Annotated in this window: 54 protein-coding genes and 1 tRNA gene (2 of these 55 cut by a window edge); 33 read left to right on the top strand and 22 right to left on the bottom strand. The window is 39.4% G+C overall.

Features of this window, described 5'->3' with window-relative positions:
* From PL8927_RS10360 to PL8927_RS10350, 3 genes are all read left to right on the top strand, one after another.
* Window positions 1–573, top strand: the end of a protein-coding gene (locus PL8927_RS10360) for an aspartate aminotransferase (RefSeq protein ID WP_083620826.1). 630 nt of this gene lie to the left of the window's left edge; the window shows 573 of its 1203 coding nt (coding positions 631–1203); the start codon falls outside the window, past its left edge; the stop codon is at window positions 571–573.
* A gap of 172 nt (window positions 574–745) precedes the next feature.
* A complete protein-coding gene (locus PL8927_RS10355; RefSeq protein ID WP_083620824.1) occupies window positions 746–1942 on the top strand; it encodes a class I SAM-dependent methyltransferase in 1197 nt (398 codons plus the stop codon).
* A gap of 446 nt (window positions 1943–2388) precedes the next feature.
* The gene (locus PL8927_RS10350; RefSeq protein ID WP_083620822.1) at window positions 2389–3072 is read left to right on the top strand and encodes a PEP-CTERM sorting domain-containing protein; all 684 of its coding nucleotides are present in this window, start codon (window positions 2389–2391) and stop codon (window positions 3070–3072) included.
* A 302-nt stretch (window positions 3073–3374) separates the two neighbouring features.
* Here the strand turns inward: PL8927_RS10350 and PL8927_RS10345 are convergent.
* From PL8927_RS10345 to PL8927_RS10330, 4 genes are all read right to left on the bottom strand, one after another.
* Window positions 3375–3447 (bottom strand) — tRNA-Thr (locus PL8927_RS10345).
* Window positions 3448–3771: 324 nt separating this feature from the next.
* Window positions 3772–4782, bottom strand: a complete 1011-nt coding sequence (locus PL8927_RS10340) for a tetratricopeptide repeat protein (RefSeq protein WP_407947397.1) — start codon at window positions 4780–4782, stop codon at window positions 3772–3774.
* A gap of 141 nt (window positions 4783–4923) precedes the next feature.
* Window positions 4924–6705: a pyruvate kinase gene (gene pyk, locus PL8927_RS10335; protein ID WP_083620817.1), complete on the bottom strand. Its 1782-nt coding sequence runs from the start codon at window positions 6703–6705 to the stop codon at window positions 4924–4926.
* Between the two features lie 241 nt (window positions 6706–6946).
* Window positions 6947–7744, bottom strand: coding sequence for a COP23 domain-containing protein (locus PL8927_RS10330; RefSeq protein WP_083620815.1), 798 nt, complete (start codon window positions 7742–7744; stop codon window positions 6947–6949).
* A gap of 134 nt (window positions 7745–7878) precedes the next feature.
* Here PL8927_RS10330 and crtR point away from each other — a divergent pair, with 134 nt between their 5' ends.
* The 4 genes from crtR to PL8927_RS10310 all read left to right on the top strand — a co-directional run bounded on the left by crtR (window position 7879) and on the right by PL8927_RS10310 (window position 10193).
* Entirely contained in the window at window positions 7879–8775 is an 897-nt protein-coding gene (gene crtR / locus PL8927_RS10325; RefSeq protein ID WP_083620813.1) for a beta-carotene hydroxylase, read from the top strand.
* A 111-nt stretch (window positions 8776–8886) separates the two neighbouring features.
* Window positions 8887–9471: a signal peptidase I gene (gene lepB, locus PL8927_RS10320; RefSeq protein ID WP_083620812.1), complete on the top strand. Its 585-nt coding sequence runs from the start codon at window positions 8887–8889 to the stop codon at window positions 9469–9471.
* A 79-nt stretch (window positions 9472–9550) separates the two neighbouring features.
* The gene (locus PL8927_RS10315; protein ID WP_231505977.1) at window positions 9551–9859 is read left to right on the top strand and encodes a hypothetical protein; all 309 of its coding nucleotides are present in this window, start codon (window positions 9551–9553) and stop codon (window positions 9857–9859) included.
* Window positions 9852–10193, top strand: coding sequence for a type II toxin-antitoxin system PemK/MazF family toxin (locus tag PL8927_RS10310; protein WP_083620811.1), 342 nt, complete (start codon window positions 9852–9854; stop codon window positions 10191–10193). Before PL8927_RS10315 ends, PL8927_RS10310 begins: the two co-directional genes overlap by 8 nt.
* A gap of 19 nt (window positions 10194–10212) precedes the next feature.
* On the opposite strand, the gene PL8927_RS10305 is transcribed toward PL8927_RS10310, so the two are convergent.
* On the bottom strand, window positions 10213–10692 hold the full coding sequence (locus tag PL8927_RS10305) for a hypothetical protein (protein WP_083620809.1): 480 nt from the start codon (window positions 10690–10692) through the stop codon (window positions 10213–10215).
* A 284-nt stretch (window positions 10693–10976) separates the two neighbouring features.
* Here PL8927_RS10305 and PL8927_RS10300 point away from each other — a divergent pair, with 284 nt between their 5' ends.
* The 8 genes from PL8927_RS10300 (at window position 10977) to PL8927_RS10260 (ending at window position 18757) form a co-directional block, all read left to right on the top strand.
* Window positions 10977–12452: an alpha-amylase gene (locus PL8927_RS10300; RefSeq protein WP_083620807.1), complete on the top strand. Its 1476-nt coding sequence runs from the start codon at window positions 10977–10979 to the stop codon at window positions 12450–12452.
* Window positions 12453–13625: 1173 nt separating this feature from the next.
* Window positions 13626–13823 (top strand): hypothetical protein, encoded by a 198-nt coding sequence (locus tag PL8927_RS10290; protein WP_156093154.1) that lies wholly within the window; start codon window positions 13626–13628, stop codon window positions 13821–13823.
* A gap of 17 nt (window positions 13824–13840) precedes the next feature.
* On the top strand, window positions 13841–14989 hold the full coding sequence (arsB, locus tag PL8927_RS10285; RefSeq protein WP_083620802.1) for an ACR3 family arsenite efflux transporter: 1149 nt from the start codon (window positions 13841–13843) through the stop codon (window positions 14987–14989).
* A 4-nt stretch (window positions 14990–14993) separates the two neighbouring features.
* Window positions 14994–15662, top strand: a complete 669-nt coding sequence (arsH, locus tag PL8927_RS10280; RefSeq protein ID WP_083620800.1) for an arsenical resistance protein ArsH — start codon at window positions 14994–14996, stop codon at window positions 15660–15662.
* Between the two features lie 49 nt (window positions 15663–15711).
* Window positions 15712–16107 (top strand): arsenate reductase, glutathione/glutaredoxin type, encoded by a 396-nt coding sequence (gene arsC / locus PL8927_RS10275; protein ID WP_083620796.1) that lies wholly within the window; start codon window positions 15712–15714, stop codon window positions 16105–16107.
* Between the two features lie 728 nt (window positions 16108–16835).
* A complete protein-coding gene (locus tag PL8927_RS10270; protein ID WP_083620793.1) occupies window positions 16836–17297 on the top strand; it encodes a gas vesicle protein K in 462 nt (153 codons plus the stop codon).
* Between the two features lie 339 nt (window positions 17298–17636).
* Complete coding sequence (gene gvpF / locus PL8927_RS10265; protein ID WP_331281811.1) at window positions 17637–18497, top strand: gas vesicle protein GvpF; 861 nt, start codon at window positions 17637–17639, stop codon at window positions 18495–18497.
* Between the two features lie 11 nt (window positions 18498–18508).
* Window positions 18509–18757: a gas vesicle protein GvpG gene (locus PL8927_RS10260; protein WP_083620790.1), complete on the top strand. Its 249-nt coding sequence runs from the start codon at window positions 18509–18511 to the stop codon at window positions 18755–18757.
* A 65-nt stretch (window positions 18758–18822) separates the two neighbouring features.
* Here PL8927_RS10260 and PL8927_RS10255 read toward each other — a convergent pair whose 3' ends face one another.
* A complete protein-coding gene (locus tag PL8927_RS10255; protein ID WP_083620787.1) occupies window positions 18823–19107 on the bottom strand; it encodes a hypothetical protein in 285 nt (94 codons plus the stop codon).
* An 88-nt stretch (window positions 19108–19195) separates the two neighbouring features.
* Here PL8927_RS10255 and PL8927_RS10250 point away from each other — a divergent pair, with 88 nt between their 5' ends.
* A complete protein-coding gene (locus tag PL8927_RS10250; RefSeq protein WP_083620784.1) occupies window positions 19196–20080 on the top strand; it encodes an IS630 family transposase in 885 nt (294 codons plus the stop codon).
* Between the two features lie 91 nt (window positions 20081–20171).
* Here the strand turns inward: PL8927_RS10250 and PL8927_RS10245 are convergent, their stop codons facing one another.
* Window positions 20172–20867 carry a helix-turn-helix transcriptional regulator gene (locus PL8927_RS10245; protein WP_083620781.1) on the bottom strand — a complete coding sequence of 232 codons (696 nt, stop codon included), beginning with the start codon at window positions 20865–20867 and terminating at the stop codon, window positions 20172–20174.
* Window positions 20868–21201: 334 nt separating this feature from the next.
* On the opposite strand from PL8927_RS10245, the gene PL8927_RS10240 reads away from it, so the two are divergent.
* From PL8927_RS10240 to PL8927_RS10220, 5 genes are all read left to right on the top strand, one after another.
* Window positions 21202–21687, top strand: a complete 486-nt coding sequence (locus tag PL8927_RS10240; protein ID WP_083620778.1) for a DsrE family protein — start codon at window positions 21202–21204, stop codon at window positions 21685–21687.
* 282 nt (window positions 21688–21969) lie between these two features.
* Window positions 21970–22413 carry a helix-turn-helix domain-containing protein gene (locus PL8927_RS10235; RefSeq protein ID WP_083620776.1) on the top strand — a complete coding sequence of 148 codons (444 nt, stop codon included), beginning with the start codon at window positions 21970–21972 and terminating at the stop codon, window positions 22411–22413.
* A complete protein-coding gene (locus PL8927_RS10230; RefSeq protein ID WP_197047375.1) occupies window positions 22406–22993 on the top strand; it encodes a PIN domain-containing protein in 588 nt (195 codons plus the stop codon). The genes PL8927_RS10235 and PL8927_RS10230 overlap by 8 nt, the downstream gene beginning before the upstream one ends.
* A 78-nt stretch (window positions 22994–23071) precedes the next feature.
* Window positions 23072–23293 (top strand): hypothetical protein, encoded by a 222-nt coding sequence (locus PL8927_RS10225; protein WP_083620774.1) that lies wholly within the window; start codon window positions 23072–23074, stop codon window positions 23291–23293.
* The gene (locus PL8927_RS10220) at window positions 23293–23694 is read left to right on the top strand and encodes a type II toxin-antitoxin system death-on-curing family toxin (protein ID WP_083620772.1); all 402 of its coding nucleotides are present in this window, start codon (window positions 23293–23295) and stop codon (window positions 23692–23694) included. The genes PL8927_RS10225 and PL8927_RS10220 overlap by 1 nt, the downstream gene beginning before the upstream one ends.
* Before the next feature lie 118 nt (window positions 23695–23812).
* Here the strand turns inward: PL8927_RS10220 and gap are convergent, their stop codons facing one another.
* Window positions 23813–24835, bottom strand: a complete 1023-nt coding sequence (gap, locus tag PL8927_RS10215) for a type I glyceraldehyde-3-phosphate dehydrogenase (protein WP_083620769.1) — start codon at window positions 24833–24835, stop codon at window positions 23813–23815.
* A 323-nt stretch (window positions 24836–25158) separates the two neighbouring features.
* Between gap and PL8927_RS10210 the strand changes: the two genes are divergently transcribed.
* On the top strand, window positions 25159–26313 hold the full coding sequence (locus tag PL8927_RS10210) for an ATP-dependent 6-phosphofructokinase (RefSeq protein WP_083620766.1): 1155 nt from the start codon (window positions 25159–25161) through the stop codon (window positions 26311–26313).
* A gap of 2 nt (window positions 26314–26315) precedes the next feature.
* Here the strand turns inward: PL8927_RS10210 and PL8927_RS10205 are convergent, their stop codons facing one another.
* A complete protein-coding gene (locus PL8927_RS10205) occupies window positions 26316–26684 on the bottom strand; it encodes a cyclic nucleotide-binding domain-containing protein (protein WP_083620763.1) in 369 nt (122 codons plus the stop codon).
* A 193-nt stretch (window positions 26685–26877) separates the two neighbouring features.
* On the opposite strand from PL8927_RS10205, the gene PL8927_RS10200 reads away from it, so the two are divergent.
* Entirely contained in the window at window positions 26878–27561 is a 684-nt protein-coding gene (locus PL8927_RS10200) for a Uma2 family endonuclease (RefSeq protein ID WP_197047374.1), read from the top strand.
* A 246-nt stretch (window positions 27562–27807) separates the two neighbouring features.
* Here the strand turns inward: PL8927_RS10200 and PL8927_RS10195 are convergent, their stop codons facing one another.
* The 5 genes from PL8927_RS10195 to PL8927_RS10175 form a co-directional block, all read right to left on the bottom strand.
* Window positions 27808–28380 carry a Uma2 family endonuclease gene (locus PL8927_RS10195; protein WP_083620760.1) on the bottom strand — a complete coding sequence of 191 codons (573 nt, stop codon included), beginning with the start codon at window positions 28378–28380 and terminating at the stop codon, window positions 27808–27810.
* 182 nt (window positions 28381–28562) lie between these two features.
* A complete protein-coding gene (locus PL8927_RS10190) occupies window positions 28563–29867 on the bottom strand; it encodes a TldD/PmbA family protein (protein ID WP_083620757.1) in 1305 nt (434 codons plus the stop codon).
* A gap of 57 nt (window positions 29868–29924) precedes the next feature.
* Window positions 29925–31619, bottom strand: a complete 1695-nt coding sequence (gene mutL, locus PL8927_RS10185; protein WP_083620754.1) for a DNA mismatch repair endonuclease MutL — start codon at window positions 31617–31619, stop codon at window positions 29925–29927.
* A 55-nt stretch (window positions 31620–31674) separates the two neighbouring features.
* Entirely contained in the window at window positions 31675–32814 is a 1140-nt protein-coding gene (locus PL8927_RS10180; RefSeq protein ID WP_083620946.1) for an ATP-binding protein, read from the bottom strand.
* Between the two features lie 155 nt (window positions 32815–32969).
* A complete protein-coding gene (locus PL8927_RS10175) occupies window positions 32970–33479 on the bottom strand; it encodes an acyl-CoA thioesterase (RefSeq protein ID WP_083620751.1) in 510 nt (169 codons plus the stop codon).
* 116 nt (window positions 33480–33595) lie between these two features.
* Between PL8927_RS10175 and PL8927_RS10170 the strand changes: the two genes are divergently transcribed.
* Window positions 33596–34450, top strand: a complete 855-nt coding sequence (locus PL8927_RS10170) for a universal stress protein (RefSeq protein ID WP_083620749.1) — start codon at window positions 33596–33598, stop codon at window positions 34448–34450.
* A gap of 115 nt (window positions 34451–34565) precedes the next feature.
* On the opposite strand, the gene psbM is transcribed toward PL8927_RS10170, so the two are convergent.
* The gene (gene psbM, locus PL8927_RS10165) at window positions 34566–34676 is read right to left on the bottom strand and encodes a photosystem II reaction center protein PsbM (protein ID WP_083620747.1); all 111 of its coding nucleotides are present in this window, start codon (window positions 34674–34676) and stop codon (window positions 34566–34568) included.
* A gap of 168 nt (window positions 34677–34844) precedes the next feature.
* Window positions 34845–35432, bottom strand: a complete 588-nt coding sequence (locus tag PL8927_RS10160) for a Uma2 family endonuclease (RefSeq protein ID WP_083620745.1) — start codon at window positions 35430–35432, stop codon at window positions 34845–34847.
* 247 nt (window positions 35433–35679) lie between these two features.
* On the opposite strand from PL8927_RS10160, the gene PL8927_RS10155 reads away from it, so the two are divergent.
* From PL8927_RS10155 to PL8927_RS10135, 5 genes are all read left to right on the top strand, one after another.
* A complete protein-coding gene (locus PL8927_RS10155; protein WP_083620742.1) occupies window positions 35680–41421 on the top strand; it encodes an alpha-2-macroglobulin family protein in 5742 nt (1913 codons plus the stop codon).
* Between the two features lie 130 nt (window positions 41422–41551).
* Window positions 41552–42214 carry an imidazole glycerol phosphate synthase subunit HisH gene (gene hisH / locus PL8927_RS10150; protein WP_083620739.1) on the top strand — a complete coding sequence of 221 codons (663 nt, stop codon included), beginning with the start codon at window positions 41552–41554 and terminating at the stop codon, window positions 42212–42214.
* A gap of 50 nt (window positions 42215–42264) precedes the next feature.
* Window positions 42265–42807: a 16S rRNA (guanine(966)-N(2))-methyltransferase RsmD gene (rsmD, locus tag PL8927_RS10145; protein WP_083620736.1), complete on the top strand. Its 543-nt coding sequence runs from the start codon at window positions 42265–42267 to the stop codon at window positions 42805–42807.
* A gap of 36 nt (window positions 42808–42843) precedes the next feature.
* Window positions 42844–43803, top strand: coding sequence for a 3'(2'),5'-bisphosphate nucleotidase (locus PL8927_RS10140; protein WP_083620733.1), 960 nt, complete (start codon window positions 42844–42846; stop codon window positions 43801–43803).
* A gap of 47 nt (window positions 43804–43850) precedes the next feature.
* Window positions 43851–44141, top strand: a complete 291-nt coding sequence (locus PL8927_RS10135) for an NAD-binding protein (RefSeq protein ID WP_231505976.1) — start codon at window positions 43851–43853, stop codon at window positions 44139–44141.
* 187 nt (window positions 44142–44328) lie between these two features.
* Here the strand turns inward: PL8927_RS10135 and PL8927_RS10130 are convergent, their stop codons facing one another.
* Window positions 44329–45642: a hypothetical protein gene (locus tag PL8927_RS10130; protein WP_083620730.1), complete on the bottom strand. Its 1314-nt coding sequence runs from the start codon at window positions 45640–45642 to the stop codon at window positions 44329–44331.
* A 179-nt stretch (window positions 45643–45821) separates the two neighbouring features.
* On the opposite strand from PL8927_RS10130, the gene PL8927_RS10125 reads away from it, so the two are divergent.
* Both PL8927_RS10125 and PL8927_RS10120 read left to right on the top strand, forming a co-directional pair.
* Window positions 45822–48425, top strand: coding sequence for a dynamin family protein (locus tag PL8927_RS10125; protein ID WP_083620728.1), 2604 nt, complete (start codon window positions 45822–45824; stop codon window positions 48423–48425).
* A 48-nt stretch (window positions 48426–48473) separates the two neighbouring features.
* Window positions 48474–48878, top strand: a complete 405-nt coding sequence (locus PL8927_RS10120) for a helix-turn-helix domain-containing protein (protein ID WP_083620726.1) — start codon at window positions 48474–48476, stop codon at window positions 48876–48878.
* Window positions 48879–48984: 106 nt separating this feature from the next.
* Here the strand turns inward: PL8927_RS10120 and aroA are convergent, their stop codons facing one another.
* Window positions 48985–50334, bottom strand: a complete 1350-nt coding sequence (aroA, locus tag PL8927_RS10115) for a 3-phosphoshikimate 1-carboxyvinyltransferase (RefSeq protein ID WP_083620723.1) — start codon at window positions 50332–50334, stop codon at window positions 48985–48987.
* A 108-nt stretch (window positions 50335–50442) separates the two neighbouring features.
* Here aroA and PL8927_RS10110 point away from each other — a divergent pair, with 108 nt between their 5' ends.
* Entirely contained in the window at window positions 50443–50928 is a 486-nt protein-coding gene (locus tag PL8927_RS10110) for a hypothetical protein (protein WP_083620720.1), read from the top strand.
* 54 nt (window positions 50929–50982) lie between these two features.
* On the opposite strand, the gene PL8927_RS10105 is transcribed toward PL8927_RS10110, so the two are convergent.
* Together PL8927_RS10105 and PL8927_RS10100 are read right to left on the bottom strand one after the other, a co-directional pair.
* Window positions 50983–51477, bottom strand: a complete 495-nt coding sequence (locus tag PL8927_RS10105) for a hypothetical protein (protein ID WP_156093153.1) — start codon at window positions 51475–51477, stop codon at window positions 50983–50985.
* Between the two features lie 279 nt (window positions 51478–51756).
* Window positions 51757–53058, bottom strand: a complete 1302-nt coding sequence (locus tag PL8927_RS10100) for an FGGY-family carbohydrate kinase (protein WP_083620711.1) — start codon at window positions 53056–53058, stop codon at window positions 51757–51759.
* Window positions 53059–53285: 227 nt separating this feature from the next.
* On the opposite strand from PL8927_RS10100, the gene PL8927_RS10095 reads away from it, so the two are divergent.
* Window positions 53286–53945, top strand: a complete 660-nt coding sequence (locus tag PL8927_RS10095; protein ID WP_083620708.1) for a peptidoglycan-binding domain-containing protein — start codon at window positions 53286–53288, stop codon at window positions 53943–53945.
* A gap of 46 nt (window positions 53946–53991) precedes the next feature.
* Here the strand turns inward: PL8927_RS10095 and PL8927_RS10090 are convergent, their stop codons facing one another.
* Window positions 53992–56403, bottom strand: coding sequence for a serine/threonine-protein kinase (locus PL8927_RS10090; RefSeq protein ID WP_083620944.1), 2412 nt, complete (start codon window positions 56401–56403; stop codon window positions 53992–53994).
* Between the two features lie 214 nt (window positions 56404–56617).
* Window positions 56618–57671: the 3' portion of a molybdopterin-synthase adenylyltransferase MoeB gene (gene moeB / locus PL8927_RS10085; RefSeq protein ID WP_083620705.1), read on the bottom strand. The gene runs 119 nt beyond the window's last position; only the last 1054 of its 1173 coding nucleotides appear in the window; its start codon lies off the right edge, out of view; it ends in the stop codon at window positions 56618–56620.

Below are 57671 nucleotides of genomic sequence, written 5' to 3'. Positions count from 1 at the left end.
TGTTATGCTGAATTAGCCTTTGATGGTTATCAACCCACGAGTTTATTAGAAATTCCGGGGGGAAAAGAAATTGGGGTAGAATTTCACACCATGTCTAAAACCTATAATATGGCGGGTTGGCGAGTGGGCTTTGCGGTGGGAAATTCTAAGGTTTTACAAGGGTTAAGAACGTTAAAAACTAATTTGGATTATGGGGTATTTTCAGCGTTACAAACGGCGGCAGAAACGGCTTTAAGTTTACCGGATTCTTATCTGAAAGAAGTTCAAGAACGCTATCGCACCCGCCGAGATTTTTTAATTAAAGGTTTAGCTGAATTAGGCTGGACTGTTCCTAAAACCTTAGCGACGATGTATTTATGGGTTCCCTGTCCAGAGGGGATGAATTCAACGGATTTTGCTCTAACAGTCTTACAACAAACGGGTGTTGTTTTTACTCCTGGAAATGCTTTTGGAATGGGTGGAGAAGGCTATTTTAGAATTAGTTTAATTGCAGATTGCGATCGCTTGGGAGAAGCCTTAAAACGCTTAAAAGATGCCAATATTCGGTATCAACCTGAAGCTGTTTCTGTTTAAATCCGATTCGTTGTTGTGCTTTTCTAAGGGGTGCTAAAGCACAACAACGAGGAAATAATTAGAGCAGTTGGTGCTGGTATTTTTAATTTTGTTAAGCATAATTTAACCACAAAGACACAAAGACACAAAAGTTGTTGTAAACACGCTTCCTATTCATTGCTATAATTGGATTATGGATGATCAAAACAATCTGAATTTATGCCGTTTTATTGCTCAAGAAATTAAGGGAAATCCTCAAAATAGAATTAGCTTTGCTGATTATATGAACTGGGTTTTATATCACCCAGAATATGGATATTATAGTGTAAATAAACCGAAACTAGGAGCAGAAGGAGATTTTGTTACCTCTCCCTATTTAGGATCAGACTTTGGAGAAATGTTAGCAGAACAATTTTTTCAAATGTGGGAAATTCTGGATCGTCCTAACTCCTTTACTTTAGTAGAAATGGGCGCAGGACAGGGAATATTAGCCAGCGATATTCTGTTATATTTACAAAAAAAATATCCTACATTTTTTAAATGTTTAAATTATATTATTATCGAGAAATCTAATTTTCTCAAAGCTCAACAAAAACATCAAATCCAAAAAAAACTCGCTGATTTTGTATCAATTCAATGGTGTGACCTTGAGGATATTCCTAATAACACTATTAGGGGGTGTTTTTTCTCTAATGAATTAGTCGATGCTTTTCCTGTCCATCAAGTTATCGTTCAAAATCATCAACTTCAAGAAATTTATATTACATTAGATTCTCAAACTCCATCAGAGATTAAATTTGAAGAAACCATTGGTCAACTTTCTAGCGTAAAAATTACAGACTATTTTAAATTAATTGATATTGATTTATGTTCTAATACTTATCCAGAAAGCTATCGAACAGAAGTTAATTTAGTTGCTTTAGACTGGATTAAAACCTTATCATCTAAACTCAATCAAGGTTTTATTCTTACCCTTGATTATGGTTATCAAGCCCAACGATATTATCTTCCTAGTCGTCGGGAAGGAACCTTACAATGTTATTATCAACATTGCCATCATAATGATCCTTATCTGAATATTGGTCGCCAAGATATTACCGCCCATGTTAATTTTACCGCCTTACAACTTTATGGGGAAAACTGGGGAATTAATTCTGTTGGGTTGACACAACAGGCTTTATTTTTAATGGCTTTAGGGTTAGGCGATCGCATTGCGGCTTTATCCCAACCCTCAGAATATTCTCTTTCCGAAGTATTACAACGAAGAGAATGCTTACATTCTTTAATTGATCCGATGGGGTTAGGTAACTTTGGCGTCCTCCTACAATCTAAAGGCTTAAGTCCATCTCAACAACAGATTCCACTCAAAGGGTTGAATTTCCCCATTTAACCCTCTAGTCAGGGTTTTTCAAGGATTTAATGGCTAAAACCAGCGATGACGGTCACAAAATATCATGGGGATACTCGTCTTTTTGCGGATATTGCGGATATAAAAGTATTTTTTATTACCAGTATATGGATAGATTTGTCCGCCGTCTTGTGATCTAACTCACAACTTTTGCATCTAAAAATTGATCAGACTTCTACTAGATAGAAAGCCTACACATCTTTTACCTAGGTTTTTTCGGGGAATTTAATCGTATCTTTATATTTGTATCGACCCACGATAAAAGTTTTGTAAAAATAACCAATATTGGCAAAAACCTATAGACAAATCTCCACTGATTGCGTCATATTGGTAACAAGGTAGAACCAAGAAATCAAGAACGCCCAAGTTCAAGACCCTTGTTTCTACCCCAGGTTACTAGACCACAAAACATAAAGGATGAGGCTGAGATGAAAACCCCACTATCTAAAATTATCGGTTCTACTATATTAGCCACTGGAGTTGCCCTTTCCTTCATTGCAGCACCCGCACAAGCAGTTAAGATCTCAGGCGGTGGCGGTGGCGATGACACTGGTGGTGTACTCAGTCAATGTAGTACCAGTGATATCTCATTAGGAGGGGTATTAGGGGATTTGGTCGATGCTACCGCTTGTAAAGGTGCTTTTGGAGAAAATGATACAGGCAAACAAGGCACTTTACTAGGGAAGCTCGATGCAGGTTTATTTGCTACCGAATTTGATAATAATGAAGAAGTCAGTTGGTCATTATTAGCTAAATCTGACGAAACCAATAATTTATTTGATGCGAAAGAAAACTTCAATACAGGCGATTGGAGTTTCAAACAAGCACTCTCAACCGATACATTTGTCTTGAGCTTAAAGAGCAGTACCGGATACAGTGCTTATCTGTTCAAAGACTATGATTGGACAAAAGGTTTAACTGGAATATTCAATACCATCGGTGTTTCGACTAACAAAGGTCAAGGTCAAGCTCTGTCTCACGCTTCCTTATTTGCAGCGAACGTGACAACTGTGACTCCTCCTCCCGTGGAAGTTCCTGAACCTGCTACACTCGTTGGTTTAGGTTTAGCCTTCGGTGGAATGCTGGCTTCTCGTCGTCGTCAATCTCACTAAGAAACGATGATTAAATTAGTTAGTCAAAACATCTCAAGGTTTACGTTAATTTCTGTCTCACACTGTTGAGACCCTCAGCCTTTATTTCATCCAATATAGTAGCGGTTCTCATCACACCGCTACTTTGTTTTCAAAAATATACAGATTCAAGTCTGGGTAAAACCAAAACTATTAACTGCTATTAAAATACTAATTTAGGGTGCATTTGCTAATTAAAAACATAAAAATATTAAGCTACCCTCATTCATCTAAATCAGAGTTTATATAATAATAGTGAACCTTTGGGCAGATTAAAACTTAAAAGCTGCTTATCGGACTCGAACCGACGACCTGTTCATTACGAGTGAACCGCTCTACCAACTGAGCTAAAGCAGCAAAAATGCAATATCAGTACAATAGTACATTATAGCAAAACTTAATTTCAAATGTCAAGTTTTTTCGGGCAAACTATAGAAATCCGCGCTTTCGAGACGGAGGTTGTAATATTTTATCGTAGGGGTTGGGTCTCCCAACCCTCTTGGCTGGGTTGGGAGACCCAACCCCTACAGATTTTTATCACAATTCCTACACGGATTGCTATAGAGAAACTTGTGATAGGCAATAGGCAATAGGCAATGGGCAATGGGCAATGGGGAAAATTTCATCTGCTCTCTAAATTATCGGTAGCAAACATTAAAGAAAGATGGAATATTAATTTTTTCAACCTCTCCCTAACTGCCGCAACCACCGCCAAAAACGACGAATTTGCAGGTTTAACCAATGCCAAAAACCTTGAGATTGAGGGGCAGACAAGGGAGACGGTGAGGTTAATTCTTGAATGGCATTATCGCACTCTTGCACATCGGCATCAAGTCCCAGATTTTGAGACAATTCACGGGAATTTCGATAAGCACCCAGAGCATCTTCACAACGATTAAGTTTTTTAAGAGTATTTCCAGTATTAAACCAAGCATTTGCTTGACCCCGAATATCACCGATTTCCTGTGCAATTTCTAACCATTGCTGATAGAAATCGATTGCGTGTTGGTATTGCCCTAATGATTTGTAAGCATTGCCCAAATTGTTCAGAGAGATAGCAATGCCACCGCGATTGCCGATTTCCTGTGCAATTTCTAACGATTGCTGATGGAAATCGATTGCTTGTTGGTATTGCCCTAATGAATGGTAAGCACTGCCCAAACCTCCCAGAGAGGTAGCAACGCCACGGCGATCGCCGATTTCCTGTTCAATTTCTAACGATTGCTGATGGAAATCGATCGCTTGTTGGTATTGCCCTAATGATTTGTAAGCAATGCCCAAATTTCCCAGAGAGGCAGCAACGCCACCGCGATCGCCGATTTCCTGTGCAATTTCTAAGGATTGCTGATAGAAATCGATTGCTTGTTGGTATTGCCCTAATGAATTGTAAGCATTGCCCAAATTTCCCAGAGAGGCGGCAACGCCACGGCGATCGCCGATTTCCTGTGCAATTTCTAACCATTGCTGATAGAAATCAATTGCCCGTTGGTATTGCCCTAATGAATAGTAAGCATTGCCCAAACCTCCCAGAGAGTTAGCAACGCCACCGCGATTGCCGATTTCCTGTGCAATTTCTAACGATTGCTGACAGAAATCGATTGCTTGTTGGTATTGCCCTAATGAATTGTAAGCATTGCCCAAATTGTTCAGAGAGGTAGCAACGCCACTGCGATTGCCGATTTCCTGTTTAATTTCTAAGGATTGCTGATGGAAATCGATCGCCCGTTGGTATTGCCCTAATGATTGNGCGATCGCATTTAAGAGGGGCGGGTTTAGTTAGATTATTGATCAGAATTGAAGATAATTACAGAACCCGCCCCTACATTTTGTTGTTTAAAGGTTATCTGGCATAGAACCACTATTAGCGCCCGAATAAACGATCCCTCGCTCCATGTCTAACGTCAGAATCACACCATCTCGAATCAAGCGAGTGGCATTCTTCACACCGACAATTACAGGTACCCCTAAACGTAAACCAATAATCGCCGCGTGACTGGTCAAACTATCGGCTTCTGTCACCACACCCACCGCCTTTCGCATCACATCAACAAAATCAGCGCTGGTTTGGGGAGTGACTAAAATTTCCCCGACATTAAAATCGCCCAATTCCCCCGCACTGCGGGCAACACGCGCTCGTCCGGTTACGCAGCCTTGACCCACGGCCGTTCCTTTCCCCAAGGCAGCCGTTACCACTTCTACCTTAATTAAATCTGTAGATCCTGCCACCCCTTGTAAGGTTCCGGCCGTGGTTACGACTAAATCCCCATCCGCTAGGAGATTTTTTTCTCTGGCTACAGTCACCGCCGCTTGGAAAGTCTGGTCAGCCGAAGGTAAATCTAACACCAATAGTGGTTTTACCCCCCAAACTAAACTTAACTGTCGCGCGACTTCAACGTGAGGCGTAATCGCTAAAATCGGGGTTTGGGGTCGGAATTTAGACACATTTCGGGCAGTAGACCCGGTTTTAGTTAAGGTCATAATTGCCGCCGCGTTCAACTGGTGAGAAATTTGGGCTACGGCCTGACTAATGGCATTAGGAATTGAACGTCCGGTATCTTCTACCTTAGAAACATTGCGGGTCGCACCCTCCTGTTCAATCCTAACTGCAATCCGAGCCATTGTCGCCACCGCTTCTACAGGATAGTTACCCACGGCCGTTTCGTTGGAAAGCATCACCGCATCAGTGCCATCCAAAATCGCATTCGCCACATCGGAAATTTCCGCCCGGGTCGGTCGGGGATTATTCACCATGCTATCCAACATCTGAGTCGCGGTAATGACTGGAATTCCCATGCGGTTTGCGGTGATAATTAACCGTTTTTGTAAAATTGGCACGTCTTCGGCGGGAAGTTCTACCCCTAAATCTCCTCGCGCCACCATCACCCCATTACACAAAGCTAGAATTTCTTCCATTTGTTCAATCGCTTCGTGTTTTTCAATTTTGGCAATCACGGGAACATCTTTCCCCGCACTGGCAATTAATTCTTTAATTTCTAATACATCTTGGGGATTTCTAACGAAACTTAAAGCCACCCAATCAACCCCTTGATCTAAACCAAACATTAAGTCTTTTCGGTCTTTTTCAGTTAAGGCTTTAATCGATAGATAAACCCCCGGAAAATTCACCCCTTTACTATTAGAAAGAGTTCCCCCGACAACAACACGACAATATAAGCGCCCTTTTTGCGGTTCGACTTTCTCAACGAACATTTCAACTTTGCCGTCATCGAGGAGAATAACGGCTCCTTCTGGGACTTCATCGGCTAAGGGTTTGTAGGTGACGGAGGACATTTCTTGAGTTCCGAGGATATCTTCACTGGTGAGAATAAACTGATCCTCTCGGTTCAGAATAATCGAACCGTTCTCAAATTTGCCTAATCGAATTTTTGGGCCTTGCAGGTCTTGTAAGATGCCGACGGGTTGATTCAGTTCAAAGGCCGTTTGCCGAATCATCCGAATACTCCGTTGGTGATCCTCGTGAGTATTATGGGAAAAATTCAAGCGCAGAGTCGTTGCACCCGCTTCAATCAAGGCGCGGAGAACTTCAGGCTTCTGGGTAGCAGGGCCGATTGTAGCGACTATTTTAGTTCGGTGCAGTAGATTTTGCGGTTGCATGACTCAATAAAAATCTAAGGAATTACCTGTAGAGACGAGCCAGGGCGCGTCTCTCTACAGATCATAAAGAGAATTTAACCATGTCAAGGACACACAACGATAAAGAATTCAGAATTGGGTAATTAGGAATTACGAATTACGAATTACGAATGGGTAATGGGTTTTGGGTAAGCATCCAAAAGGGTGATTAGGAAATCGCCCCATCCCTATTCCCTGTTCCCTGTTCCCTGTTCCCTGTTCCCTATTTTGGAAAATAACGGGGGTTTAAGCGTGATCCGGTGCCCCCATCATTAGCATCGAGGAATTGACGCAGGGGAATTCCTTGGGATTTGGGACGATTTCGGGAACCGCCTAAAACGCCTCGAATGATGTCTCCGGTACTTTTTTCATCGACGAGGGTATAGACGCCTTGGGTGCTTTGGCCACTATCGGCAATCACTAGGTTTTGGAAAATGCGATCGCGGACTAATAAGGGATCTTCCCCAGGAGGAACCGTTAATACAATCCGACATTGAGGAATATCTTCGGTTGTGGCGCAGAGGGTGTTATAACCGTTCTCAATCGCTGTAGTCATTTCTAATAAGCCATCGGGACGATAGGACTCTAAACGGCGGCTAATTTCTGCACAACGCCGTTCTGGTGTCCAGCCTCCCCCCATATTACTCGGAACCGCCCAAGCATAGCCTTGATTCGGTTGACTGACGGGATAATACATGACTGTATATTGACCGCCAATGACTTCACATCGAAACCGAGCAATATCTGTTTCCCCGGTTTCGACTTCCACTTGAGGAATAGGCGTTTCCTGGGTCGGAGCCTGGGGTTGCGGGGTGGGAATTTGTGTTGTATTGCTGGGAGGATTAGCGGTCGGTTGTTGGGGTTGACCATTGTTGCGTCGCAGTTCTAGCAAATCGTTCAAACTGGGTAAAGAGGGCCACCGAGGTTGAGCATTAGCTCTGGTCGCAGAACCCAGCAGTGATAGAGTAAGGGATAAACTAATCAGTCCGAGTAAGGATGTACGGAGTCGTGAGCGAGACATAAATATTTTCTCCTGGGGATAATCGTGTTATTTTAGGCAGTTAGGTTTGGATTTAGTAATTTTAGAATTCTTTACAATTTGTTACTTGTCTCATAAAATACTCAGGTGTGAAACTTCAAGGAGTGCAAACTGTAATGTCGGAGGCAAGCAAGCCACTGACAGTCCCCAAAGAATACCTCACCGCAGAGGGTGGCTTTAACACCACGCTACTCATGTTTTTAGGCGCGGTAGTCATGGTGATCTGTTCCACATTTGGATACTGGCGTTGGGGTTGGCCAGACTGGTGTTGTTTTTTGATTAATGTTTTGGCACTGCACCTTTCAGGTACAGTGATTCATGACGCATCCCATAATGCAGCCCACAAAAACCGCATTCTGAACGCGGTATTGGGACATGGTAGTGCTTTAATGTTAGGGTTTGCTTTTCCCGTATTTACACGGGTTCATATCCAACATCACTGCCATGTTAATGATCCAGACAATGATCCCGATCATTTTGTTTCCACAGGTGGGCCTCTGTGGTTGATCGCGGCGCGATTCTTTTACCATGAAGTGTTTTTCTTCAAACGCCAACTCTGGAAAAAATATGAACTTCTGGAGTGGTTTTTGAGTCGTTTATTTGTAGCGACAATTGTTGCTATCTCGATTCATTATAACTTCCTTGGCTATATTCTAAACTTCTGGTTTTGTCCGGCGTTAGTCGTGGGGATAGCCTTGGGTTTATTCTTTGATTATTTACCCCATCGTCCTTTTCAAGAACGGGGTCGCTGGAAAAATTCTAGGGTGTATCCGAGTTCAATTTTAAATCTGTTAATTTTGGGGCAAAATTACCATCTGATTCATCATTTATGGCCCTCCATTCCTTGGTATTATTACAAGCCAACTTATGAATTTATGAAGCCCCTATTAGATGAGAAAGGTTCCCCCCAAACTGTGGGAATCCTCGGCGGAAAAAAAGACTTTTGGAGTTTTCTCTATGATGTCTTTTTGGGAATTCGTTTTCCTCATCGCAAATCCTCAACGGAAAATTAACTATATACCCATTAAATTTAAGGGGTTAATTATTGAGAATTAAGAATCGAAATTCAGCTAGGATTCTTAATTCTTAATTTGTTTTTAGAGATGATATTAGGAAAGAAAACAATGAAATCTGAAGAAAAACAAGCTACTCAAAAGCCACAACCTGCAATTACTGAAAAAAGTATTTGGGATCAAATTCGAGAGAATATTGTAATTTTAGCGATCGCCTTGGGATTATCATTATTCATTAGAACGTTTATTGCTGAACCTCGATTTATTCCTTCAGATTCTATGTTCCCGACTTTAGAAATAGGCGATCGCTTAGTAATTGAAAAGGTATCCTATTATTTAGACTCTCCTCAATTTGGCGATATTATTGTATTTAATCCTCCCTCGCAATTACAAGAAATTGGCTATGGAGCCGATCAAGCCTTTATTAAACGAATTATTGGTAAACCCGGTCAAATAGTGGAAGTTAAAAATGGTCGGGTTTATATTGATAATCAGCCGCTATTTGAACGATATATTGCGGAAGAACCTAATTATCAATTACCCCCGGTGAAAGTTCCTGAAAATTCCTATTTTGTTATGGGAGATAATCGCAACGATAGTAATGATTCCCATGTTTGGGGTTTTCTTCCTAAAGAAAATATTATTGGTCGTGCTGTTTTTCGGTTTTGGCCGATTGAACGATTTGGAGGAGTTTAGATTGTTTTAAAAGCTAATTTTTTTAGGTAGAAGGAACCACAAAGGCACGAAGACACAAAGAAAGGGAGAAGCATAGACCTTGACAATTAAAGTAGGATTAGTTAGTATAAAATATGTCTATGATTTAGAGGTAAATGGAGTAACAACATCCAAAACTATGATCAAGCCTCAAATCCTCGAAGCCATTAAGCAAATGCCGAATCAGGAACGCCTGGAGATTATTGAATTTGCGTTGCGGTTAGTGCGCGAAGAAATGGAGAAACCTGAAAAACTCAGCTTAATCAATGCGGCTGAAATAATGCGTTCTTACTATGTAGAAGGCAGTGATTTGACTCAATTTATTGATTCAGGCGATCAAGATTTCTATAAGTATCAGGACTATGCGTAGAGGTCAGATTTGGTTCTATAGTGGCGATCCCAGTGTTGGCGATGAAATTGGGAAAACTCGCCCTTGTGTAATTGTTAGCAATAACGACATCGGTGTTCTTAGGTTAAAGGTTGTTGTACCAATTACTGGATGGAATGACGTATTTGATCAGGTTCCCTGGATGGTAACAATTGAACCGACACTGGAGAATGGGTTGAGTAAGAAATCAGTAGCAGATACCTTTCAGGTGCGTTCAGTTTCACAAAAAAGGCTGATCTCGCAAGTTGGAACTCTTAGCGATCAAATTATGCAAGAGATCAGTGACGCTCTAGCAATTGTTTTAAGTCTCAATTAAATTCTAGTCCTCTAATCATCTAGCTTTCTCCATATTCAATTTCCATGATTTCAGTAATTACTGAACGGAGTTTTCTTTCTGTATCTCGCCAAAGTGGCCATAAATCTATTGAACGTCCTACTAATCGTAGATAATCCTCAAAATGAGAGGAAAAAACTTTGTAATATCCATCACTATTAGGTTCTATTAATCCATACCTCATAAATTTTTCTGCATCAAATTTAGTAACTGTAATTAAAGGCCCAAATAAAATTTGAAGCAATTTATCAAGAGAACTATCTTCTTTAAGAATATCTATTAAATTATCATAATATTTTAAAAATTCAGATGTAGATTCTTGCAGAGTTTGCTCTAAATTATACTGGTGACTATTTAACCATGAGTTAGCTAATTCAAATGCTAAAGCTGAAGCCAAGTGTGGATGCCCTCCTGTATTATCCCAGATAAATTTAAAAGACTCATGAGTAACATCAAAACCGATTTTTTGTAATTTATTCAATAAGTTTCGCAGTTCTTCTTGATTAAAACATCGGAGAGTTTCATCTTTAAAAATACCGGGAAGATTAGAGATATCAGAATCAGCTTGGTTAGCAATTTCAGATAAAGAACGTCTTGAAACTGTGACTAAACGGTAACTTCAATACCAATCCGAACGCTGTCTTGGATGTCTTCTATATTCATGTTTTCAATAAAGGTGCAATCATACCCTTTTATCCCATTTACATTAGATTGTATCAAAGATAGACTCAATCCATATTCACTATTTTATATCAATCAGGGAACATGGCAAAAATTAACGGTGTGATGATGCAGTATTTCCACTGGTATCTTCCTGCTGATGGAAGCCTGTGGAATCAAGTCAAAAACAACGCCCAGGAGTTAGCGGATGCAGGAATTACGGCTTTATGGTTGCCACCTGCTTACAAAGGAACAGGAGGCGGGATGGATGTGGGATATGGGGTTTATGATATTTATGATTTGGGAGAATTTGATCAAAAAGGATCAATTAGAACGAAATATGGCACTCGTCAACAATATTTAGATGCCATTAATAGCTTACATCAAGCAGGAATTGAAGTTTATGCTGATACAGTATTAAATCACAGAATCGGGGCAGATGGAACAGAAGTCGCCAAAGCAACTTCTTTCCCCCAATATGATCGAAAAAATCCTAAAGGAGATTTACGAGATATTAACGCTTATACTCTGTTTAACTTTCCGGGTCGTCAGGGAAAATATTCTCAATTTGAGTGGCATTGGTGGCATTTTGATGCCGTTGATTATGATGAATATAGCAAAGAATCGGGAAGCGTTTATTTATTTGAAGGCAAAACTTTTGATGATTATGTTGCTTTAGAAAATGGCAATTTTGCTTATTTAATGGGTGCGGATTTAGATTTCCAACACGAGGAGGTTAGAACTGAAATTACAAACTGGGGAAAATGGTATCTCGACACAACAAATGTGGATGGATTTCGCTTAGATGCGATTAAACATATTGCAGCTTGGTTTTTCCCTAATTGGTTAGATGAAATGGAAAAATATGCAGGTCGGGAACTTTTTACTGTTGGGGAATATTGGGCACCTGATACTAGCGTATTAAATTGGTATTTAGACACCGTAGGTCAACGAATGTCGGTATTTGATGTTAGCTTACATTACAATTTCCATTATGCGAGTAAAGCTGGAGGATATCATGATATGCGGACAATTTTGGATGGAACATTAGTCAAAGACCGTGCCATGAATGCCGTTACTTTTGTTGAAAATCATGATTCTCAACCGTTACAAGCCTTAGAATCTGTCGTTGAACCTTGGTTTAAACCCCTAGCTTATGCTATAATATTGTTACGTCAAGAGGGTTATCCTTGTATTTTTCATGCCGATTATTACGGTGCAGAATATGAAGATAGAGGACGGGATGGGAATACTTATAAAATCGTTTTACCCTCCCATAAACAGTTTATTGATCAGTGTCTTGATGCGCGTAAAAATTACGGCTACGGCCCTCAATATGACTATTTTGATCACCCCGATATTATTGGTTGGACTCGCTTAGGAGACGAACAACATCCGAAAGCAATGGCGGTGATTTTAAGTGATGGCCCAGAAGGAATTAAACCGATGGAAGTCGGGAAACCGAATACTAAATTTTATGACCTGACAGGGAATATTCAAGAGCCCATTGAAACGAATGATTCCGGTTGGGGTGAATTTTCTTGTAAGGGGGGTTCGGTTTCTATTTGGGTTCAGGAATAGCCATTAAATATTAAGATTTTGACTTAGGTTTCAGTCGAGGAATCTGTTGGCTACTATAAGTTAAAGGGTAGTCAACTTTTCCTATTTTTGGCTTTTGCCACCAAGAAGGCGGTTTACTATAAGAAATTGACATGGTTTTACCATCGGGAGAAACTTTATAAATCCATTGACGATCTTCACAAATTGAGGTTTCTAGTCCAGGAACTTTCTCCGGCCATTTGCCTTGTTTTACAGCAATTTCCTTGACTTGTATAATCTTGAGTGTTAGTTCCCAATCAATTAATTGTCGGAATAATATCGGCCATCGATTTGTTAATAATGATTCCTCACCTTTCATCAAATTCCATGATTCTAGAGGTTGTTCATATTGTTTTTTAAATTTCTCAGGATCAAAATCACAAAAATTTTTATTAGGGATAGATTGAAAAAATAAATGTCTTTTTCTAAAAAGATCAATCGCTGAAAACGTTCCGTAAGGTTTATGGAATAAATAAATAAATTGAGCAAAAGTATTTTGGGATTGGTTATCATCGTTATCATCTTGATTGATAATTTTAAGGTAAATTGACAAATTAGAAAAGTAAATTAACAAATTAGATAAACTATTATATGCAGCCCATACTTCCATCTCATTACTGATCAAAAAAGAGTTATAGTAATCTTGATTCAATAACTGATTAATGCGACCTTGCCATTCAGGAGGTACATAATCGAGCTTACGAAATAAACCAATCAAATAAGAATCTATAATTAGAGAAACAAGTTGAGCAATTAATGTGGGTTGTTTTCTGATGGATTCTCGGATTCTCCAACTGAGTTCTAAATTATCTAAAACTTCTTGAATTTGACCTGAACGGATTTTATCTAAACTATCTAAAGCTAAAAATTGTTGTAAATTAGCAAAGGACAAAAAGCTAGGTAAAGGAGTTTCCCAAGTCGCATTCCAATAGATTTCAGTATCCAATTGAGGAGGATCACTCGTTAAAATTTGATGGCGANTATGCTTATTATCAGGAAAGACCGGGAGATTTAAAAGCATTAGCCGTTGATAATCAGAAAGGTTCTGGGCCGATAAAACCCTCAGCAAATGCAACGGAAGCCGAGAAATATCGACCCCTAGCTCGCCCCTTATTTATCTATGTTAATGCGGTTACGGCTCAAAATAACCCAGCCATGAATGATTTTCTGGATTTCTATATGCAAAAAGCGCCTAAAGTCGTTCAAAATGTGGGTTATATTGCTTTTGATCCTGATGACTACACCAAACTCTATCGTAACTTTCATAAAACTAAAGTGGGGACGGTATTCGGGGGAACATCGGAGTTTAACTTAACCCTCGATGAAGTGTTAGCAAAACGGGCAGAATACTAAATTTTTAAGGAGGTTTAATGAGTGTCAATTCACCTCAAGTTAATTCATCGGCGGTGCAAGCAGGGGGGAAACTGAGTGTTTTTGAAAAATACCTAACAGTTTGGGTGTTTTTATGTATTATTGGGGGCATTATTTTAGGGCGTTTATTCCCCGGAGTTGCCGTTACTTTAGACTCCATGAGCGTCTATCAAATTTCGATTCCGATTGCCATTTGCCTGTTTTTCATGATGTATCCCATCATGGTAAAAATTGATTTTACCCAGGCTGCAAACGCCATCCGCGCCCCTAAACCCGTATTACTAACTTTAGTGGTGAATTGGTTAATTAAACCCTTTACAATGGTGGCGTTTTCTCAATTCTTTTTAGGATGGTTATTTCGTCCTTTAATCACCGGAACAGAACTGATCCGAGGTCAGGAAGTTTCCTTAGCAAATTCCTATATTGCCGGAACTATTTTATTAGGAATTGCTCCCTGTACGGCGATGGTTTTGATGTGGGGTTATCTGTGTTATGGGAATCAAGGACATACTTTAGTGATGGTGGCGGTTAATTCCTTAGCGATGTTATTTTTATATGCACCGTTAGGGCGTTGGTTACTCGCAGCCAACGATTTAACTGTTCCTTGGCTAACGATTTTTTTATCGGTTGTAATTTATGTGGGATTACCTTTAGCTGCGGGAATGTATAGCCGATATTGGATTTTCAAGCATAAAGGAAAAGCTTGGTTTGAACGAGAATTTCTGCATTATTTAAGCCCTATTTCCATCTCCGCACTGTTAATTACTCTGGTATTACTATTTGCCTTTAAAGGGGAATTGATTGTTAACAATCCATTTCATATTCTGTTAATTGCAGTGCCTTTATTTGTGCAAACCAATTTTATCTTTGTGATTAGCTATGTGATCGCTTTAAAACTGAAACTGTCCTATGAAGATGCCGCACCTGCCGCATTAATTGGGGCGAGTAATCATTTTGAAGTTGCGATCGCCACAGCCGTAACCTTATTTGGTTTAAATTCGGGTGCAGCTTTAGCAACCGTTGTGGGGGTATTAATTGAAGTTCCTGTGATGTTAATGTTGGTCGAACTTTGTAAAAAAACCGCCTTTTGGTTTCCCAGAGAACCCCAAAAAGCCAGCTTACTTGATCCTCGTTGTTTAAAGGTTTAAATCAATGAGTCAGTTTGATCATCCACCCCGAATTCTGTTCTTATATGGTTCTTTGCGAGAACGTTCCTACAGTCGTTTATTAGCAGAAGAATCCGCCCGAATTATACAAGAATTGGGTGCAGAAGTCAGGTTTTTTAACCCGCGAGAATTACCGATTTATGGAAGTGTACCGGATACTCACCCTAAAGTTCAGGAGTTACGCGAATTGAGTTTGTGGTCTGAAGGACAAGTTTGGTCAAGTCCAGAATTGCATGGTCAAATTAGTGGGATTATGAAAAATCAAATTGATTGGATTCCTCTCAATATTGGCGCTGTTAGACCCACTCAGGGAAGAACTTTAGCGGTGATGCAGGTTAGTGGGGGTTCCCAATCTTTTAATGCTGTTAATACCCTGAGAATTTTAGGTCGTTGGATGCGAATGTTTACCATTCCGAATCAGTCTTCAGTAGCTAAAGCTTACCAAGAATTTAACGAAGACGGGACGATGAAAGATTCCCCTTATCGAGATCGGGTTGTTGATGTTATGGAGGAGCTTTACAAATTTACGGTATTACTGCGAGATCAGGTTAATTATCTCACCGACCGTTACAGTGAACGCAAAGAAAAAGGGATTCAAGAAACCCTAAGTGATATTAGCAAAACGGTTAACAAAGTCCATCTTGATCGAATGTAAAACATTGAGCTTTTCGAGTTTTTAACGTTTATCAATTAGGAGATTGAACATGAAAAAAGTGATGTTTGTTTGTAAAAGAAATTCTTGTCGTTCTCAAATGGCGGAAGGATTTGCTAGAACATTAGGAGAAGGAAAAATTGCCGTTACCAGTTCGGGTTTAGAAGCCAGTCGGGTTCATCCTACTGCAATTCAAGTTATGAATGAAATTGGGATTGATATTACCAGTCAAACCTCTGATCCCTTAAGTAATTTCCAAGCGGAAGATTATGATGCGGTAATTTCTCTCTGTGGTTGTGGTGTGAATTTACCGGAAGATTGGGTAATGCAAGAAGTTTTTGAAGATTGGCAATTAGATGATCCCGACGGACAACCGTTAGAAACCTTTCATCGAGTTAGAGATGAAATTAAAGTCCGAGTTCAAGGGTTAATTGATGCCTTGAGTTGAACGGTCAGGGTGGGTTTTCTCTATTTGACTCACCCTGAATTTTATCGGATTTTGTTAAGGGTTAATTTAAGCAATTACGCCATTAATTTTCCTTTAATAAATTGAGCCTTTGGTAATAAAACCTAAACAGAGAACTCTTTTCCTACCTGTTCCCTGTTCCCTACTATATATAATTATTCTCGATCTCATCTCTGAAATTTTGTTCAGCTTTTCTAATCAATTTATCAATATTGTTTTGTTTTTTTAAAGATTGTCAGGAAATCCTGATATTTTATTAAAAATATTTCTCAAATAGTTGACGAGATCATGGGGGTTCTGTTATACTATAAAAAACAGCACCCAAGGGGTTATTGTGTCTAGGGGTCAAAATAGGAGATAGAACCCTGATTCCCTCGTCAAATATCTAGGTTTTCTGACGAAATTCATCCCTGGCGATGCACGGGTTTTTAGAGGGGAAGCTTCAAGCCCAAACCGCTATCTTGACAAAATCAACAATTTGTGCATTAAGAAAAAATAGCGATCGCCATCGAAAGCAGATTTTTCTGTTATACAGTGAAAGTAGCAGTGATTTTCCAATCATATAGCAGTCGCGCCTGGGGTGTTAGGACATAGACTGATGCTAAAACCGTGCGTCGTACACCTCTCTTTTCCTGTTCCCTGTTCCCTGTTCCCTGTTCCCTGCTATAAGAAAACCCTGTTATTCTAGTAGGGTATAACCTTTTAACCGAATGTCATCTTCTGAACCTTCGATAGAAACGAATATTACGCCAAAATCTTCTCGAAAAGATGCAGGTTTAGCACCCTTGGTGTTGACCTTGGTGGAACTAATTCGGCAGTTAATGGAAGCGCAAATCATCCGACGGATGGAAGGGAATACCCTAAGTGAGGAAGAATTAGATCGGGCGGCGGAGAGTTTGCGACAATTAGAAATTCAGGTTTTGCAACTGTGCGAAATCTTTGAAATTGATCCAGAGGATTTGAATATTGAATTATCGGAATTTGGGACATTATTACCCAAATCTGGAACCTATTATCCAGGGGAAACCTCACAACACCCTTCGGTTTTGGAATTATTAGATCGGTTAATGAATACGGGAATTGTTGTCGAGGGAAGTGTAGATTTAGGGTTAGCCCAACTCAACTTAATTCATGCAAAATTAAGATTAGTATTAACCTCTAAACCTCTCTAACTATCCCGTAGGGTGCGTAAGGCGAAGCCGCACGCACCATAACTTTTAATGGTAAATAATTTATTGACAATATTGATAACTTGTTAGGAAATATAAAAGCCTGTTGCTGCTATTCATTATTGATAATTGATGGGTCATATAGGGAATTTTTGATCAAATATTTGGGAGTTGTATTTTACGGTTGATAATGGATGTTGGTGCGTGCGCGTTGCTTACGCATCCTACGGGTTAAATTAGCGTTGGATTTTACGGTTTATAATGGGTTTTGGTGCGTGCGCTTTGCTTACGCACCCTACGGGTTTAATTAGGGTTGGATTTTACGGTTTATAATGGGTTTTGGTGCGTGCGCTTTGCTTACGCACCCTACGGGTTAAATTAGGGGAGTTGGATTTTACGGTTTATAATGGGTTTTGGTGCGTGCGCGTTGCTTACGCACCCTACAAATTAATGATGGTTTTTATTATGGGAAATGGTTTATATTTATATGGAATTTTACCGACAAACCGAGTGCGACCTTTAGCATTATTGGGGTTAGACAAACAACCGATACAAACCCATCCGGTGAATGAGTTTAGCTTTTTATATTCTGAAGCACAACAAGACCGTTATTTAGCCAGTCGGCGCAATTTATTAGGCCATGAAGATGTCTTAGAAAAAGTCATGCAACATGGCTATAGAACAGTTTTACCCTTACAATTTGGATTAATTGTGAAAGATTGGGAGAATGTCAAAGCCCAGTTAATTGTTCCCTATCAAGATCGGTTAAAAGAATTGTTTCATAAATTAGAGGGAAAACGGGAAGTCGGGGTGAAAATATTTTGGGAAGAAACGGAAGAATTAAACCGTTTAATGATAGAAAATCAAGAGTTAAGGGAAAAACGCGATCGCCTAGAAGGTAAACGCCTGAGTATGGATGAAATCATCGGGATCGGTCAAGAAATTGAAGGGGCGATGCAAAATCGTCAACAGGGAATTATCGATAAATTTCAACAAATATTAAACCCCCTGGCGGAAGAAATTGTTGAAAACGATAATTTAACCAGTGCTATGATCTATAACGCAGCTTATTTAATTCCTTGGGATACTGAACCCCAATTTAGTGATAAAATTGAAGAGATTGATCACTATTTTAATAATCGCTTACGAATTCGCTATAATAACTTTACAGCCCCGTTTAATTTTGCTCAACTCAACCCTTAATCAGGTGTGTTATGATATTACGATTATTACTCTCTCCCATCACAGCACCCTTTGAAGGTGTAATCTGGATCGGCGAACAACTCGTAGAACGCGCAGAAGCCGAACTAGATGATAAAGAAAACTTGAGTAAGCGGTTACTGGCACTTCAGTTAGCCTTTGATATGGGGGATATTTCCGAAGAAGACTTTGAAGTTCAAGAAGAGGAATTATTACTCCAAATTCAAACCTTAGAAGATGAAAACACGGATGAAATGGATTAAGCGGATTTCACAGAAAGTTTACCGAGCTATTCCCTTTCTTCGTGTCTTAGTGCCTTTGTGTTTCCTTAATATTCTAAAGTAAAAGTTGAAACAGAACCGGGTTTAGGGGGTATTGAAGTCGGAGGTGGAGTTAGAGATTGAGTCAGTTGAGAAGTTGGGGGTTTGGGTTGAGCAATTTGTTTAACGTCCGTTTCCAAGCCTTGAATTTGAGTTTCAATCTGTTCTAAGCGTTGGGTAATCGTTTGAAACCGTTGTCCTAAACTATCTAATTCTTCTTGTAAGCGTTTTTTCTCAACCGCCAATTGATATAAACTGCGGTAAACCATTGCTTCGGTTTTTTGACGAGGCATTGTGCTAATTTTTGGTATAGCGCTACGCGCTATGGTTAGGACAAAAGTATGATAAGATGCAGTAATACCTCAATATCGGAAAATAGTTATGCCGGCACCTTATAGTTACGATTTACGCTCCAAGGCGATCGCAGCCGTGAAAAGAGGAGAAAAGAAAATAGAGGTAAGTCGTTTCTTTAAAATAAGTCGCAACACATTAGATCTGTGGCTGAAAAAAGAAAGAGAAACAGGAGACTATCAGGCTAGCCGACAGGTAGGAGTAGGAACTCAACCGAAAATTCAGGAGTTAGAAAAATTTAAAGAATTCGTGAAAAAAAATAGTGACAAGACTCAAAAACAAATGGCCCAATTATGGGGGTGTGAGGCGACGCAACAGAATATTAGTTATGCTTGTCGAAAACTGGGTATAAGTCGAAAAAAAAAAACTTATGGGTATCGAGAAAGAGATGAAGAAAAAAGACGAGAATTTCTTCAAAAACTAGAGGGAATAGAAAGGAGCAGAAAAGTTTATGTAGATGAAGCGGGATTTGATAATAGAGAGGATTACCCGTATGGCTACAGCCCGATAGGGGAAAGATGTTATGCACTCAAGTCCGGTAAAAGAAGAGAAAGAGTCAGTTGGCTATCAGCATTGAAAGAAGGTAAATTATTGGCTCCTTTAACCTTTGAGGGGTCATGTAATAAAGATTTATTTGAAACCTGGTTAAAGAATTGTTTGCTGCCAGTGCTAGAACCAGGAGACATTATTATTATTGATAATGCCAGCTTTCATCAAGGGGAATATATCAAAGAACTCGTCGAAGAAGCCGGATGTAAAATTTGGTATTTGCCCCCATATTCTCCCGACTTGAACAAGATTGAAAACTGGTGGGCTGTTTTAAAGACATGGATGAAACAGAGATTAAACGAATTTCAAACCGTCAGAGAATGCGTGGATGCTGCATTTAGAAATTGTCCTAACGTATGCGCGTAGCGCTATAAAATCGGCCGTTGAGAACGGAAGGGACGCATAACAATTTTAGTAAGACTACCCCATTATCTTAACAACAGAATTTGCAGAAGTCCTAAACTTTATTTTTCTTCATTAACTCACTGATTTTCCCCATTTTTTTCTTAGGGTTTTGGGGAGAAAACCGTTTGGTTTCACTCGAATAATTCCAAGCGATCGCTTCTGGGTCGCGTTGATAACTCCAGTCAGAAAATTCCGGTTTGGTTTTCCACTTGCTGAGGGTATTCGGATGTACCCCTAACCGTTGGGCGAGTTCCGACTGATTTAGTGTAGACGGTAAAACCCCAGGGGAAGAAGGTTTAACGGGAAATAAAACCACTGATTTTGGGTTTTCCACAGCAGGTGATGGGAGAGGGTCTTCAACAGTTGCGGAGGGTTGGGCGGTGGGAAAATAGTAAATCATCCCCCCAACGTCGGTAATTTCATACTGAGCGGCGAACTCGGTGGCGCGTTGATCGAGATATTCCTGTACTTTTGTCCCCGACTGTTTGGAGTGCATGGCTAAATCTAACGCCGTGATGCGTCCTTGGTTTTCCCGAATTAATCGATAAAACACTTCATCCAAAGTCGCTAACTGATGTTGTTGACGCTGTTGATAATATTTCCACACCTGCCAAGAACCCCATCCCCCAACAGTTAAAATAGCTAAGGGGAATGCTTTCTGGAGGATAAACAAAACCACCGCAACAGGAAGGAGAAGCGTCAGATATCCCTGTTTAGGCGGGTTAAGGTTTGGGTTTGAGTCTGACATGGATAGGAGGTTAGCAAAAGTGATATCTTCAAATATTGACTAAAAAGTCTATTTTTGCAAGGTGCGCGTTGATTAACCGTAACCCTCTTCAAAAATAACCGCGTTAGTGCTAACTTGACACCCGAAGATGTTGCCGTTATCCAGGCCGAGTGAGGTAGAACTTTGACCCTCTAGGGGATAAAACTATGAACTTGACAAACTGTCTTTTGACGGGTTTATCTAGGGGGTCGAAAATGGGTCGGGTCTATTAAGTTTCTTCTTTTATTTAGCAACTGGCTGTCCTGAACCAGTCCAGCTTGTTGTATCTGCAAGGGCTCGTAGGAGACTAGCTTGTATGAAATCTAAATTGCCTTATGTTTTTGCTGCTTCACTCTTGGCTGGGTTATTAGATTGGAGTGTGATTACAAAACCAGCTTACTCAGAAACCCCATTAGCTCAAACTACGGAAAAGGCGACAGAATCAAGAGCACTGTTTATCAATTTGACCACTGATGATACATGGACGGCAAGTATGGCGATTTCTCTTGCCCACAATGCCTTGCGAATGGGACATCAACCTGTCACCATCTTCCTTAATGTTCGTGGGGTATATCTGGCTGATAAACGGCGATCTCCAGCAACAGAAGGTAATGGTGATTTAACGATTCATCAAAGGCTACAAAAGTTTTTAGAGGATGGGGGAACAGTGATTGCTTGTCCCAGTTGCTCTCGCAAAGCTGGCTTAACTCAGGAGGATTTTATTGAAGGTGTTGTGCTTGGACAAGAGGGAGGAATATTGCCACTTCTTTTTGCTCCGAATACGGTAACGATCTCATATTGATTCCTGAAATTAGCTCCTCTATCCAACAAAAAGCTGAACAAGCTGGCAAAGTCCTTATATTCTCCCAGAAATTCCTGAAGAAGATAAGCAAGTTCCCCGTTATGAAGTTAAAGTAGGGAGTGGGTATCAACAACAACTGCCCTATTTTATTAATTCTCCCAAATCTCCCGCCCAAGCAGTTGTAACGGCAGTCAGTGGGGAAACTGCTCAATTATGGTTAGGGGGAATTGACTTAAGAAAGGTGACAACGGGAACAATTGATAAGTTAAGAGGAATATTAATATGTTAGAAAAAACCGGATCAAGCCAGGAATTTTTATTAACAATAGGAGACCGAGAAGAAATTGCCGAAATAGCTCATTTTTTCAATTCAGAAATAGCCCCCACAAAATTAATATTTAATAATGGTCAGGAAGCCCTTATTTCTGAATCAATTTATCGGCTGTTACGACAAATTATTCAAGTAATGGAATCAGGGAAAGCCGTTTCAGTTTTACCTCCAGATTATCAAGTAACAACTGAGACAGCAGCGAATATTCTTAAGGTTTCCCATGCTCATTTGTTGCAACTATTAGAAGCAGGAGTTATTTCTTGTGTCGCGATTAATTCAGAAATAAAAATTCCCTTACAGGATTTAATGGATTACAAAATAAAACGAGATGAAGCCAGGGAAAAACTGTTAGACGAAATTATGGAAATCAGTCAAGAAGCAGGTTTTTATGAGTAAAGCAGATATTTTAGCAATTGACCCAACTGATCAGATGTCTGCTGTTTTAGATTCATGTGTTCTGTTTCCGATGTATTTGCGTGATACTTTGTTACGGGTAGCCAGTGCGGGTTTGTATCGCCCATATTGGTCACAGGAAATTTTAAATGGCGCAATTCGCAATCTCATCGGTCAAAAACGAATGACGGTTGAGAAGGCTAATAATTTAGAAACAAAAATCAAACAAGCATTTCCAGAAGCAATGGTAACTATCGCTAATCAATTAATTGATCAAATGACTAATCATCCAGATGATCGCCATGTTTTAGCAACGGCGGTGGTTGCTAAAGCTGAAGTAATTGTGACGGAAAATCTTAAGCATTTTCCCGCTAGTGAATTTGAATATTGGAACGTGAAAGCTATCTCATCGGATAGTTTTCTGTGTTCTTTATATTTTTTAGATTCTGAGAGAATTGTCCAAGTGATTCAGCGACAAGCTAGTGTGTTAAAAAAGCCACCACTTACGGTAGAACAATTGCTGGATTTATTAAGGCGAGAAGTTCCTGAGTTTACTGAAAAAGTTTCTTCAATTTTGTTATAATTGTTGTGATTGACATAAATCAGCAGGGACACAAAGTGACTCGATCCTTAATAATTTAAAATATCTTATGCAATAACCATGACTCAAGAAATACGTCAAGAAATCATTACCTTAGCCCAAGAATTACCTGATGAATTGTTACCAGAAGCCCTGGTTTATTTCAATTCTCTCGCAAAAAAAGTACAAAAGACTCCCTCGGATCATTCCTCAACTTGTGATCAGCCTGAATTTGACAAAGCAATGCAAATTTATAAACAAGGGAGTGAAAAGTATAAAAATGCGTTACGGGAATTAGCCTAGTGAATGAACCGTTTTGGATTTTTGAAGACATTGTTCAAGTCATCCATCAGGATCAAATTCAGCAGCATGGGGGAAGTTTAGGACTCAGGGACGAAAATCTTCTTTCTGCGAGTTTAGCTAGACCTAGACATTTATTTGCTTACGGTCAACCTGATTTATTTGACCTAGCTGCGGCTTATGGTTATGGTTTAGCTAAAAACCATCCATTTATTGATGGGAATAAACGCACAGCTTTCATGGCGATGTATGTTTTTCTTGGGTTAAATAGCTATTTATTAGAAGTTCCAGAAATTGAGGTTGTGCAAATGATGGAACAGTTAGCAACTGACCAAGAAACTCAAGAATCTTTAGCTCAATGGTTAAGGAAAAATTCGGTTAACTCATCCCTAGAAAACACTTAAGATCCAACCTGGTTGTTCCTTGTTTTAACCTGCACTCAGTTCCTAGAAACCGGGTTTCTGCATTAGATTGATTGTAGGAAATCAAGATCTGTTGAGAAACCCGGTTTCTGTGAGTCATTTACAGAATACCGTCTTTTTTCGCCATTGAAATCATTAAATCAACGACGCGACAAGAATAACCCCATTCATTGTCATACCAAGCCACAATTTTGAAGAAATTAGAATTCAATTCAATACCTGCTTTGGCATCAAAGGTACTGGAACTGGGATCAGTGATGAAGTCTGAAGAAACCACTTCATCTTCAGTGTAGCTTAAAATCCCTTTCATCGGGCCTTCGGCTGCCACTTTCATCGCCGCACAAATTTCTTTATAGCTAGTAGCTTTTTCCGTGCGGAAGGTTAAATCAACCACAGAAACATTAGGGGTCGGGACTCGAAACGCCATTCCCGTCAGTCTTCCTTTCAATACAGGTAATACTAAGGTTACGGCTTTAGCGGCTCCTGTAGACGATGGAATAATATTTTGCGCCGCGCCGCGTCCTCCCCGCCAGTCTTTCTTACTAGGGCCATCAACCGTAGGCTGAGTTGCGGTCATGGAGTGAACGGTGGTCATTAACCCTTCGGCTAACCCAAAGTTATCCTGAATCACTTTAGCAACGGGAGCTAAACAGTTGGTGGTACAACTGGCATTAGAAACAATTAAATCAGCTTTCGGGTCAAAGTCTTCGTGGTTCACCCCAACTAACAGGGTTTTAATTTTATCGGGATCTTTCGTAGGCGCTGAAATAATTACCCGTTTAGCACCCGCTTCAATATGTTTGTGAGCGCCCGGGTAGTCACTAAATAACCCCGTAGACTCCACCACATAATCTACCGTATCTTCTTTCCAAGGGAGTTGGGTCGGGTCTTTAATGGCCGTACAGCGAATAAAATGTCCATCTACAACAATGCCATCTGCTTTCGCTTCTACTGTACCGGGGAAAACGCCATGAGTCGAGTCGTATTTGAACAAATAGGCTAAGTTATCAGGAGGAACCAGATCATTAATCCCCACAAATTCCACATCGGGGTTATTAATGGCAGACCGCATGACTAAACGACCAATGCGACCAAACCCATTAATTCCTACTCTTAACGCCATGTTATTCACTCCTTTTGGCAAAAATTAAACGGACTTGATTGTTCAAGCCACAACTAGGGATAGACTGTAGCACAAGTCTTGATTGTTCCGGTTCTTTCTTCCTGTTATCTTAATAAAAAGGAAATCGAGATCGGGATTTAATCAATAGCAAAGCAGAAATCTTTCCAGAAAAGCAGATTTTGTCTGGAAATCTAAAAAAACTTTTTTAACTTAACGTTAAGAAACGATAAAAAACACTAATTTTATCGCTCACAGTGTTAACAAATTGGGCAAAGATCGATAGGATTCAAGTGTAGACAATTTGGCTTCAGCCAAAACCAAATATGAACAAACGTAAACGGATTGGCATTCTAACCAGTGGTGGAGACTGTCCCGGTCTTAATGCCGTGATTCGAGCCGTTGTCAATCATGCCACATCGGAATATAACTGGGAAGTCCGAGGAATTCCCTATGCCACTCAGGGGCTGATTGAACGGAAAAGTGTTGTCTTAAATTCCTATGGTTTAGAACGACATGGTACTGATCCTTTATTAAGTATGGGCGGAACTATATTAGGTTCGATTAATAAAGGCGATACCGAAGGCCGTACAGATGATGTGATTCAAGGATATTATGATTTAGGACTCGATGCCCTGATCGCCATTGGCGGTGATGGCAGTCTGGCTATTTTGCAAAAACTGGCTGAAAAAGGCAATTGGAATTTAGTCGGTGTTCCTAAAACTATTGATAATGATGTCGCTCATACAGAGTTATCCGTTGGGTTTAATTCCGCCGTTACCACGATTTTAGATTGTTTAGATCGGTTGAGTTATACCGCCGCCAGTCATGACCGGGTGATGGTGGTGGAAGTCATGGGACGAACAACGGGACATTTAGCCTTACATTCGGGAATTGTCGGGGGGGCGGATGCGATTTTAATTCCAGAAATTCCCTATTCAATTAAAACCCTGTGTAAACGCATTCGAGAACTTCGCAACCTCTGGGGACGAAAATTTGCCATTGTGGTAGTGGCTGAAGGAGCAAAAACCGCCGAAGGTGAAAGTCGATATTATAAAGATGCCCTCGGAGAAGTGCGACTGCGGGGAATTGGAGAATATATTGCTACAGAAATTGAAAATAATATTGGAGTGGAAGCACGAGTCACCGTTCTCGGTCACGTTCAACGGGGTGGGGCACCTTCGGCGTTAGATCGATTAATTGGCACAGCCTTCGGAAAAGTGGCCGTTGATTTAATTGCGGAGGAAAAATATGGGGTCATGGTCGCTTGGCAAAATAATGCTGTCACCACCATTCCCCTAGATAATGTATTTGCAGATAGTCCTTTACTCATTGACCCGCAAGGATTTTGGGTAGAAACAGCCAGATCCCTCGGCATTTATGTCGGTGAGGAACTCGATGATCAGGATGTTAGTCCCGCACAACCGATCCTCACGGGTTTAAAAACCTCTGAAATAGAAGTTATTTCTCAGATTAGTTAGGTTTAAAGAGAGTGTTTGATCCGACGTAAGCGATCGGAATAACTTTTGAGAACTTCTAAAGCAAACATGGGCGTTTGCTGAACCGCAAACAAAAATCGAGATTCATCCAGTGTTGCTAAAATACAATCGGTTTTAGCAATAGCAGTAGACGCTCGTGTTCGATCAGGTTGAACTAAGGCTCCTTCCCCAAATACATCTCCAGCAATCAAAGTTTCTACCACTTTTCCATTCACCCATAATTCAATTTCCCCTTGGAGAATGCCAAACATAATCTCTCCCCGTTGGCCCTCTTCAAAAATCACTTGACCGACGGTGTAGGTTTGTTCTGGCTGTTTTTCAAACACTTTTACGGTTTTGGCAGGCTGTAGCATTGAATTCAAACTCCTATTCGGTGAAAATCAAGATTATTCTTAACTTAAGTAAAAATTAATAATATCGCAATTCTATAAATATCTTTTCCTTTACCTCCTAGTTTAATTCCTGATTTTTAACCAATATCCTCACTCAATGATTCCCTGTCGAATATGCTAAAATTCAAAATTAAGTCATGATCGGAAGAATTCTATGATAGCTGCTAATATAATTTCTCCCAGCTTAACGATTCCGGTGCTAGAAAACGGAGATAAGCTCTCTCGTGCTGAATTTGAGCGTCGTTATCAAGCAATGCCTGATGTGAAAAAAGCCGAATTGATTGAAGGAATTGTTTATATGTCATCTCCTGTTAGAGCAAAACGTCACGGTAAACCCCATGCTCGAATTATGACTTGGTTAGGTACTTATGAAGCCGCTACGCCGGGAGTGGAAGTATTGGATAATACTACAGTGCGTCTTGACCTAGACAATGAACCTCAACCCGATGCACTACTAAGAATTGAAACGGGAGGACGCTCACGCATTAGTGAAGATGATTATATCGAAAGTGCGCCGGAATTAATTGTAGAAATTGCCGCTTCTACCGCTTCCTACGATTTACACCAAAAATTGAATGTTTATCGTCGCAATGGAGTACAAGAATATCTAGTTTGGCGAGTTTATGACCGTCAATTTGATTGGTTTAGATTAAATGAAGGAGAATATATTCAGCTTGAGCCTAATAAAGATAATATAATTTGCTCTCAAATATTCCCTGGATTATGGTTAGATAAAGTAGCTTTATTAGCCGGGAATTTAGCTCAAGTATTCGCTGTTTTACAAGTAGGTTTATCAACCGTAGAACATCAAGAATTTGTTAAAAAAATGTCCACTTAAAAATTAATATAATAGCAATTATTAAAGTGAAGTAAAAGCTAGGGATTTAGATAGCAAGTATGTAAATTTACTACACCAGAAACCCAAAAGCGATCGCTTTTTAATTATCAACAGCGATCGCTCTTTAATTTAACTAAACTTGATCCCGAATTGCGATCGCACACCGCTATATTTAATGCAAAGGGTGATCTGTAATTACCCAACCCTCTTGTTCTAACCGATCCCGGATAACGAATGATCACTCTTTTAATTAAAATTCAAAACATCAGAAACCTTCAAGTTTAGTTGCTTAAATATAGGCGATCGCACTAAATCATCGTTACTAAAATTACCTACCGTTGTATAAACATTAGCCACCAGTTCTAATACTAGGATAGTTTGAGTTTGGGGATCAATAATCCAATATTCAGGAATACAACAATCTTGATACTGAATTCTTTTAGCAATGTAGTCCCTCTCTCTTTGTATCTCTCCAGGGCTAACGATTTCAATAACCAACAGAGGAGGAGCCATATTCAGCCGAATAGTATTACGCTTTGATAATTGTTGAATATGTTCTTCTCGGATAATAGTTAGATCAGGATAGCGGTTTTTGGGTTCTCCTCTGACTTCTAGTTCCAGCCCGTGTCCCCTAACGCGATCGCTTCCTAGCATTAAAGCAAAAACCAGAAAAAGACGATTAGCAATTTGGATATTAAAACCCGATTCTGGTGGCACTTCTATCAATTCTCCATTAAATAGTTCATAGAGTTTTTCCGAATTATCGTCATATATTAGGTATTCTTCAAAGGTTTCAAAGCGAGGTTTAATTGTTAGCATCTCATCTCCATTCCCTGAATGTTTAACCCATTATAGCTTAACTCAATAGCATCCCGCTTTTCTACCCCTCTGCCTATCGATAATAAAGAGTCATAAATTCCTGACCCCTCACCAAAAATCTAAGTCCCGTTTATCTTCTCCACCACTCCAGGTATGGGAAAGCCCCGAATGTGATCGCTCTCTTATTGTTTAGCTACAACCCCTAACTGTTGAAATAGTAAACTGGGAACATAAGAACTACTTCCCACCCATTGCGGTTGATTTCCTAAATCTACTAACTGTTTAAACGCCTCAAAAATATTCCCCGCTACCATTGTATTTTTGACACGACCGACAATTTTACCCTGTTCAACTTTATAACCTAAATCCAAATTAACCGAAAATTCTCCAGCCAGTTGATTGGATTGACCCGCACCTAAAACTTGATCGACAATTAATCCTTCATCAATACTGGAAATTAAGTCTTCTGTCGATGTTTTTCCGGGCTGAATACATAAATTTACTAAGGAAGGACTAGGACGAGATAACCCACCGCGAAATCCATTTCCGGTTGAGGAAATTTGACCCCGACTTCCCCATTGTCGATCCCAATAAAATTGATTAACTGTCCCGTGATCAATATATTTTTTTGCGGTTGTTGGTGTTCCTTCATCGTCAAAAGAACAAGCCGAGGGGCCGAAATTTGGATCTTCATATAAACTGAAGCGAGAATCAAATAGGGTTTCTCCGACTTTATCGGCTAAGGGGGAAGATTTCTGAACAATGGTTTGACCGGATAAAATTGTTCTGAATAATCCTCCTAATATTCTAGCAACAGCTTGAGGGGTAAAAAACACGGGAAAAGACCCACTTTGGATAGTGGCTTGTTGTTCAGCTAGACGATATTTTTGGATGACTTCTTCAAGTAAACGCTCGGTTTCTAAAGAGCGATCGCTGGCGACATCATAACAGCCAATTGCTAAAAAATCTTCTCCTTTAACTAAATTTCCTGATAGATAAGCACTAAATAACTGACTAGAACGTTCTGCATAAACATCCTGATTAGTAGCAATTTGTACCTGTTCACGGGAAAGATTAAACCCCACACTGACTAATATTTCTGGATTGTAGTTGATTACCTGTTCAATCAGATTTTTTCCAGTTTCAACTAATTCTTGAGTTGTAGGAGGAGTATAGGAAGAAGTATCAGAATGCAAATGCAGATTTGATGCAAATTCAAACTCGGCTATTGCACCTATTTCTGCGGTTTGTAAGGCGGCTTCTACTAAGTCTTCTAAACGGGTTAAATCCGTTGAACTCGCAAATCCTAATCTTCCTTGGTGAATCAGTCGTAACGCTACCCCTTGTTTGGCTTTTGTTTGTAAGGACTTGAGACGATTATTTTCAAACTCAATGGGAGTATTCTGACTCGACAAATAATAAACCTCCACAGCATCTGCTTTCTGAGTGGCGAGTTGTAAGAGTTGATCGAGGATAGGATTTTTCATGGAAAATTGCTATAAATGGATGATCTTTATTTTATAATAAACTATAGTCAAAATCTCCTAAATTCCATGACTTTTTCCAATCACCCAATGGCGACGGAAAAAACGGGCTAGGGCGGATTCTTCTAATTGTAAAACAATCGGGCGGCCATGGGGACAAGTGCGAGGATTTCGGGTTTTAATCCATTGATCTAATAGGGTTTGCATTTGGGTTAAACTCATGATAGTTCCATTTCTAATCGCACTGCGACAGGCGGTTGCGACTTGTGCGGCTTGTAAATCTCCTCCTAAACTTAATTCTAATAAAGCTTCTGGACAATCACTGCGTTTAACTAATAATTCTGGAGCATTTCTAACCACCCAAACCCCATCCCCAAAGGGATCAATTTCTAATCCTAAACGCTGCATTTGTTCTAATTGTGCTGTTGATAAGGATTGTAAAATAATGCCGGGTTCGAGAGGAACTAATCGCCATTGATCACAAATTTGTTCATATAATACCCGTTCATGGGCAATATGTTGTTCAATTAACCATAATCCGCTAGAATGTTCAGCGACAATATAAGTATTTAGGACTTGGGCGATCGCTTTTACTTCTACAATTCCTAACTCGTTTTTCGACGGGGTTGGAGAGGTTTCAGAATCCGACTGATTTGAATAATTAATCTTATAGTTTCCCTTTTCTTCTGAGACTTTCAGTAACTGATTAATTCGATTTTGAGGTAGAGAAAGACGCTCAAAATTTAACCGTAATGCTTGATCAATACCTTGACTAATTTGATCTTGCCATCCTCTTAAATCCTGTAAATAAACTTCACTTTTATCGGGGTTACGATTCCAGTCTATGTGTTCAGGAGAAAGGTGTAAATGCACAAAACAAATGGGATAGCGATCGCGGGGACAAGTTCGCGCTAAGGCGGTTAATAGGGTTTGTTCTAATTCGGGCGATCGCACCATGCGGCCATTAATTGCAACCTTCACCCAATCAGGTTTACGACGATGACAGCGATCGGGTAATCCTAATATTAATTCAACTCCCTTGATATTAATATTATCACAATTGGGCGGAATTTTCAAATAATATAAATCACTAAACCGAATATTTTTAATAATTTGAGGTAAAATTTGTTGAGCATTCACCCCTGGACTAATCTGAAACCAAGGATTATTGCCTTGACGGAGTTGCCAAGTGACTTGGGGATGACATAAAGCAATTTGCTGAATAATTAACTGAATTCCTCGCAATTGTTGGGCAGCAGAAGGCAAAGATTGACGGCGAGTTTGCCAAGTTTCAAACAAATTAGAAACAGTAATAACGGTTCCCGATGCCACCGCAATCACTTCAGTTTTAATCGCTTCCCCTTGATGATTATAACCCACTCGCCAACCGGAACTCGAAAGGGTTGGAGAACTGGGACGACTAATAATTTCTAAATCCGATAATTGCGCTAAACTGTGTAAAGCTTCCCCGCGAAATCCTAAACTTTTAATTTGAAATAAATCCGTAATTGTGTTAATTTTACTGGTACTATGGGCTGCGGCTGCTTGTTTTAAATTCTCTAAATCTATTCCTAAGCCATTATCCGCTACTTGAACACGCCAAGATTCCGGCCATACAGAGATTGTAATCCGAGTGGCTCCGGCATCTAAGGCATTTTCAACTAATTCTCGAACCACCGCCGCTAACGAGTCAATGACTTCACTGGCGGCGATTAAATGAACAACATCTTGAGGCAGAGGACGAATTAGATTCAAAGGAAAATAGAATAAATTTAACAGTTTAATTCTGTTTTTAGGGTTAAACTTAAACCTAGTTTAATTTGACTTCTTCAGCAACTTCTGCTTGCATTTCTGACCGTTGAGTTTGAGGAAGGAGGATATAAAAAGTAGTTCCTTCCTGGGGAATTGATTTAAACTCAATTTTCCCGCCATGAGCATCAATAATAGATTTAGCGATCGCAGTTCCTAAGCCAGTACCACTGCGTTTTCCATAGGTGACAAACGCATCAAATAAATGTTCTCGAATGGCGTCAGGAATTCCAGGGCCATTATCCGCAATGGCAATTTTCACCCATTCTTGAGTTCCTGTGGCTGTGACTATAATTTTTCCACCGGGTTTTTCAAAGGCTTCTACCGCATTCCCAACTAAATTCTGAAGGACTCGAATTAGTTTATTTTCATCAACATATATAATACACTTTTCATCGGCTTTTACCGAAAAGTCAACCTGGGTCGATTGAAAATAAACCCGATTTAATTTCTCAAAATGTTGCAGCATTTTGGCAACAGTAACGGGTTTACGATACAGTACCGTAGTGCCTTTAGCAAATTCTAAAACTTCCTCTGCCATCCCTAACATTCGTTGAATTTGCATGGAAATTAAATCACACCATTCTTGAGTTTCTTCATCGGGGTGCATTTCCTTGAGCATGGTACTGGATAACTGAATTCCGGTAAAGGGACTTCTAAAGTCATGCAGAATGGTATTTACCATTTCGCCGACTAATTCCATTTTTTCTTTATGGACTAATTGATTGACATATTGATCCGTAGTGACTCGCAAATGGTGAATAATATAACTGAATAAATTCAGAATCACTTTACCCTTAGCATTGCTTAAAATTTCCATCAAATCCGGTCGGGAAATTTTAGCTAATTTCACCTGTCCGGCTGCCATTGCTCTAGCGCTGCGAGGTTGTCCATCTAAAACTCCAAATTCTCCAAAAAAGTCATTGGCTTTAGCGAGAGCAACGGTTTGATATTGATTCAAGGGAGCTTGTTTTTTAAACTCAACTTGACCTTCTAAAACTAAGTATAAAAAACTGGGGTCTTCTCCTTCTTCAAAAATAATAGTTTGGTCGGCAAACTGTTCGACTACTGCCAGATCACAGAGTTGTTGAGCTTCTGGAATATCAAAATAACTAATAAATCGATGGGAGGCTAAATCCATTTCAAGATACCGGGTTGTCATGCAGGATAAGAGTGATCCGCTCTTGTGGGGTTAAATAGGGGACGAGAAAGGGTTTGATGGCGTTCAGGAGAGGGGGTTTCAAACAGGGGAATTGCTTTTGGGGATCAACAAACTGGACTCAATATAATGACTAATTATAGCGTTAGTTCAGGTAGCAGTTGAGCCAAGGAGGCTTGTAACATCGGGGGTAAACGACGCATAATTTTGCCTGTGTGTCGGTCTATAGGCACTAAGGTGACTTGAGCCGTAAGATAATGGCATTCACCATCTACGGATTCAATTCGATATTCCCAAGGGAGTCGCACGCCTTTGGTGGATAGTATGCGACTTTTAACAACAACCTGCATCCCCATTTTCACGGGTTGATGATAACGAATATTGAGTTCCACAACAGGCAATTCGCACCCGATTTCTACTAAGTCATGATACTCCAATCCGGTCAAACGTAACCGTTCTACCCGCGCTTCTTCCATCCAAGACAGATAAGTCCCATGCCAAACAATCCCGCCATAGTCGGTATGATGGGGAGAAACCCGCACAACATAGTCAAACCAAGGATTTTCCGATGGGGTATCTGTTGAGGACGTCGATTCAGAGAGAGGATTTGTTTCAAACACGTTACAAATAGATTCAGAACGCAACATTTCTACAAATTATCTGTCAACGCTCAGGTTTATCCTAGGTAGGGAACCTTTTTAATTCGAGTCGGATAGAATCTGATCACTGACAAATCATTTATTTTAATCCCAAGGAAATAAACATGATAAAAAAAATTCTAGTTGCTGTTGCCGGTCGGGGATTATGCGAAGAAATGCTGAATATGCTGCTGGATATCCCCACCTTCAAACAAGCATCTGTCACAGTTCTGCACGTTGTCCCCACTCAAATTAGTTCGGATACGATGTCTGAAAAGTTAGAGGAGGGGGGGAAAATTCTCGCAGAAGCCGTGAAATCGATTCAGCTTGACCCGAAGCAAATTAATCCTCAACTCAAACAAGGTGATCCCAAGGATATCGTTTCCCACGTCGCTGACGAGGAAAATGTCGATTTAATTATTATGGGGTCACGGGGTTTAGGCCGCATCCAAGCGATTTTGGAAAACTCGGTCAGTCAGTATGTGTTTCAATTAACCAGTCGTCCGATGCTCTTGGTCAAGGACGATGCTTATGTGAAAAAACTGCGCCGAATTATGGTGGCTGTGGATAAATCAGAGGCATCTAAAGAGTGTTTACAGTTGGCACTTTCTTTTGCTAAATCTCTCTCTGGCTCACAAATAATTTTAGTCCACATTAATAAAGATTTATCTGGGAAATCGAGCGAGGACTTCAGCAGCAATGCCGACCGAGATCCGATTTTAGCACCTGCGATTGAAGAAGCAAAACGCCAGGGAGTCAGCTACCGTTGTGTCAGTGGTACAGGTAAACCGGGCCCTGAACTCTGCCGCGTTGCAGAAGAATTGAATGCTGATTTATTGATGTTAGCTTCCCCAGACCGTCGGCCTAGCGTTGCTAAGAGCTTTATTGACTTAGACCGACTATTGGGAAGTTCATTGTCCGACTATGTTCGGGTTTATGCTAACTGTCCTGTTTTATTAACACGGACACAAGCACCCTAATTCCTCCTGTTTGTCTATAACCTTAATCAAGAGAATTTCAGAAAAAAGCACCTCAAAACTGTTGTTGTGGTGCTTTTTTCATCAGGATAAAATCAGAATTGAGGCAAAACTGAATTTAACCTTCTTTTCCCCGACTTTGGGTTTGAATATACAGAATCAACAGAAAAACAGCAGGAACTAGCACAAACAAAAGGCTAGCAACAAAGCCCAGATCATTAACTTGCATAATTTCCCTACCTTAACTTAAACAACGAATTCTATTGACACTAGGATACCATTGATTGACGTTTGTGAATAGTCTGGCGGTTGGAGGTTGACTGTTGGAGGTTGACCGTTGACCGTTGACTGTTAACTGTGGACAAATATAGGCTATATCGTTTAAATCCTTCAGCGTTTACCAAATCGAGGTTAAATCTAAGACAAAACCAGGTAAAACGTCTTCGCCTGAAATTTGGTTGGGATGTTCTAAAATTTCTACCGCTTGATGCCAACGATAAATTTCAATTTGTTGCTGTTTACGATTAATTAACCAGCCTAATTTTGCCCCATTCTCTTGATATTCTTGCATTTTTTGACGAGTTTTTTCTAAACGATCACTCGGAGACATTAACTCCACCACAAAATCAGGGCACAACGGTACAAATTTATCCTGTTGTTCAGGTGTTAACGCCTCCCAACGTTCCCGACTCACCCAAGACGCATCAGGAGAACGGTCAGCACCATTGGGAAGGGTAAAACCCGTATTAGAATCGAAGACTTCACCTAAATTATTCTGGCGTTTCCAAGCTAGAAGTTGAAAAATTAAATCAGCATTCCGTTTCCCTGTATTTCCTCCTGTTGGGGGCATAATAATTAATTCTCCTGTAGCCGTGCGTTCAAATTGAAAATTATGATTTTCTTGACACAATTGCCAAAATTGTTCCTGAGTTAAATCGAGTTTTAATGTTAAAATGGGAGGTAAAGTCAGAATATTGGTTTCCATAGCGATTTTGAAAATAGAATTATAAAATTAATTGAGATATTATAGCATAATATTTTGAACAGAGATACCTTCAATTAACAAACTCATCTCTAATTTCTGTTAATTTTTGTAACAGTTTTAATTCGGAATCCGGTCACTTTGCACCCCTGAACCCCTAAACAAAAACGAAAATTAAATCTTCTGGAATTTTCTGGAATTTTGATTAAAATATCTGTTATTACAAAAGGAAGTATCATAATTAAAGACGATGAGAAATTTTACCCAATTCCGCCAAATTCGGAGGCGGTTTATCTTCGTTTTTCTGTTTATCTTAACTTTGGTGGGATGTCGCATCATCAGTCATTCACCTGTTAGCGAAGTCATCCCACTGGTAGCGGATTTACCTAAACCCCAACTTCCGAACTGGATTGAAGCTATTAATCCCTTGGGTGAGAGTCCAGAATTAAGCCAAATTCATGTTATTTTTAAAGATCCTTTAATTCCGCTTGAAAACTTAGATGGTTCAGGACAAAAACAACTTTTAAACAACTTTGAGATTACTCCTAAAATACCCGGTGAATTTCGGTTTTTAACCCCAAAAATGGTTGGATTTCAAGCCGATAAAGCTTTACCCTTAGCCACTCGTTTACAAGTCACCATCAAAAAAGGATTAACCGATTTAAACCAACATCAATTAGACCAGGATATTGCTTGGACATTTGCCACCGAACCGATAAAATTATCCAATTTACCCGGAAGCAAAGATCAACCCGGTTCCCCAGACAATCCCCTAGGGTTAAATCCTCAACTCAAATTTAATTCTAATGTAGAATTAGATTTAAACTCTTTAAAACAACACTTACAACTGATTTCTGTAAAAACAAATCAAGCTATTTCTGTTGAGGTTAAATTAGCAGAATCAGAAGATAATAAAACTCCCCTTGAACCCCAAGCCGAATTTAATCCTGCTGTTCAAACCTGGGAATATCTTGTTACCCCCAAACAACAATTACAAACCGCTAACCGCTATCAATTTAAAATTACACCAGGGTTACGTCCTGCTTACGGGAATTTAGAGACTCAAGTTGAGATTTCTAACATTATTAAAACCTATGACCCGTTAAAATTTACCAGTTTAGAACTTCCCGGTAAAGCAAGTATAGAAGGAACATCAGGACGGTTCGTAACCGGGAACCCCCAACTGCAATTTAATAATGGAATTATTGCAGAATCAGCCCTAAAAAATATTACCATTCAGCCTGCACCTAAACCCGATATTAAAGTCATCCAAGCCTATGATAATAATGACCGTGTAACCCTCAATCCTTGGGCATTAGAACCCCAAACTAATTATACCATTACCATTGGCGCAGACCTCGAAGATCAATTTAATCAGAAATTAGGAAAACCCGTTACCCTGACTCATAAAACCGGAGATTTAACCCCCAATATTTTTGTCCCTTCAGGACTGAATATTTTCCCCTCTCAACAAAATTTAGAACTGAATATTTCTACCTTGAATTTACCCGAATCAAAATATCGAGCAGCTTACCAAGTTGTTCAACCGACCGATTTAGTTTATACCGATACCGCTTACCCTAGAACCCAGAAAAAAAATCTGTTACTTCCCCCGGAAAAATGGACAACATTTGCAGTTTCTACCCCTAAAAATGAAATTCAAGAAACCTCGATTAATTTACGAGAAAAATTAGGGGGAAATACGGGACTGTTAGCTTATGGCGTGACAGCAAAAACAACTAAATATCAACAAGAAGGTCAACAAAAATGGAGTGAACCGCAATTTGCTGGACTGGTACAGTTAACGAATTTAGGAGTCTTTGCTCAATGGTTTCCAGAGTCAGGATTAGTACGAGTTCATCACTTAGATAATGGTTCCGTTGCTGAAGGCGTAAACGTTGAAATTTATCCCTCTCAACTCGATGCCAAATCCCATCCTAAACCTCAAGCTTGTGCAACGGGAACGACCGATAATCAGGGAACGTTACTGTTAAATTCTCAACAGTTACAACAATGTATGAAGGGGAAACGGTTTGCGAAACCACCAGAATTATTAGTAATTGCTAAAGAAGGCAAAGATTGGGCATTTACTCGAACATTTTCCTATATTGGAGCTTACGAATATGGAATTGATGCTAGTTGGGAAGACCAGCAAACCCTATCACGGGGGGTAATTTTTTCCGACCGTCAACTTTATAAACCCGGAGAAAAAGTTGCCTTAACAGGTGTAGCCTATTCCCTAGAAAATGGGATGTTAAAACCGAATAAAAATGAAAATTATACAGTGACATTAGACAATTCAAAAGGAGAAAAGCAAGAATTGGGAGATTATCAAACTAATGAATTTGCGACATTTTCAGTAGAATTACCCTTAGCAGCAAACCAACCGTTAGGAAATTATATTATTCGGGCAAAAAACCAAAATGGAGTAGAAATTTTGGGGAACTTCCGCGTTGCTGAATTCAAACCCCCCAATTTTAAAGTCAACCTGAATTTAGATCAAAAATTTGCCAAAATTGGAGAAACCATTACAGCCAATGCTAAGAGTGAATATCTGTTTGGTTCTCCCGTTGCGGAGGGTGCGGCTAAATATTATGTGACTCGCACAGCAACGGATTTTATTCCCAAAGGATGGGAAAATTATTCCTTTGGTCGTCAATGGTTTTGGCCGGAAGAAAAGCCTAATGTTTCTGATAGCGTATTGCAGGAAAATCAACAATTAGATGCACAGGGTCAGGGAACTAAAACCGTTACCGTTGCTCAAGATTTACCCTATCCCATGACCTATCGAGTGGATGTAGAAGTTACCGATATTTCTAATTTATCCGTTGCCAATTCTCAATCCTTTATTGCTGTTCCCAGTGACCGTTTAATCGGGTTAAAAACGCCGTTTATTGGTGAAGCAGGTAAGGCTTTACCCATTGATGTAATTGTTACTGATTATCAAGGAAAACCCTTAGAAAATGTTGGGGTAAATTTGCAATTGCAAAAAATGGATTATAGCCAGGTTACACGGGTGGTAGAAGGAGGACAAACCAATAAAAATCAAATTCAATATCAAACAGTTTCTCAAGTTGATGTCAAATCGGGTCAAAAGGAACAAACCGTTTCTCTAACTGCTCCAGAGTCCGGTTCTTATCGCATTCGCGCTAATTTTAGCGATGAAAATAATGAAATTACAGCGACAGATTTACAAATCTGGGTGACAGGAAATCAACTCGTAAACTGGGGAGGAATTAATGAAAATCGTTTAGAAATTAAACTGAATAAAACCACCTATAAACCCGGAGAAACTGCAACCGCTTTAATTCAATCTCCTTACGAAGAAGGAGAATTATATTTTGCAGTGGTACGCGATAAACCTCTGTATCAAAAGGTGATAAACGTTAAAGGAGGTGCGCCCGAAATTCAGTTTCAAGTCACGCCGGAAATGTTACCCAATGCAGCAGTTGAAGCGGTATTAGTCCGACAAGGAAAACCTCTTTCTGAACTCGAACCGGGTAGCTTAGAGAATTTAGCTAAAATTGGGTTAACACCGTTTAAGATTAACCTCGAAGATCAATATCTGCAAGTACAAGTTAATCCCCAAAAAGAAAAGCTAGAACCGGGTTCTGAACAAAGCTTAAATCTAACCTTAACGGATACCCAAAATCAACCCCTTCGCGGACAATTAACCGTAATGGTGGTGAATGATTCAGTGTTACAACTGAATGGTTATCGTCCGCCAAATTTAGTTGAAACGGTCTATGCTGAACAACCAATTTCCACCCGATTTAGTGATAATCGTCCTGCGGTTATTTTAAATCAAATCGCATCTCCGTTAGCAAAAGGTTGGGGTTATGGAGGTGGTTTATCTACGGCTACTGCTAATCCTCGCATTCGGAAAGAATTTCAACCGTTAGCTTTTTATAACGGTTCAATTATTACGGATAATCAAGGAAAAGCAACCGTTAATTTTAAGCTTCCTGATGATTTAACGACCTGGCGAGTGATGGTAGTTGCAACCGATGGAAATCTCAAATTTGGTTCGGCTGAAACTACATTTATGACGACTCAATCGTTGCTATCTAATCCAATTTTACCTCAATTTGCGCGTCCTGGCGATCGCATTTTAGCCGGATTATCGATTACCAATTTAACGGAAGAAAAAGGCAACTTAAATATTACGGGAACCGTTAATGGAGGAATTCAATTTTCCCCAGGAAACGCCAATCAACAAACCTTAAAAACCAAAGCAGAAGCGGGAACAAACGCCTATCGATTCCCCATTTTAGTTAAACAAGCGGGTAATGCTCAAGTTCAATTTACAACAGAATTTAACGGCAAATCTGATGGGTTTGAAGTGCCTTTAGAGGTTAAAACATTTAACCTGATCGAACAGGTAATTGAGTCAGGACGCACCACTAATTCCGTAACAATTCCTCTGAATATTAGTAAAAAAGTTGTTCCTGATGTAGGAGGATTAGAGATTAATTTATCTAGTACCTTAATTCCTCAATTCACGGCTGCTGCTGAACAAGTCTTTAATCCAGAAAAATGGCCATTTCTGGAACCTGCTGTTAGCGAATTAATCAGCACTGCTAATTTGCAAATATTAGGTAAAAAATATGGTCAAAGTTTCAGCCAATTGCAGTTACCTGAACGCGCTAAAACCGCTTTGCAAACTATTACCAATCTACAACAAGAAGATGGCGGAATTGCAGCGTATCCGGGTTCAAGATCCTCTGATCCTTTGCTTTCTGCCTATACAGGAGAAGCCTTAGCACAAGCACAAAAGGCTGGATTTCCTGTTAATTCTCAGGTGATCAATTCTCTGAAAACTTATTTAACTCTAGGAGTTGATAACCCTGGAAAATATGAGTTTTGTAGCGATGAGATTTGTAAAAATGAAATCCGGTTAAATGCGTTAATTGCGTTAGATGCACTGGGAGAAAAACGCAGTGATTTCTTAGACGATATCTTGCAAAATTTCGAGAAATTTAATCCTGTTAACCAGATTAAGTTTGTGCGTTATTTATCTCAATTTCCGAACTGGAAAGCGGAGTATAATCGTCTATTTGAGCAAGTGCAAAAACAGATCTATATTACGGGAAGAACTGCGACTCTAAATTTACCACCAGGATATAGTTGGTTCAATTCTCCCACAACAATTCAATCCCAAGGATTACGGTTAGTGATCAACCAAAATTCCCAATCTGAAACCGTTAATAAACTGGTACAAAGTTTATTGAATCTGCGTAAAGATGGGACTTGGGGAAGCAGTTATGATAATGCACAAGCGTTAACGGCTTTAGTGGCTTATGCTGAAACTGAAACTACACCTCCTAACTTTAATGTAGCGATTAAATTAGGAAATCAAACGTTAGGAGAAACTCAATTCAAAGGGTATAAAGATTCGAGTTATAGTTTAAATGTACCCCTGGCGGAATTACCCAAAGGCAAAAATGATTTGACTTTACAACAGTCTAATCAGGGTCAATTAAATTATTGGGTTGCTTATCGGTATCGTTTGGAAGGGAATCAACCCGGACGGTTAAATGGGTTAAGAATTACCCGCACAATTCGCCCTGCTAATGAGGATAAAATCTTACAAACAATTGATCTTAATTCTCCTAAACAACTCCTGAAAGTTGAACCCGGACAAGTGTTTGATATCGGTTTAGATATTATTACCGATCATCCCGTTGATCAGGTGATGATTACTGACCCCCTTCCCGCCGGATTTGAAGCTATTGATGCTAGTTTTAAAACCAGTAATTTAGCATTACAAGCTCAAAAAAGTAGTTGGAACATTAACTATCAAACGATTTACAAGGATCGAATTATTGCCTATAGTAATCGTTTAGAACCAGGAATTTATCAACTGCATTATTTAGTTCGATCTGTCACCCCAGGAGAATATTTATGGCCCGGTGCAGAGGCTAAATTACAATACACCCCCGAAGAATTTGGTCGCAGTGCATCAACAACTTTATTGGTTTCTAAACCTTAGTTGAGATCCCCCTAAATCCTCCTTTTTTAGCAGGGTTAGGGGGGATCATTTTACAAAAAAATCTTTTAATAAAGCAGAAAAAATGGTATAATCAGAATAATTTAAACCCACAGGATAAGGAAGCAAATCAATGTCTGTGATTGCGGTTATCGATTATAATATGGGGAATTTGCACTCCGTTTGCAAAGGCTTAGAAAAAGCAGGTGCAAACCCTCAAGTGACTGACTCAGCAACGGTGATTAAAAATGCTGATGGGGTTGTATTACCCGGAGTGGGTTCTTTTGACCCCGCTATGCAACATTTGAGATCCCGTCATTTAGTAGAACCCATTCAAGAAGTCATTGCTTCAGGTGTGCCCTTTTTAGGCATTTGTTTAGGCTTACAAATCCTGTTTGAATCTTCAGAAGAAGGTCAAGAAATAGGTTTAGGAATATTCCCCGGAACAGTGCGACGTTTTCAGTCAGAACCGGGATTAACCATTCCCCATATCGGTTGGAATCAATTATCTTTAACTCAACCCAATTTACCTCTATGGAAAAGTATTGGTTCTCAACCTTGGGTTTATTTTGTTCATTCTTATTATGTTGCTCCAACTGATAGTAATTTAACCTCCGCCAGCATTCAACATGGGAGTCAAATCATCACGGCTGCTATTGCTAAAAATAACGTGATGGCTGTACAATTTCACCCCGAAAAATCCTCCACTACCGGATTAAAAATTTTAGATAATTTTGTAGAATTAGTTCACGGTAAAACTCAAAATCTTGAGATGAGAAACCCGGTTTCTGTATAAATCTTTCGGCTTGAGAAACCCGGTTTCTGATTCATTGGAGGGATCAATCTTTGAGTTTAAGAATTTATGGAAATCGCTTACTTAAAACCTTACCCGGAGAAGAAACTCGCCCTACATTAGCCAGGGTGAGGGAAGCGGTTTTTAATATTTGGCAAGGCAAAATACAAGGCTGTCGCTGGTTAGATTTATGTACAGGAAGTGGCTCAATGGGCGCTGAAGCTTTATGTCGAGGGGCGACAGTTGTTATTGGCATAGAACAACATGGAAAAGCTTGTCAAGTGATACAAGAAAATTGGCAAAAAATAGCAGATTCTTCCCAAGAATTTAAAGTTATTCGAGGGGATATTTTAGGGAAATTAAAAATCTTATCGGGTCAACAATTTGATTGTATTTATTTTGATCCGCCCTATAATAGCAATCTTTATCAACCGACCTTAGAAGCGATCGCCCAATATCAACTCCTGTCTCCCGATGGAGAAATAGCCGTAGAACATCATCCTCATCGTTGGCAAATTCAACCTGTTATGGCGTTAGAAAATTGTCGAGAAAAAATCTACGGAAATTGTGCTTTAACGTTTTATTGTTTAAAATGATAAAATTAGAAATTATCCCTCATAATCGGAGTTTTTATGTCCTACGAACAAGAAAAACAAATTGCCATTGCAGCCACATTAGCCGCCGGAAAACTGTGTGAAAAAGTGCGTCAAAATATCCCACCCGCAATGGAAAAAAGTGATAAAAGTCCGGTGACAGTTGCAGATTATGGTTCTCAAGCGATTATTTGTAAAGCCTTAGCAGAAGCGTTTCCCAATGATCCTGTTGTCGGGGAAGAAGATGCAACGGAATTGCAAACCCCAGAAATGGCAGAAAATTTAGCAAAAATCACCCAATATGTACAAGAAATTATTCCTGATGCGACCTCAGAATTAGTCACAAATTGGATTAATAAAGGAAATGGAAAGGTTGAAAAACGGTTTTGGACATTAGACCCCATTGATGGAACAAAGGGCTTTTTAAGACAAGATCAATATGCTATTGCTTTAGCTTTAATTGAAGATGGAGAAGTCAAAGTTGGGGTGATGGGATGTCCGGCTTATCCGGTGGAAAATCACGAACCTGGGGCGTTATTTGTGGCGGTTAGAGGACAAGGATCAACGATGATCATTTTAGCAACAGGAGAAGAAATTCCGATTCAAGTTGTACCTGCCAATGATACAGAAAATCTGCGATTTGTAGGCAGTGTGGAAGCCAGTCATGGTGATCTTGATCGTCAGGATGCTGTAGCAAAAGCGGTGGGAATTATTGCTCCGGCTATTAAGATCGATTCTCAGGCAAAATATGGGGCGGTGGCGTCTGGAAAAGCGGCGTTATATTTGCGACTTCCTTCTCCTAAAACCCCTAATTATCGAGAGAATATTTGGGATCATGCGGCGGGGGCAATTGTAGTTGAAGAAGCGGGAGGACGAGTGAGCGATATGTTGGGTAAACCCTTGGATTTTGCCTCTAATCCTAAGATGTTAGATAACCGGGGTATTATTGTTAGTAATGGGATTATTCATGACACAGTTTTAGCGACATTAAATCCCTAAATTCTCTGAATTATTCTAGGATTTTTTCTGATTAATTTCCTGTAGGGGTGAGGTCTCCTCACCCAAATTCCTCCAAATCAATCAAAGCAGGAGGAAGTGCGTTATATGCTCCTACTTTTGATAAAAAATTACAACAGATGTTAGAAGAAAATTATCAAAATTATAATTTTCCCACGAAACATTTATTAAAAGATACGAATTTGTTTCTACAAGAAGCTGTCAAAATGGGATTAAATGCAAGTTTATTAGAAGGAGTAAAAGCAATATTAGAAGCAACCCAAAAACTCGGAAAATCAGACGATGATTATTCCGCCCTATTTACCACCATCAAACCGTAGGGTGCGTAAGCTCCGCGCACACACCATCTCCATATAGTAGGGTGCGTAAGCTCCGCGCACGCACCACCTCAAAGTTTATAGATCATTCTTTCTTGAATTTATAAGAATTAATTGATCAATAGGAAATGGTGCGTGCGCGTTGCTTACGCACCCTACAAATATATTGAGTTGGGGTTTAAATACTAACTTATTTCTCCATTGCTTCTGGTGATTCTTCTTTAACTTTAAAATACCAATAAAGATTAGCAACGGTTAAATTAGATGATTTTTTTAAATTGGCTAGATTTAATGTTCTATAACCGAAATTTTCGGCATTTTCACTAACATAAATTTCTGCTTCTTTCCGTAAAGTAGAACGCATTAAAAATTTAAGCTGTTGTTCTAAGGAGGAAGAATGAGATTTTTCTCTTATATTTTCATAAAAAATCTGTTCGTGTGGTTTCTCAATAACTTTTAAAGATGATTCTGAATTAGAAACAGAATTTAACTTGCTCTCGTTCAAATCTATACTTTCTAACAAATTTAAGTCAGAAGGAGGTAAACTATTGAACCAATCAACTTGATTTTTCCAGAGTTCTAAACCTGCTAGATCATGATTATGAATCCGGGTAATTTCAGGAAAAATGAAATCTAACTCGTCTTGTGTTTGGCAATGTTCAATCACGTTTAAAGCATCTTGACGGATTTTATTTTGAAAATAGGATAGACGCTCACTTAATGCTTTAGGTTCTCCTTGTAAATAATAGGTTAGCACGATCGCTTGTTCAATAACCCAAGAACATTCATATCGTCTCAGTTGACCTGCGGTTGACGTTTCAGAAAGAATGTGAGGACTATTATAAATTGCCAAAGATTCACTTAAGGTTTGTCGAGCGTTAGATAACTCAATATTTCTAGCATTAATATCTTGAATAGACGTAGCAATTTGTATAAGTTTGGTAGCTTCTAAAAAACGGCTATAAGCTTTAACAAACTCTAAACGGTGTTGATTAAAGGTAATATCTTGAGCAACTTGATCAATATGTTGAATAACTTCTAATCCTTGATTTCTTAATGCTTGTTTGAGATCAATAAATCCGTCTTTAACTTCTAATCTCAGTTGTTTAACATCTTCTCGTAATTTTAAAGTTTGCCATAAATTCACCGCAGAAAGAGCAGCAGTAACAGCTACACCCACACCAATAACAGCAGTAGTTGCTTGTAAAACGCCTAAACTGCTTTGTAAACTATTTAACTGTCCTAAAACCTCTTGAAATCCCTGATTATTCTGATACATTTTACCTGCTTTCATCACCATATTTCCTCCTGCTAGAAGGGGGTTAGCAGTGATAAAAGGCGCAAAATCTGCATTATCAACCGTTAAACTTTTAGCGACTTCAACAAATTGACCTGTGATCGGATCTCTTAATATGGGTAAAAGTTGACCTGTATTTGTCGTAGCTTGGATCAGCTTACCCGCAGCCCAAAGAGCTTGATTAGCCGCACTAAAGATGTACTCCATTGCTTTTCTCCTTTTATTTAGTCAGAGTAGAAAGTTAAGAAAATTTAACTTCTGTAAACAATTTATTTTTTTTGTAACCTTTGTTACGCTTATTTAACTGTAATTTAATTTGGAATAGTTTGCTTTTTTATGATACCATAGAATCATTCATAATCCAATAAATTCGATTGAACTGATATATGGACATCAGCTTAATTAACTCTGAGTCTCTAGCTTTACTATCACGGATGGCAGGGCAAGAACTCCAGAAAAAAGATGCTACCCCGGCGGTAGTTTTTATGGCTTCGTTGCTGTGCGTACTGATGGGCGTTATTTACCAGGATGGTAAAATTACACCACAAGAAAGAGAACGTTGGCAAACTAATCTAACTCGCCTGATCCCTCCTAACAGTAATTTAAAAAAATTAGTCCCTATTTTTACAAAACATATTCTTTTTCTTAGAATATATAAAAACTTTAATGACTTATTGTTATTGATGTCTACTCTGTCTGATTCCGAGAAACTGTTATTAATCGGTTTTGGTTATCAAATGTCGGCTTCAGATGGTGAGATAGAACTTAGAGAAAAAGATTATTTAGAAAACCTGGCTGATCAAATTAATATTGACTCTCGACATATACAAATTTTTGAATCCGCTTTTAGCGACCTAGTTATTGAAGATCAAGAAGCTCTTATTGAAGTTCATAGTTTACTTGATCCGGCTCAATTTCAATTATTAGATAATATTTTTGTTTTAGCTGCTAAAAATATTATTGAAGTTTTACCCGCAAAACCCAGATTAAAGCGAGATAAAATTCGCGTTTTACCTAATTATGATAACCTGAAACAATTTCAGGATTATCGCCAACAATTAAATAATATTTGTGATCAATTTTATAAAATTATTGCTCAAGATAAGCATCAAGCCTGGTCGAAAAGTTTAATTCATGATATCCAAGAAATTTCTAAAAAAAATCAATCAAAACGGTTTCGTGTAACGGTGGTTGGAGAATTTAGTCAAGGAAAATCAACCTTTTTAAATGCGTTAGTCGGTGAAGAAATCCAACCTGTACGAGAAATTCCTTGTACTGGGGTCGTGAGTGTTTTACGATATGGAGAGCAAAAACGGGTCATTTGTTGTTATAAAGATGGGCATCAAGAAGATATTCCTATAGAAAATTATCAAGAAAAAGCGAGTATTTCGGAAGAAGCTGCTATTGGAAATTTAAGTGATGAACTGGCTCATTGTGAAATTGAGGAAATTATTTTTGAACATCCTGATTTAGACATTTGTAGCAGTGGAGTTGAAATTATTGATTCTCCTGGGTTGAATGAACATCCTGATCGAGAAGCAATTACTCAAAAGATTCTTAAAGATACGGACGCAGCTATTTTTATCACCAGTGCTTCCCGTTGTTTGGCTAAATCAGAACGAGATGTGATAGAAGGATTAAAAGTTACCTTAAATACAGGATTATCTGATCAACCTGCTAATAATCTTTTTATTTTAGTTAATTTTTGGGATTTGGTACAAACTGAGAAGGGACGCAATCAAATTCCTAAACGAATTGAAGAAAACATTCAAGGTAAAAACCCCATTATTTCAGGAGAAAATCGAATTCACTATATTTCTGCAAAATTAGCCTTAGATGCTATTGTGAATAATGAGCATAATGAATACATAGAAACTTTTGATTATTTTATTAATTGTATTCAAGACTTTTTAGTCAATGAGAGAGGTAAAATTGAAGTTACCTCTAATGTCAATCGAATTCAAGCATTAACTGAAATAGCCGATAATGATTTGAAACAGTTTGAGAAAATTTTAGACGGAAAGATCAAAATTTCTGAATCAGCAAAACTGGAAATTTTCGAGAAAATTGGAGAAGCAAGTGGACGAGATCTTAGGATTTTAGAACAGGCAAAATATAGTGTAGCTATTTCCCTGGAATACGCTGCTGAATCTTGGAATGAATGGGTTGAAGAATTACAAGACCGTATAGCTAAAAAAGCTGATACATGGACATCAGAACATTCACCTTTTGTAGATAAGGAGAAAGTTTTACAGGATTACTGCGAACAATTTACTCAAGATATTTCTGAAGAAATACAAAATTGGATTGATGACTTACAATCAGAAATTTTATCCCAACAGGTAAAAGAGCTAAATAACCTAATTCATTCCGAATTAGAAGCGATTAGAATAGATTTACAAAAATTGGGTAATCAGCTAGGAACCAATTTAGATGAACAATTTACTAGCAGCATGGCGAGTAATATTCGAGCTAATAATTTGGGAATTAACTCTTTCAGGGCTGGTAGCAAAAATGATGATGAGGGTGGATTCAATATGTTTGGTAGTTTGGGAGCAGGTGGATTAACTACAGGTGCATTACTTGGCATTTTAGGCTTAGGATTTATCCCTGCACTGCTCGTTGGAGGTCTAGCGGCTGTCATTGGAGGTTTTTTATTTGGTGGGCCAGATGAAAATGAGGTTTATAATCAGTGTAAGTGGCAGGTATATGACTTAGGTTTTAAAAAGTTTTTTGAGTCTGAAGAAGAAACTTTTAATACAATTATTGAAAATATTGAATTAGTTTATCAAGAACGATATCTTGTCTTTGCTGATTTTATTGAGCAAGCAATGGCACTCTATGAAAATTTGATTGAGCAACAAGAAGAAGCTCATACTAAGACTTTAGAGGAAAAAGAAAAAACTATTGTTTGGATTAATGAACAACACCAAAAACTCAAAAAAATTCAAAATGAACTCAATGCTATTGTTACTGAAGTTAACCGTTAATTAATTAAGTTGATCATTTTTGCTTAGATTTTTATAGAGATTAAACCTATGATAACAGCAGAAAAATATATGCAACTCCTCCAAGATTTTCCTCCTCGTCCCATTAACTCTGAAGAAGATTTTGAAGCAACTCAAGCTGTGATTAACAGATTACTAGATAAACCCGAACTCACCCCAGAAGAAGAAGACTATTTAGATGTTTTGGGTGCATTAGTGTCTGAGTATGAAAATCAACAAGAAGATCTGATTCCTGATATTTATGGTGTGGAACTTTTAAAGGTTTTAATGGCAGAACGCAAACTCAAACAAAAAGATCTGGTTTCTATCTTTAAAACTGAATCTATTGTCTCTGATGTTCTCAATGAAAAACGCCAACTTACAACTCGCCATATTCAAGAATTATCAAAGTTTTTTCATTTTTCCCCTGCCGTATTTTTTCCTAATTTAAAATAGCACTTTCTAACAGTTTGCTAATATCAAGGTAATCAGAAACCGGGTTTCTGAAGGAAAAATCATAACAACTAGAAACCCGGTTTCTCAAGTTCTGAAACGATTGATTTTAAACGGTACAAATTTGGCTTAAGGTTGCGACAAAATTAGGATAAGAAATTCCGGCTGCTTCTGCTCGGTGAATGGTGGTTTTTCCTTGAGCATTTAAACCCGCGATCGCTAAACTCATCGCAATGCGATGATCCGTATCGCTATCAACTTCTGTCCCCGTTAAAGGAAAACCCCCGGTAATTTCTAACCCGTCGGGACGTTCAGTAATCTTCGCCCCCAGTTGACTCATTTGAGTCGCCATCACGGCAATGCGATCGCTTTCTTTAACCCTCAATTCTTCTGCATCTTTAATAATTGTTTTCCCCTCTGCAAACGCCGCAGCCACCGCTAAAATTGGGATTTCATCAATTAATCTAGGAATAATATCCCCGCCAATTTCACACGCTTTTAACGCACTAGATTTAACTCGAATATCCGCCACAGGTTCCCCCGCAACAACCCGTTGATTTTCTAATTGTAAATTCGCCCCCATTTTTTCTAAAGCTTCTAATATTCCCGTGCGAGTGGGGTTGACTCCGACATTTTCTACCACTAATTCTGACCCTGGAACAATTGACGCCGCCACTAACCAAAACGCCGCCGAACTAATATCCCCCGGAACTACAACGTGCTGACCGTGCAGTTCTGCTGGCCCTTTAACGATTACACTATGAGTATCCGGTTCAACGGTTAAATTAGCGCCAAAAGCTCTTAACATTCGTTCACTATGATCCCGTGAAAGAGCGGGTTCTGTTACCGTTGTTTCTCCTTCCGTCATTAACGCAGCTAATAGAATACAAGATTTGACCTGCGCCGAAGCAATAGGGGAAAAATAATGAATAGGACGCAAAGCTTGACCTTGAACCGCTAAAGGCGCGTAAGACCCCCCTTGACGACCCCAAATATTAGCCCCCATTTGTTGTAAGGGTTTCGTAACACGGGACATGGGACGACGAACTAAAGAACTATCTCCGGTGACGGTAAAAAATTTTCCAGGGTGAGAAGCGAGAATTCCTAACATTAACCGCAGGGTTGTACCGGAATTTCCGGCATCTAAAACTTCAGTGGGTTCTTGAAGATTACCCAGTCCAATACCTTTAACTTCTATCCGTTCTGAATTTAACTCAGAAATTTCCGCCCCTAAGCAAGTAAAACATTGGGCGGTACTGCGGGGGTCTGCGCCTAATAATAAGCCTTCAATAGTGGTAACACCCTTTGCTAAGGCTCCTAACATTAAGGCTCGATGGGAAATTGACTTATCCCCAGGAATGCGAATTCGTCCTTGTAAGCATAAGCCCGATTTTGGGGGTTGTATTGTTAATATTTGCTCAGTTTCTGTATTTTCTGTTGTTACGATAGTCCCTTGCATTTTATGATTTGAGATAAGATAAGGATTGCTAAGAGTTATCCTACCGCTTTCTCGACTCTAACCCAATTAGAAACATCGAGAATTTTATCCTGATATTTGAGATGACTTATGTTAACGCACTATCGTGTACCTGTGAGTTTGTCGTTAGTCTCGATAGACTTACCTGTTCGCTCTTTAATTGAAGGCTCGGCAACCCTGTATCAAAAGGATCGAGACCAGTTTCATTTATTGTTACATGAACCTGCATTAGTGGAATGGGAATCTGATCCCTTTCCCCAAGAACGGATCATACCCCCCCCAAAACCCCGTCTATTGTGGTTAGAGGTTTCTCCCTATCGAGCGGTGATGACGATGCAGGGACAGGGAAAATACAGTTATCGTCACCTCTGGCAACAGGGAATGTACGGCTTAAGTCGATATTATCTGCAAACGGATTTACAAGCAATGGCTAGTCAACTCCGTCTGCGGAATTTTACTCGTCAGTTAGAGTTAGTCGGACATCCTCTACCGGAATATATGCGTTTAGAATACGAACTTTGGTCAGAAAATGTGCAAATGGGTCGTTATGTTTTAAGTTTAGAAATTCATCATTAAGGAGTGTTGACGGTTGACGGTTGACGGTTGACTGTTAACCATCAACATCTCTGCTTACGGTGTTTTCTGGGGACAATAATTCACTAACTCTTTGAATAGAGCTTCATTTTTAGAAGCAATTTGTTTGGCTTTTCCTCCGGCTTCTTCGATTGTTTTTTGAGCTTGTAAGAGTTGTTGTTTTCCCTCTGGACTAACGGAGACTTTCTCCGCAGTGGTTAAAGCTTCAGAAATTGGTTTGAGGGTGTTAGATAGGTCTCTAAATTGTTGAATTGAGTTTTTTTGAAAGGTTTGTAAGGGTTTATCTTTGATGGTTAGAGTTTCTATTTCCTGGGAAATCATATTTAACTCTTGAGACAGTTGTTTTGTGGCTGTCGCATCTAATTTAGGACTGAGGTTAACCACTAAGGTTTGACCTTCACTAATCATTCCGATAAGTTTTGTACAGTCGGCGGATTTACTGCTACAACTGGTTAGGGAAAAGGCGATCGCAACAACGGTCACGATCCGTAATAGATAGGGGTTAAAACGCAAGTTCTCAGAAAATTTCACAATAGTTTAGGATATTCAGCCTCAACTATTGTGCGGTGTTTGGGCTAGAAAATCAAGGGTTATTTTTAAGATAACTCTTATTCATCAATAGCCTCCTAATATTACCTAGTCCATGTTTACTCAGAATATTGCACCTGATTCTGAAAAAACGATTTGGGGCCAAAAAAGAACTAATTGAATAGGGTTTTGGCACTAAAAATCAGTTTTTTCACTTTTTGGCAATGGTACAATATCTCAGTGTAACTTATATTTTAAAAAATCTACTACAAAGATCCAATCCTATACCCATCGTCCTCCATTAAGGGCAAGTAACGCACTTCCATAAGCAGCTTCTGTATGAATAGATTGAACCATATTAACGTTTAAATAACGCTGACGAATAGCTGTCCAAGTCTGATTTTTTGCCCCTCCTCCGGCGGTATAAACTTGAGTTATGGGCGGGGCTCCGAGTTGTTGTAAAAGTTGATAACCTTGAGCTTCAATTTTGGCTATACCTTCTAATAAACCTTGTAAAAATTCAACGGGATTATTGGGACGAGGTTGAAGACGGGGAAGTAATTCGGGGTCGTTAATGGGGAAGCGATCGCCTTTTTTAATTAAAGGATAATAATCTAAGTTACTATTAAAATTAGGGTTAATTTGACGGCTGAAATTTTCCAGTTCCCTATCACTAAAAAATTGGCGTAAGACCGCACCTCCGGTATTAGAAGCACCTCCTGTTAACCATAAATCACCTAAGCGATGGCTATAAATCCCATATTTAGTATTATTTACAGGAGTATGACTGAGAAGTTTTAAGACTAAAGTTGAACCTAAAGATGTCACCGCTTCCCCTGGAAGCTTTGCCCCACTGGCTACAAAAGCGGCTATACTATCGGTCGTTCCTGCACAAATAATACAGGTTTTTGGTAACTGTAACTGTTCGGCAATTTCCGGGGTAATGTTTCTAATTGGGGTTCCTGGGGTAACCACATCAGGAAGTTTCAATACTTCTAAATTGATCAGGGATTGTAAACCGTTAATTAACCAATTTGGATAGGTTAAATTTTCTACATCATAACCTAATTTTAAACTATTGTGATAATCACTAATCCCCAATTTTCCATGCAGTAAAAATCCTAACCAGTCGGCTTGATGGAGAAAATAAAAGGGAGTAGAGGGTTGTTTTTTGATGTCTCTATTATCAACCGTTAACCACCAGATGAGTTTAGCTAAACTGGAGGTAGCACTGATAACCGGATGCTCAGAAGGCGCGATGGTTTTTAACAATTCCATGACCGTGATCCCTCGGCTATCATTGTATAGAATTGGGGAATCTACGGGTATGCCATTTTGATCGCAAAGTAACACAGTAGCGGAGGTTCCATTAATAGCGATCGCATCAATTTGACGGCGAAAATGTAACGGAATTTGTTGAATCACTTCAAATAGAGCCGTTTTCCACATCGATATCCATTCCGAAGAGTCTGTTAACCGGGGAAAAGGAAATTGAGTTTCAGCCACCACTGTCCCTTGAGGATTAATCGTGATTGAGCGAGCGCCGGATGTGCCAAAATCAATCCCGATATAAAAATTAACCATGCTTTTGATCCGAGTTCAATTCATATTTTAATATTTATAGTAGGATGGAAAGTTTGCGAGTCTCCCCAATAGCGATTATTTTGTTAAGTTTTAATAAAAATTACCGAAAAAATAAAATTACTCTGGACGTTTTTTGCTCACAAAGTTATAAATTAAAGGTCAGTAGCTGAATTTTAATCAGATTCACTGCTGCTTATTGTAATTTTGAGCCATTAATCGAGGATTTCATGGATACGCTTGCTTATAATCATCTCGTTTCTGCTTATGAGTCTCCTCGCCAACCCCATCTCAACGGGGGCTTGGTACTATTCCGAGGTATAAATTGGAGTCAAATGTCAACGGCTTGCTGGATGCCGATTGTCGCAGCAGCCATTGGCTTATCGGTGGTGAGTGTCAGCCAACCCGCCAGCGCAGCCCTTTACCGAGGCGATAGTGGCTATGGTGTTAAACAGGTTCAATATGCGTTACAGAACCAAGGTTATTTAAACGCCAGAGCAACGGGTTACTTTGGCTCCTACACAAAACACGCCGTCATGGCTTTTCAACGAGCTAATGGCTTACATCCCGATGGAGTAGTCGGCCCAGCAACAGCATCAGCGTTAGGAGTCGGTGGATATCATAAACCGAAAAAGCCTAGCTATACTTATGCCAGTTATGGCTGTACTCGTCATTGTGGCGGGGGTAGTGGCTATCTATCGCGGGGTGACAGTAGCTACCATGTCAAAAAACTGCAAAATCGTTTAGCTAACCTGGGTTATTTTAATGCGAACTCCACAGGCTACTATGGAAAACTAACAGCCCATGCTGTTAAATCCTTCCAAGCAGATTGTGGACTCTCCGTCGATGGTATTGCTGGCCCTGCAACTCTGGCCGCATTAGGAATTTAGCATCTTTTGTAGAGACGTTGCATACAACGTCTCTACAAGGTTTGTATTAACGTAACCACAATTTAATCGTTTTGTCTTTACTTCCACTGACCAAACGATTGCCATCGGGGCTAAATTTAACCGAATAAATATCATCTTGATGTCCGGTTAAGGTGTTTAATAATTTTCCGGTTTCCAGGTTCCACAATTTAATCGTTTTATCCCGGCTTCCACTGGCAATAATATTATTATCGGGACTGATAGCAACGGATAAGACATCGTTAGTATGTCCGGTAAGGGTACGAATTAAAGCTCCGGTTTCTAGGTTCCAAATTTTTACCGTATCATCTAAACTTCCACTGACAATAGTTTTACCATCGGGGCTAATGGTTAGCGATCGCACCGCTTCTAAATGTCCGGTGAGAGTGTTTAATAATTCTCCGGTTTCTACCTGCCAAATTTTAATTGTTTGATCTTGAGAACCTGTAACTAAAAGTTGACCATCGGGACTAAAAACAGCCGCATAAACCTGATCTTGATGATCAGTTAAATTCTCTAAAATTGCACCCGTTTTTCGATCCCAAATTTTGACAGTTTTATCCCCACTCGCACTAGCAATTTTTTGATTATCAGGACTGACATCAACTGACCAGATTGTGGCTAAATGTTCTAAGGGTAAATAGGCTTGTCCAGTGGTCAGATTCCATTCTAATATACGCCATAACCCACTCCCAGAAGAAATTTCTGTACCATCCGAGTTAAAATCTACAGAATAAATCGGAGAAAAATCTCCCTCTAAACTTTTAGTTTCTGTGCCACTTTTAAGATCCCATAATTTTAGGGTTGTATCTTGACTTCCACTGGCTATAGTTTGACCATCGGGACTGAAAGTAACAGCCCAAACTGCATCAGAATGTTGGGCAAAATCTTGAGGGGTAACGGTTTTCCAAAAGACTTGATCTCGACATTTTTGAATCAAATTTTGAATCGCTTGATTTTGACGAGAATTTTCGGAAATCTTTTGAGCTTCATCTAAACATTGATCATAATTTCCGGTAGCCAAAAATCCATTAACAGTATTCAATTGTTGCGTTTCTAATTGTTTTAAATTCTGCCATTTTTGATATTCAGATATTGCGAGAATAATTCCTAATAAACTCAGCAATCCTAAGCCTAACCAAAGCAGTTGAGAAAGACGAGGTTTTTTAAGGGATTTAGACTCTATATTTTGAACATTTCGAGAGGGAGGTTGAGGAAGTGTGAATTTAAACTTCTGAATGAATTGAAGGAATTGAGTTAAAATTGATTGCGGTAAAACCTGCTTTTCAATCGTTGCAATATCTTCATCCGTCAAGCCCAAAAGTTGTTGTAATCGTTGTAATTCTTCACGGGTTTCAGGCGTAAAAGGATACTCTTGTTGTAGGGTTGCAATTAAAGCTTGTTCATACCGTTCTCCTTTTTCCCGATATTTACGATAGGGGTTTAAAATTTCATCTTCAATGGCTTCTGCTTCTTCGGGTAACAGGTCTAAATTAAAACGTAGTTCTTCTAAAATTTGCCGACCTACAATCGAAATTTCACCGCGATGATGGTTGGCACAACTTTTAACTTCTTCTCGATAAATTTCTAGTTTAGAGAGGTTAGGAGAAGCGGATAGACGAATGGTTTTAAGATCGGCTAAAACTTCATCCGTCGATTGATAGCGTTGGCGATAATCAGAGCGAACCATCTTATCTAAAATATCGCCCAATTCAACACTGACAATTGCTAAATGTCGCCAAAATATTTCTCCTGTATCTGAACCATTATTGCTTCGCAGTTTTGGCAGTTCCGATGCAGGTAAACCCGTTAATGCTTGAATTGCAATCATCCCCAACGCATAAATATCACTATTAAAATGGGGATGACATTGGAATTGTTCAATAGGCATATATTCAAGGGTTCCAACGCGACTGGCGGGGGAATCTTGATTGGAGTTCAGATTGATTTCTTGAACCGCCCCAAAATCCAGTAACATCATTTTTCCATCGCTTTGACGACGGATTAAATTACTGGGTTTAATATCCCGATGAATCACGCCCTGTTGATGCACAAACCGGAGAATTCCTAACACATCAGTTAGTAAATTTATAACTTGATTTTCCGGTAATGGCCGACCCGGTATAATCTCATCTGTTAATGAATGACCCGCAACATAAGATTCAACTAAATAAAATTCTCGATTTTCTTCAAAATAAGCCAATAGTTGCGGAATTTGATCATGTTGGGAGAGTTTCTCTAGGATCTTGGCTTCTTGTTGAAAGCGACGACGGGCTACATTAACGAGTTTGGCATCTTCTGGGGCGAGATGCAAATGTTTAACAAAACACAACGATTCACCCGGTCGCCGAGTATCTTTGGCGAGATAGGTTTTCCCGAACTCTGTTGACTCAATCACGTCTATGACTTGATAGCGTCCATCTAAAAGCTGACCAACCATAGCAAAAATATTGACCCTATTTTGTTTGATTATGCCATTAATTGTGAAGGATTGGGAAAGCACTATCTGATTTAGATGATATTAAAATTAGGATTAATCCTATCGTTCATGGATGTTCCTGTTGAATTTAATAGTTCAAAAAAAAGTGAGTTGAGTTTACAGAAACACAACCCACTCTCACACCCTTTTAGGATAGTTTTACAATTCAATTCCTTTAATACTCTGGAACTGAGGAATCAATTTCTCGACTCCAAGCGAGAATTCCACCTTTAACGTTAGTGCCTTCAATGCCTGCTTCTTTGAGAATTCCTAACGCTTTTCCCGAACGCATTCCTGATTTACAATGGGCAATTAAACGATGACCATTTAACTGTTCTTTAACTTGTTCAATACCTTTGCCTTGTTCAATATCTGGTAAAGGAATTAACACCGAACCCGGAATTTTTGCGATTTCGTACTCGTGGGGATTACGAACATCAATTAACAGAAAATCATCAGCCCCACTATTGAGTAATTCCTTGAGTTCGTGAACCGTCATTTCAGGAATATCCATTTTTTGTTTTGCCTCCTGTTCTTTGGCTTGGGTAATTCCACAGAATTGTTCGTAATCAATTAATTTTTCAATCACCGGACGTTCAGGATTTGGACGTAATTTTAACTCCCGGAACGTCATTTCTAAGGAGTTATATAATAACAATCGTCCGCTTAATGTTCGACCTTTACCTAAAATAATTTTGACGGTTTCTGTGGCTTGAATCACGCCAATCATTCCGGGTAAAATTCCTAAAACGCCGCCTTCTGCACAAGAGGGAACCATCCCTGGTGGTGGGGGTTCGGGGTATAAATCGCGGTAGTTTGGCCCCCCTTCATAGTTGAACACCGTCGCCTGACCTTCAAACCGGAAAATTGACCCATAGACGTTGGGTTTGTTCAGCAACACACAGGCGTCATTAACCAAATATCGGGTCGGAAAATTGTCTGTTCCATCCACAATCACATCATAAGGTTGCAGCAGTTTCAGGGCATTTTCTGAACTGATACGGGTGTTGTAGAGGTCAACTTGACAAGCGGGGTTAATCTCCAAAATCCGGTTTTTCGCCGATTCAATTTTGGGTTTTCCCACCCAGGACGTCCCGTGAATAATTTGGCGTTGCAGATTAGAATGATCGACGACATCAAAATCCACAATTCCGATGCGTCCAATTCCCGCCGCCGCCAAATATAGCAGCAACGGCGAACCCAGTCCCCCTGTCCCGATGCACAGCACA

It is taken from the genome of Planktothrix serta PCC 8927 (assembly GCF_900010725.2).
GTDB classification, from domain to species: domain Bacteria; phylum Cyanobacteriota; class Cyanobacteriia; order Cyanobacteriales; family Microcoleaceae; genus Planktothrix; species Planktothrix serta.
This window is presented reverse-complemented; position numbering and strand designations above follow the sequence as displayed.

Bases quoted from the DNA above. Each gene is read 5' to 3' on its own strand.
- PL8927_RS10090 (WP_083620944.1), bottom strand. From the start codon at position 56,403: ATGGTTGGTCAGCTTTTAGATGGACGCTATCAAGTCATAGACGTGATT.
- lepB (WP_083620812.1), top strand. From the start codon at position 8,887: ATGAAATCTGAAGAAAAACAAGCTACTCAAAAGCCACAACCTGCAATT.
- PL8927_RS10205 (WP_083620763.1), bottom strand. From the start codon at position 26,684: ATGCTACAGCCTGCCAAAACCGTAAAAGTGTTTGAAAAACAGCCAGAA.
- PL8927_RS10350 (WP_083620822.1), top strand. From the start codon at position 2,389: ATGAAAACCCCACTATCTAAAATTATCGGTTCTACTATATTAGCCACT.
- PL8927_RS10300 (WP_083620807.1), top strand. From the start codon at position 10,977: ATGGCAAAAATTAACGGTGTGATGATGCAGTATTTCCACTGGTATCTT.
- PL8927_RS10120 (WP_083620726.1), top strand. From the start codon at position 48,474: ATGATAACAGCAGAAAAATATATGCAACTCCTCCAAGATTTTCCTCCT.
- PL8927_RS10235 (WP_083620776.1), top strand. From the start codon at position 21,970: ATGTTAGAAAAAACCGGATCAAGCCAGGAATTTTTATTAACAATAGGA.
- crtR (WP_083620813.1), top strand. From the start codon at position 7,879: ATGTCGGAGGCAAGCAAGCCACTGACAGTCCCCAAAGAATACCTCACC.
- PL8927_RS10330 (WP_083620815.1), bottom strand. From the start codon at position 7,744: ATGTCTCGCTCACGACTCCGTACATCCTTACTCGGACTGATTAGTTTA.
- PL8927_RS10140 (WP_083620733.1), top strand. From the start codon at position 42,844: ATGTCCTACGAACAAGAAAAACAAATTGCCATTGCAGCCACATTAGCC.
- PL8927_RS10355 (WP_083620824.1), top strand. From the start codon at position 746: ATGGATGATCAAAACAATCTGAATTTATGCCGTTTTATTGCTCAAGAA.
- PL8927_RS10125 (WP_083620728.1), top strand. From the start codon at position 45,822: ATGGACATCAGCTTAATTAACTCTGAGTCTCTAGCTTTACTATCACGG.
- PL8927_RS10210 (WP_083620766.1), top strand. From the start codon at position 25,159: ATGAACAAACGTAAACGGATTGGCATTCTAACCAGTGGTGGAGACTGT.
- PL8927_RS10200 (WP_197047374.1), top strand. From the start codon at position 26,878: ATGATAGCTGCTAATATAATTTCTCCCAGCTTAACGATTCCGGTGCTA.
- PL8927_RS10110 (WP_083620720.1), top strand. From the start codon at position 50,443: ATGTTAACGCACTATCGTGTACCTGTGAGTTTGTCGTTAGTCTCGATA.
- arsH (WP_083620800.1), top strand. From the start codon at position 14,994: ATGAGTCAGTTTGATCATCCACCCCGAATTCTGTTCTTATATGGTTCT.
- PL8927_RS10195 (WP_083620760.1), bottom strand. From the start codon at position 28,380: ATGCTAACAATTAAACCTCGCTTTGAAACCTTTGAAGAATACCTAATA.
- PL8927_RS10250 (WP_083620784.1), top strand. From the start codon at position 19,196: ATGCCGGCACCTTATAGTTACGATTTACGCTCCAAGGCGATCGCAGCC.
- pyk (WP_083620817.1), bottom strand. From the start codon at position 6,705: ATGCAACCGCAAAATCTACTGCACCGAACTAAAATAGTCGCTACAATC.
- PL8927_RS10245 (WP_083620781.1), bottom strand. From the start codon at position 20,867: ATGTCAGACTCAAACCCAAACCTTAACCCGCCTAAACAGGGATATCTG.
- PL8927_RS10170 (WP_083620749.1), top strand. From the start codon at position 33,596: ATGATAAAAAAAATTCTAGTTGCTGTTGCCGGTCGGGGATTATGCGAA.
- PL8927_RS10190 (WP_083620757.1), bottom strand. From the start codon at position 29,867: ATGAAAAATCCTATCCTCGATCAACTCTTACAACTCGCCACTCAGAAA.
- psbM (WP_083620747.1), bottom strand. From the start codon at position 34,676: ATGCAAGTTAATGATCTGGGCTTTGTTGCTAGCCTTTTGTTTGTGCTA.
- aroA (WP_083620723.1), bottom strand. From the start codon at position 50,334: ATGCAAGGGACTATCGTAACAACAGAAAATACAGAAACTGAGCAAATA.
- PL8927_RS10130 (WP_083620730.1), bottom strand. From the start codon at position 45,642: ATGGAGTACATCTTTAGTGCGGCTAATCAAGCTCTTTGGGCTGCGGGT.
- PL8927_RS10240 (WP_083620778.1), top strand. From the start codon at position 21,202: ATGAAATCTAAATTGCCTTATGTTTTTGCTGCTTCACTCTTGGCTGGG.
- PL8927_RS10260 (WP_083620790.1), top strand. From the start codon at position 18,509: ATGATATTACGATTATTACTCTCTCCCATCACAGCACCCTTTGAAGGT.
- PL8927_RS10290 (WP_156093154.1), top strand. From the start codon at position 13,626: ATGAATGATTTTCTGGATTTCTATATGCAAAAAGCGCCTAAAGTCGTT.
- PL8927_RS10255 (WP_083620787.1), bottom strand. From the start codon at position 19,107: ATGCCTCGTCAAAAAACCGAAGCAATGGTTTACCGCAGTTTATATCAA.
- PL8927_RS10225 (WP_083620774.1), top strand. From the start codon at position 23,072: ATGACTCAAGAAATACGTCAAGAAATCATTACCTTAGCCCAAGAATTA.
- PL8927_RS10100 (WP_083620711.1), bottom strand. From the start codon at position 53,058: ATGGTTAATTTTTATATCGGGATTGATTTTGGCACATCCGGCGCTCGC.
- arsC (WP_083620796.1), top strand. From the start codon at position 15,712: ATGAAAAAAGTGATGTTTGTTTGTAAAAGAAATTCTTGTCGTTCTCAA.
- gap (WP_083620769.1), bottom strand. From the start codon at position 24,835: ATGGCGTTAAGAGTAGGAATTAATGGGTTTGGTCGCATTGGTCGTTTA.
- PL8927_RS10095 (WP_083620708.1), top strand. From the start codon at position 53,286: ATGGATACGCTTGCTTATAATCATCTCGTTTCTGCTTATGAGTCTCCT.
- PL8927_RS10230 (WP_197047375.1), top strand. From the start codon at position 22,406: ATGAGTAAAGCAGATATTTTAGCAATTGACCCAACTGATCAGATGTCT.
- arsB (WP_083620802.1), top strand. From the start codon at position 13,841: ATGAGTGTCAATTCACCTCAAGTTAATTCATCGGCGGTGCAAGCAGGG.
- PL8927_RS10310 (WP_083620811.1), top strand. From the start codon at position 9,852: ATGCGTAGAGGTCAGATTTGGTTCTATAGTGGCGATCCCAGTGTTGGC.
- hisH (WP_083620739.1), top strand. From the start codon at position 41,552: ATGTCTGTGATTGCGGTTATCGATTATAATATGGGGAATTTGCACTCC.
- PL8927_RS10175 (WP_083620751.1), bottom strand. From the start codon at position 33,479: ATGTTGCGTTCTGAATCTATTTGTAACGTGTTTGAAACAAATCCTCTC.
- PL8927_RS10160 (WP_083620745.1), bottom strand. From the start codon at position 35,432: ATGGAAACCAATATTCTGACTTTACCTCCCATTTTAACATTAAAACTC.
- PL8927_RS10270 (WP_083620793.1), top strand. From the start codon at position 16,836: ATGTCATCTTCTGAACCTTCGATAGAAACGAATATTACGCCAAAATCT.
- PL8927_RS10155 (WP_083620742.1), top strand. From the start codon at position 35,680: ATGAGAAATTTTACCCAATTCCGCCAAATTCGGAGGCGGTTTATCTTC.
- PL8927_RS10180 (WP_083620946.1), bottom strand. From the start codon at position 32,814: ATGGATTTAGCCTCCCATCGATTTATTAGTTATTTTGATATTCCAGAA.